This window comes from Uliginosibacterium paludis (assembly GCF_039631355.1).
Lineage (GTDB): Bacteria > Pseudomonadota > Gammaproteobacteria > Burkholderiales > Rhodocyclaceae > Uliginosibacterium > Uliginosibacterium paludis.
Genome location: NZ_JBDIVF010000013.1, coordinates 1 through 56,731 on the forward strand (window position 1 = coordinate 1; position 56,731 = coordinate 56,731).

The following is a 56,731-nucleotide window of genomic DNA, read 5'->3' on the forward strand; positions in this document are numbered from 1 at the left end:
CTCCCGACTCCCGACTCCCGACTCCCGACTCCCGACTCCCGACTCCCGACTCCCGACTCCCGACTCCCGACTCCCGATGAACTGCCGCCCCGCCTGCGCTGCCTGCTGCATTGCGCCCTCGATCTCCAGCCCGATTCCCGGCATGCCCGGCGGCAAGCCGGCGGGGGTGGCCTGCGTGCAGCTCGACGAGGCGCTGGGCTGCCGGATTTTCGGCCGGCCGGAGCGTCCGGCGGTGTGCGGCAGCCTGCAGCCGTCGGCCGAGATGTGCGGGGACTCGCGCGAGCAGGCGATCCGCTGGCTGACCCGGCTTGAGGAGGCCACCCGCTGAGCTGGCGGTGTGCGGGGAATGTCGTGCAATCCGGTTGAAGCTGCTGCAGGACTTGGAGGATTCAGTCATACAGACCGATGTATGTCAGAAATAAAGAATAAAATGCTGATGCGGGCCTGATTGTTGGTCTATGATCCGGTGCGTCGAAGAATTTCCGGAGTGATGTGCTGGATGTCGGGGAAAAAGGCGCCGGATTGTCGTCAGCCACCTGAGCGCGCCTTGCCGCCCGGCGTGCGGGCGGACGCTCGCCAGGAGGGTGGTCAGAGAGGCCGGGCCTGCAACACAATGCAGGTTGCGCGCAGGCCGCGCGGACTGACGCCTTCCGCTTCCCTCCCCGGAGAATTTCATGCACATGCTTGACCCGATTGATCTGGCCATCCTTCAGGCGCTTCAGGATGACGGCCGCATGACCAATGTGGCCCTCGCAAAACACGTCGGACTCAGCGCCACGCCCTGCCTCGAGCGGGTGAAGGCGCTGGAAGCCAAGGGCTATATCAGCGGCTATGCCGCCCGGCTGGCCGCGTCGGAACTCGGCCTGGGCCTGACCGTGTTCATCCAGATCCAGCTTGAGCGCACCTCGGAAGACGCCTTCCAGGCGTTTCGGGATGCGATCGAAAACATTCCGGAGCTGCAGTCCTGCCACATGGTCACGGGCGGCTTCGATTACCTGCTGAAGGTGCGCGTGCCCGACATGGACGCTTACCGCAGCTTTTTCGGTCAGGTGCTGGGCAAGGTGCCGGGCATCCGCGAAACCCACAGTTACCCAGTCATGGAAGAGATCAAGGACTCGTCCGCAATCAGCCTGGCGCATCTGCGCGAGGCCTGAGCGTCGTCGGGTCCTGCGTGCTTCCGCCATCCGGAAACCTGCCGCATGAACCCGACACTCCAGCACCTGCGCGCGCGCATCACCGAATACACGCGGCGCGACGAAGCCGCCTGCACTGCCGAACTGGCCGCTGCGCTGCAGGCCGCAGCGCCTGATCCGCAGGCGGTTGCCGCCCGGGCCCGCGAGCTGGTGCAGGCCGTGCGTGCCCAGCGCAGCGGCGCCAGCGGCGTCGATCACCTGATGCACGAGTTCTCGCTTTCGAGCGAGGAAGGGGTGGCGCTGATGTGCGTGGCCGAGGCGCTGCTGCGGATTCCGGATGCCGACACGGCCGACCGCCTGATCCGCGACAAGCTCAGCCGCGCCGACTGGCGCCAGCATCTGGGCCACAGCACCTCGCTTTTCGTGAATGCCGCGACCTGGGGCCTGATGATCACCGGCAAGCTGGTGGCGACCCGCAGCGAGGAAGCGCTCGGCAATGCCTTCGGCCAACTGGTGGCGCGCTGCGGCGAGCCGGTGATCCGCAAGGCCACCGCACTGGCCATGCAGCTGCTCGGGCGTCAGTTCGTGATGGGCGAGAACATTGCCGCCGCGCTCGAACGCAGCCGTGCCAATGCGGCGCGCGGTTACACCCATTCCTTCGACATGCTCGGCGAAGCCGCACTCACCGCGGCCGATGCGGACCGCTTCCTGCGCGACTACACCGACGCCATCCACGCCATCGGCCAGCACTCGGCCGGCGCGGGTCTGTATGCCGGGCCAGGTATTTCGGTGAAGCTCTCGGCCCTGCATCCGCGCTACACCCGCAGCCAGCAGGCGCGGGTAATGAATGAGCTGCTGCCCCGCCTCACACAGCTCGCGGTGCTGGCCAGAAGTTACGACATTGGCATCAATATCGATGCCGAGGAAGCGGACCGGCTGGACCTTTCGCTGGATCTGCTCACTGCGCTGATGCAGGCGCCCGAACTCTCCGGCTGGGGCGGGCTCGGCTTCGTGGTGCAGGCCTACCAGAAGCGGGCGCCTCGCGTGATCGACCATCTTGTGGCACTGGCCCGGGCGAGCGGGCGCGGGCTGATGATCCGGCTGGTCAAGGGTGCCTACTGGGACAGCGAGATCAAGCGTGCGCAGATCGACGGGCTAGACGATTACCCGGTCTTCACGCGCAAGCTGCATTCCGATCTCAGCTATCTCGCCTGTGCGGCCCGCATGCTCGATGCGGCGGAGGTGATCTATGCGCAGTTCGCCACCCACAACGCCCACACGCTGGCCGCGGTGGCCCGGCTCGCGCAGGATCGCGGCGTGAGTCACTACGAGTTCCAGTGCCTGCATGGCATGGGCGAACCGCTGTATGACAATGTGGTGAAGCCCGGCGAGGCCGGCGGTCGTTGCCGCATCTATGCGCCGGTGGGCAGCTATGAAACGCTGCTGCCCTATCTCGTCCGCCGCCTGCTCGAGAATGGCTCCAACAGTTCCTTCGTGAATCGCATCGTCGATGAGCGGGTGTCGATCGACAGCCTGGTTACCGACCCGCTGGCGCAGGTGCTCAGCGAAGGCGGCGACCGCCATCCCGGCATTCCGCTGCCGTCGGCACTCTACGGTCCGGAGCGGCCCAACTCGCGCGGTCTGGATCTGGCTGACGAAGCCGTGCTCGCCCGGCTCGACCAGCAACTGGCGCTGCTCGCGACCCGGCAGTGGGACGTGCGGCCGCTGATTGCGCAGGAGGCAGGTGCCGACGGCGCCGCGCGCGCGATCCTGAATCCGGCGCGTCATGAGGATTGCGCAGGCCGGGCGGCAGAGGCCACGCCGGCGCAGATCGCCGCGGCGCTCGACGCGGCAGCGGCGTTCGCGGCCGACTGGCATGCCACGCCGGTGGCGGCCAGGGCTGCGATGCTGCGTGAGGCGGCCCGGCGCCTCGAGGCGGAGGCCGTTCCGCTCATCAGCCTGTGCATCCGCGAGGCCGGCAAGACGCGCGCCAATGCGGTGGCCGAGCTGCGCGAAGCGGTCGATTTCTGCCGCTATTACGCCTGCCAGATCGAGCAGTACGGGCCGGCCGCCGAGGTGCCGGGGCCGATCGTGGCGATCAGCCCGTGGAACTTTCCGCTCGCCATTTTCATCGGGCAGATCAGTGCGGCCCTGGCTGCCGGCAGCCCGGTGCTGGCCAAGCCCGCCGAGCAGACGCCGCTGATGGCGGCTTTAGCCGTGCGCTGCCTGCATGAAGCCGGCGTGCCGCGCGCCGCGCTGCAACTGCTGCCCGGCGCTGGCGAGCAGGTGGGCGCTGCACTGGTGGCGGACCCGCGTGTGCGCGGCATCCTCTTTACCGGCTCGACCGAGGTCGCCCTGCAGATCCATCGCGTGGCGGCAGCGCAGCCGCAGCCGGTGCGGCTGATCGCGGAAACCGGCGGGCAGAACGCGATGGTCGTGGATTCCTCCGCGCACCTCGAACAGGTGGTGCAGGACGTGCTCGCTTCCGCCTTCGATTCCGCCGGCCAGCGCTGCTCCGCCTTGCGCCTGCTCTGCGTGCAGGAGGAAGTGGCCGAACGGCTCGAAACCATGCTGCGCGCCGCCATGCGCGAGCTCAGGCTCGGCGACCCCGCTGCGCTGTGCACCGATGTCGGTCCGGTCATCGACGCGGAAGCCCTTGCGCGGCTCCAGCGGCATGTCAATGGAATGCGCGAGGCCGGGCACGAGGTTTTCCAGCTGCCGCTGCCGGAAGGCTGCGCGCAGGGCTGCTTCATGCCGCCCACACTGATCCGCATTGCTTCGCCGGCCGATCTGGAAGGCGAAGTCTTCGGCCCGGTGGTGCATCTGCTGCGCTTTGCGCGGCGTCAGCTGGGGGCGCTGCTTGATCGCCTCAACGCGAGCGGCTACGGGCTTACCTTCGGGCTGCATACGCGCATCGACGAGACGGTGGATTTCGTGGTGCGCCGCATCCATGCCGGCAACGTGTACGTGAATCGGAACATGGTGGGCGCCGTCGTCGGCGTGCAGCCCTTTGGAGGCGAAGGGCGCTCCGGCACAGGCCCGAAAGCCGGTGGTCCGCTCTGCCTGGCACGCCTCACCGATGCGCCGGACATGCTGATGGCATCCACGGTGGAGGTGCCGGATGCCGCCGGCAGCTCCGTGGCGCTGGCCGAGCTTGTTGCCTGGGCCATGCAGCAGGGCAAGACAGCGCTGGCCGCGGTCTGCAGTGCGGAGGCCGCGCGCAGCCCGCTGGGCCGCGAACTGCAGCTGCCGGGCCCGACCGGTGAGCGCAACCGGCTGCGTTTCGCCCCACGGGGCAAGTTCTTCTGCGTCGCGGAGGATGAAGACGCGCTGCTGCTGCAGATTGCCGCCTTGCTCGCCACCGGCAACACGCCGGTGCTGCGTGACAGCGAACTCGCCCATGCGCTGCGCCAGCGCCTGCCCGCCGGCCTGCAGGAGTGCCTCGGTATGGCGCCGGAGCCGCTTTCGCTGCCGGATCTGGCCGGGGTGGTCTTCAGCGGTGCGCCGCTCGCAGCGCGGGAGCTCCGCATCCGTCTGGCGGCCCGCGAGGGCGCGATCCTGCCCTTCGTGACGCGTGCCGCCCAGGGCCGCTATCCGCTCTGGCGCCTCTTGCACGAGCGCGTGCTCAGCCTCAACACCACGGCGGCGGGCGGCAATACCAGCCTCATGATGCTGGGCGGCTGAGGCGGCAGGCGAGGCGCCAGCGCCCGCCGGAGGTCACCCGTCGTGTGGCCTGTCACATGGGCGGCAGGACGCGGCACGTATAATCGGAAACCCCAACCTCTTTCCGGCCTGATACATGGACCTCCTGCTGCTCGTCAAAGCCGCCATCCTCGGCGTCATCGAAGGCCTGACCGAATTCCTGCCCATCTCCTCCACCGGCCACCTGATCCTGGGCAGTGCGCTGCTGGATTTCACCGGCGACCGGGCGAAGCTCTTCCTGATCGTGATCCAGTCCGCGGCGATCCTCGCCGTGGTGTGGGAGTTCCGCCAGAAGATCGCACATGCGCTGCTCAATGCCACCCGCGAGCGCAGCGCGCTGCAACTGTTCATCAACGTGGCCATCGCCTTCCTGCCGCTGGCGGTGCTGGGCCTGATCTTCGGCAAGTGGCTCAAGGCGCATCTCTTCAATCCGCCGGTCGTGGCGACCAGCTTCATCATCGGCGGCCTGATCATCCTGTGGGCCGAGAAGCGTCAGAACCATGTGCGGGTCGAAACCATGGAGCAGATGGGCTGGAAGGACGGTCTCAAGGTCGGCATCGCGCAGGCTTTCGCGCTGATTCCGGGCACTTCGCGCAGTGGCTCGACCATCATCGGCGGCATGCTCTTCGGCCTGTCACGCAAGGCGGCGACCGAATTCACCTTCTTCCTCGCCATCCCGACCCTCGGCGTCGCGTCGATCTACGAGCTCTACAAGGAGCGCGCGCTGCTCTCCGCCGACGATATCGGCATGTGGGCGGTGGGCATGCTGAGTTCCTTCATCTCGGCCTTCTTCGTGGTGCGCTGGCTGATCCGTTTCGTTTCCACCCACAGCTTCCGCGTGTTTGCCTGGTACCGCATCGCCTTCGGCCTGATCGTGCTGCTGACCTGGCAGCTCGGGCTGGTGCACTGGGTGGACGTCTGAGCGCCGGCGCCTGATCCCGCAGGGCGGGGCCACCGTCCTGCGTTCTCCGTTGTCATTTTCACGACAGCTTCGCGCCTGATGTGCCGTCATGCGTGAAGCACTCCATGCGCTGCCGCATGGCCCTGCTAGCATTCGCGTCTTTAAGATTTTTAACAAAAAAAGAGGCGAAAAATCATGTGGGGAATCTTGCGTCTGTGCCTGGCGGTCATGGTCAGCATCGTGCTGGCAGCCTGTGGTGGCGGGGGAGGCGGTGGCGGCAGCAGTGGCGGGCAGGCGGATTCGAACAAGTCGTCCGGTGACTTCACGCTGTCGGCCAGCTCGCTGAGTTTTACTGCAGCCAATGCGGCCAGTCTGGTTGCAAGCCAGATGGTGTCCATGAGCAACATCGGCAGCAGCGTGGCCAATGTCGTGGTGCTGATTCCGCAGGAGGCCGCCTCCTGGCTGTCGGTGACGGTTGCGCCCGGCGCAAGCTATGCCACGGTAACGGTGAAACCTGCCGGACTCAGCGCCGGCACGCGCAGTACGACCGTGCGTGTGTCGAGCACCGACGCGGCTTACAACACCCTGGTGTCGAAGGACGTCACGGTGACCCTCACGGTGGGCAGCACCGCTTCCTCGTCGTCCAGTTCGTCGGTGCCGGCCATCGTGGCCTGGAACAGCTATGACGGCACGATGGATCCTGCCAGTTATGGCGCCCTGCATCTGGCGGGCGGCCGCCTCGGCAGTTTCACGCAGATCGATGGATCGATTGCTGACACGCTGCCGGCCTCGGCCAGCAGTTCGAGCGTCAGCAGCTCCAGCAGCACGAGCAGTTCAGCTTCGAGCTCCAGCTCCAGCGCCAGCACCGCGTATTTCATGGACTACATGACGATCAATGGCGACGGCACGCTGCGCCTCGATTCCAGCGTTGCGGCGCTGAATCGCAGCCTGATCCGGGGCGTCAACAGCAGCGTCCAGAATCCGACCTATCCCCGCAGCCTGACTTTCCTGGCGCGCGTGCTGCCGGTGGCGGGCACGACCTATGACGTCAATACACGGCTGGCCGAATTCGAGCTGGCGTTCGGCAGCAGCCGGGTGGTGCTGGTGCTGCGTGGGGACGCCAACAGCGGTAACGTCCGCCTGCAGACCCCACAGAACGGCGGCAGCGATCTGGTAGCGCAGCTCGACATGAGCCAGCCGCACATCTTCCAGGTCACGGTTGCGCTGACCGATGCGAGCTCCGGCACCATCAATGTTTATGCCGATGGCAATCCGGTGCCCATCATCGGGCCCTTCACGAGCAGTGCGCTGTATCCCACGTATGTTGTGGGCCAGGACCACATCCAGTTCGGTGACAACCGCAACGTGGCTTTCCGCAGCGATCTGGACTGGATGATCTGGACCGACACCGGTGCCTGGACGCCTGCCCAGATGAAGGGCAAGCTGCCCAGCGGACTGGGTGTAACGACCGGCTACTGATCACGCCGTCCGATCAAAACCGGAAGGGCGCGGCGCGAGTCGCGCCCTTTTTCTTTGGGGCCTGCGCGGCTTCGCGGCAGAATGCAGTCCTGTACCTTCTTCTGGTGTGGCGATGATTCTCTACCTTCATGGTTTCCGTTCCGGTCCGCAATCCCAGAAGGTGCGTTCGCTTGCCGATCGCCTGGCCTCTCGCGGGCTGGGCGAGCAGCTCTGGTGCGAGCAGCTCTCGCCGGTTCCCTTTGAAGCCATCGCCCAGGCCGAAGCGCAGATTGCCCGCTGCGCCGAGCCGCCCACGCTGGTCGGCAGTTCGCTGGGCGGTTTCTATGTAACCTGGCTGGCGCAGCGCCATGGTCTGCGCGCGGTGGCGATCAATCCCTTCGTGCCGCATGCGGCCTTCGACCAGAGCCTCTTCATCGGCGAGCACGAGATGATCTACAGCGGCGAGCGCTTCCGTTTTACCGAGGCGCATGCGATGCAGGTCGCCGCGCTGGAAGTCACGCGCATCAGCCGGCCTGAAAACGTCTGGCTGCTGGCCGAGGAAGGCGATGAGGTGCTCGATTGCCGGGTGGCGGTGGCGCGCTATGCCGGCTGCCGCCAGACCGTGTTGCCGGGGGGCGATCACAGCTTCACTCGCTGGGACGATTACCTCGACGAGGTGATCGCGTTCGCCGGCTTGGCCTGAATGCCGCCTGCCGGCCCGTGCAACCTTGTCGGCTGCGCGTGGTCCGAGCGTGCTCCTGACCGGCCACGGCTATAATCGCCGGTCGCAAACCCTGCCATCCGGATCCCATGAATGTGCTGTTTGAAGAGGACGGGTCTTTCAAGACCGGTACGATCCTCGCTGATAACGATTCCTCGCTGCAGGTAGAGACCTCCACCGGCAAGCGCGTGAAGCTCAAGTCCGCCAATGTGCTGCTGCGCTTCAACGCACCCGCCGCCGGCGAGTTGCTGCCCAAAGCCGAGGCCGAAGCGGCCGGCATGGAAACCGATTTCCTGTGGGAAATGTGCGGAGAGGATGAATTCGCCTTCGCCGAGTTCGCCGCCGATTACTTCGGCCACACGCCCTCGGCCGTCGAGGCGAGCGCCGTGCTGGTGAAGCTCTTCGCCTCGCCCATCCACTTCCATCGCAAGGGCCGCGGCCGCTTCCGCAAGGCGCCGCCCGAGATCCTGGCCGCCGCGCTGGCCGGCGCCGAGAAGAAGCGCCTGCAGGCCGAGCAGGTCGAGCGCATGAAAACCGAATTGCTGGGCGGCACGCTGCCGGCCGAATTCGTGCCGGTGCTGCAGCAGCTGCTCTACAAGCCGGACCGCAACCGGCTCGAAACCAAGGCACTCGAAGCCGCGTCCGAAGAGAGCGGCCAGTCGGTGCCGCGCCTGATGCTCAAGGCGGGCGCGATCCGCAGCACGCACGAGCTGCATCTGGGCCGCTTCCTGTTCGAGTATTTCCCGGAAGGCACTGCCTTCCCCGATCTGGTGGCGCCGCCGCTGCCCGAAGACCTGCCGCTGGCGCAGGTCGAAGCCTTCTCGATCGATGACGCCACCACCACCGAGATCGACGATGCCTTCTCGCTGGTGGCGCGCGAGGGCGGCGGCTGGACGGTCGGCATCCACATCGCGGCCCCCGGCCTGGGCATCCGCCCCGGTTGCCCGATTGATGCGGTAGCGAGAAAGCGCCTTTCCACCGTCTACATGCCGGGCAACAAGATCACCATGCTGCCCGACGGCATCGTCGAAGCCTACACGCTGGGCGCCGGTCAGGCCCGCCCGGCGCTGTCGCTGTATGTGTCGCTCAATGCGGATTACAGCATCGCCGGCATGGAAAGCCGCATCGAGCGCGTGCCGGTCGCGGCCAATCTGCGTCATCACGACATCGAGCCGGTGTTCAATGACGAGACCCTGCTTTCCGGCCTGCCGGATGCGCCCTGGATGCGCGAGCTGAAGGTGCTGTGGGAATTCGCGACGGTGCTCGAAGCCGGTCGCGGCAAGCCTTCCAGCAACCAGAACATGATGGACTTCAACTACTACGTCGACTGGTCGCGCGAAACGCCGGACGGGCCGGGCCATGTCACGATCGAGCAGCGCCGCCGCGGCTCGCCGCTCGACAAGCTGGTCGCCGAGCTGATGATCCTGGCCAACTCCAGCTGGGGCAAGCTGCTGCATGAAGCCGGCCTGCCGGCGATCTACCGCATCCAGGCCGGTGGCCGCGTGCGCATGAGCACCGCAGCCGGCCCGCACGAAGGGCTGGGCGTGGACAACTACGCCTGGAGCTCCAGCCCGCTGCGCCGCTATGTGGACCTCTGCAACCAGTGGCAGCTGATCGCCCATCTGCGCGGTGACGCTGCGCCCTTCGCTCCGGGCTCGGCCGAGCTGGGCGCGGCGATGAATGATTTCGACGTGACCTACAACGCCTACAACGACTTCCAGCGCGGCATGGAGCGCTACTGGTGCCTGCGCTGGCTGCGTCAGGAAGGCGTGAAGGACACCCCGGCCAAGGTGCTGCGCGAGAACATCACCCGCCTGGAGGCGGTGCCTTTCGTGTTCAAGCTGCATTCGCTGCCGGCAGGGGTGAATTCGAACGAGCGGATCCAGATCGGCATCGAGAAGGTGGACCTGATCGATGTGGATCTGCGCGGCAAGTATCTCGCTACCCTGGCGCCGCTGAGTACGAGCGAAGACGGGACGGGTGGCGAGGAAGAAGAAACGCCGCTCGCGTAGAATCGAGTCGCCATGTCTGCCCGTCAAACTCCCAAGCCCGCTTCGTCCCGACCTGCTTCCGGCAAGCCTGCGGCGCCCGCTGCCGCAGCGCCCGCCACCGAGCGGGTCGACGCGCCCAGGGCACCGGCCAAGCGCCCCTCGGGTCGCAAGGTCCGCCTCGGCCCGGCCGTGTCCACCCGCCTGTGGGTGCGTCATGCGCTGACGGCCGGGGTGGTGATTTCACTGGCCGCGCACGCCTTCGTGCTCTCGCTCAGCTTCACCGTGCCGGAAGGCGGCGTGAAGAAAGCGGAAGACAAGGGGCTGAAGGTCGTTCTGGTGAATGCGCGGCACAAGAAGGCGCCGCATGATGCGCAGGCGCTCGCCCAGGCCAATCTCGACGGCGGCGGGGATCAGAGCGACCAGAAACACATGACCAGCTCGCCGCTGCCGCCGCAGGAAAGCTCGCGTGACGGTGATGCGCTGGTCGAGCGCAGCCAGCGTGTGCGCGACCTCGAAGCGCGTCAGCGCGAACTGCTCGCCGTGGCACAGGGCAGCAAGAACAAGGTCGCCGCCGAGCGCCAGACCCAGAGCGCCGAGAAGCCGGTCGAAGCGCCGGCCGAGCGCGGTCTCGACATCAACTCCGCGCGGGCCATCGCGCGTCAGGAAGCCATCGTTGAACGCATGGTGACCGATTACGCCGCCCGCCCGCGCAAGGGCATTGCCGGGCCGCGCACCAAGGAATACAAGCTGGCACTCTATGCCGAAGCCTGGCGCGAGAAAGTCCAGCGCATCGGCGAACTGAACTTCCCGCGCGACGCCAAGGGCGCGCTCTACGGCAGCGCCCAGGTGAGTGTCGAGATCAAGCCTGATGGCACACTGGCCGCGCTGGACATCACCCGGCCCAGCCCGAATCCGAAAATCAACGAAGCGGCGCTGAACATCATCCGCCGCTCGGCGCCCTTCGCCCGGATCCCGGACGAGGTCCGCAAGGACTACGACATCATCGTGATCGTGCGCACCATGAACTTCACCCGCGAGGAAATCGGGCTCGGCAACTGAGGCCCGCATCCTGCGGCACCGCAAGGATTTTTCCGGTCATGAACCTGCCGCGTCTTCTTTCCGTCATCGGCCTGTCGGCGCTGCTGGGTGCGCCGGCCCTGGCCCAGACCGATCCGGCCGCCGCCACGCCTGAAAACCCCCGCACGGCCTACATCACCATGCGCACCGATGTGCGCGCGCTCCAGCTCTATCGCGAAGCCTGCCTGCAGCAGATCGCGGCGGTGGCGCGCGATGCGCTGCCGCGTGATGCCGAAGGCCGCGTACCGCCGGGGCACATGCTGCTTTCGCTGGAAATCGCCGAAGACGGTCGCCTGGTTTCCGCCGAAGTGCTGCAGCCAGCCAGCAGCCGTCAGCTCACCGCCTCGGCGCTCGATGCGGTGCGTCGTGCCGCGCCCTTCCCGCCGCTGTCGACTGCGCTCCGCCGCGAGTTCGACCGCGTCGTGCTGACCCTGCCGCTCGACTTCGGCCGTTGAGCGAGGCGGCTGCCGTGGTACGCGGGCAGCCCGCTCTGGAAGGATTGCGCAGCCAGGCCGCGGCGGCGGTGGTCGCCCTGCACGCCGCAGCACTGCAACTGGGCCTCACCCCGCGCGCCGATAGCCCCGACTGGTGGGCCGCCAACCTGCTCGATTCCGCCACCCGCTGGTGCGTACCGGTTTTCGTGATGATCAGCGGCGCCTTGCTGCTGGGCCGCGCCGATCCGCCGGCAGACTTCCTGCGCCGGCGCCTTGGCCGGCTCCTGCCGCTCCTGCTCGTCTGGAGTCTGCTCTATCTGGGCCTGCAGGCCCTGACCACGCCGGGCTGGCAGCCGGCCCATGCCTGGCAAGCCTTCCTGCGCGGCACGCCCTGGTACCACCTCTGGTATCTCTGCATGCTGCCGGGGCTCTATCTGCTGATGCCGCTGCTGCAGCGGCTGCTGACCGGGTTTTCGGGCTGGAAGCTGCCGCTCGTGGCGATCCTGCTGCTCAGCCTCATCAGCTGGATGCTGCCGCCTGCCGCTTCGGCCTGGTGGCGCGCGCCGGCTTTCCTGGCGCCCTGCGTCGCGGGCCTCCTGCTGCAGCGCGCCTGGCTGGCGCATGAGCCGGTCCGCCGGCTGAGCACTGCGCTGGCCTGGCCGGTGTTCGGACTGACGACTGCGGGCATCGCGCTGATGGCGGCCCGTGGCGACAGTGCTGTCGCCTATGACTACGCCAATCCGCTGGTCCTGCTGCAGGCCGCGGCAGTATTCCTGCAGGGGCTTGGCGGCACGGGCCGGTGGCGGCAGAAGCTGGCGCCCTTGAGTCTGGGGATCTATCTGATCCATCCGGCCATCCTGCTGGCGCTCACGCCCTGGCTGGGCGGCGGCGGTGTCCTCCGCCTGCTGCCGCTGGCCCTGCTGACCTTCGCCCTGTCGGCGCTGCTGACCGCAGGTCTCCTCCGCCTGCCAGGCAGTCGTCGCTGGCTGGCCTGAACACCCTCTGCGGCAGATCAAAAAACCCTGCTCGCGCCTTCAAGCCCGGCCCGGTGTGGACGTAATCAAGGGTTCGGGCACCGTCGCTTGCGTGCCCGGCGATCAATACGGGGAATCAGATGAACTTGAGCATCACGCAACGCCTGCTCCTGCTGAGCGGCGCTTCGATCCTGGCTTTGCTGCTGGTCCTGGGGAGTGGCTACTTCGCCGCCCGCGCGCCGCAGCAGGGCATGGCCGTGCTGGAGGGCAACACGCTGCCCAGCGTGCATCTGCTCAGCGATATCGAGCGGGATGTGCTGAACGTGCGGCGCCTGATCATCGTGCACGCGCTCGAGCTCTATGACACCAAGAAGCGCGAGCACGAGGGGAGCATGAAGGAGGCCCGCAAGCGCATCGACGAGAACCTCGACCGCTACGAAAAGGAAATGGTCCGGGATGATCATGAACGCGAACTCGCCGGCAAGGTCCGTGAGCAGATCAAGGCTTACGACCGCTTCCTGGCCGAAGTGGCGTCGAAATCGAACGACTTCGATGTCGACGGCGCGCGCGAACTCATCACCACGACCGGCGTGCCGCTGGGCAATGCGATGTCGGTCGCGCTGGACGAGCTGCGCAAGTACAACGACGAGGAAGCCGACCAGCTGCACGCCGAAACCGAAACCGCAGTGAAGCGCTACGAGCGTCTGGCCTTTGTGGTGGGCGTGATTGCGGTGGTGCTGGTGTCGGTGCTGGGCTTTCTGCTGGTGCGCAGCATCCGCGAGTCTCTGCATGCGGTGCAGGACGCGGTCGAACACATCGAGCGCGAACGCGACTTCACGCGTCGGGTCAAGGTGCTGCAGCAGGATGAACTCGGCGCGATCGGCAATGCCTTCAACCGGCTGGTGGCCCGCATGCATGACAGCCTGGTCAGCATCAGCTCCGGTGCGCAGGCCCTGGCCGCCTCGGCTGGGCAGATGGCAGGCAGCTCGGAGCAGGTGGCCCGCAGTGCTGCCGGCCAGAGCGAAGCGGCGTCCAGCATGGCGGCGACCGTGGAGGAAATGACGGTCAGCATCAACCATGTGGCCGACCGCGCGCAGGATGCCAACGCCATGACCAGCTCGTCGAGCCACCTCGCGGCGAATGGCGAACTGGTGATCAGCCAGACGGTGCGGGACATCAACGACATCGCCGAATCGGTCAATCTCGCTTCCGGCCGTATCAACGAATTCGGCCAGCATGGCGAACGCATATCGAGCGTGGTCGCGGTGATCAAGGACGTGGCCGACCAGACCAATCTGCTCGCCCTCAATGCTGCCATCGAAGCCGCCCGTGCCGGCGAGCAGGGGCGTGGTTTTGCGGTGGTGGCCGACGAAGTGCGCAAGCTGGCCGAACGCACCGCGAATTCCACCGCCGAAATCTCGCAGAGCATCGAAGCGATGCGGGGCTGTGCCGAAGCCGCGGTTGAGTGCATGGAAGAAGCGGTGCGGCGCGTGGCGGTTGGCGTGTCCGGTGCCGAGGAAACCAATGTCGCGATCCAGCAGATCCGTGCCGGCAGCGAGCAGGCGGTGCAGCGGGTGGAAGACATCGCGCTCTCGATCCGCGAGCAGGGCTCGGCCACCAACTCGATTGCCGGTCAGGTCGAGCGCATTGCCCGCATCTCGGAAGAGAACAGCGCGGTGGCCAGCCAGAGTGCCGAAGCGGCGGTCGCCCTCGACCGGCTCGCCCGCCAGATGCACGACACGGTGGCGGTCTACCGCCTCTGAGTGCTCAGTCGCGCTCGACGCGAATGCCTTCGCGCGCTTCGAGCTGATCGAAATAGTCATCCAGCCGGCGGCCCGGCTGGTCGGGGAAGATGGCGTCCAGCAGCGTCAGCTCGCGGACGCGGTCGACCCGGAAATGGCGGAAGTCGTCGCGCAGCACGCACCAGGCAATCAGCGTCCAGGAGCGTCCCCAGAAAAACAGGCCCAGCGGCCAGAGCGTGCGCTCCGAGGCTTCGCCGTTTTCCTTCACATAGGCCACCCGTACCTGCTGGCGATGACGTGTCGCCAGGCGCAGGCTGCCCAGCCAGGGCGTGCTGCCACCGAGCGGCGGGCTGAAGATCTGGGCCGCGCGCACCTCGCGCAGCAGCGGTTCGGGCAGCACATTGCGGATTTTCGCCAGCGCGGCGGCGGCCGAGGCGCCCAGCTCGGTGTCCCCCCAGGCCTGCACCATGCGGCTGCCGATCAGCAGGGCTTCGAGCTCTTCGGTGCTGAACATCAGCGGCGGCACATCGAGCCGGTAGCGCAGCCGGTAACCCACGCCGGCCTCGCCCTCGATGGGGACACCGGAGAGCGTCAGATCATGGATGTCGCGATACAGCGTGCGCAGCGAAACCTGCAGTGCATCGGCCAGCCATTGCCCGGTCGCATGGCGCCGGCTGCGCAGCAGCTCGACCAGGCGGAAGAGGCGGTCAGCCCGGCGCATGCGGGGCTCCGGCGCCGCACAGCGAGATCCGCATCCTGAAATAGGGCAGCCCTTCCTTGTGAAAGCGTGGCCCTTCCTCATGCAGGCCGAAGCGGCGGTAGAAGGCCAGGGCCGATTCGCGCGCATCACACCAGAGGCTTCGGCAGCCGGCCTCGCGCAGCTGATCGAGCAAGTGGCGCAGCACGGCGCTGCCGATGCCGCGGCGCTGATACGCGGCTGCGGTTGCGAACTTGCGCAAGCGGGCCTCGTCGCCATCGATGAAAACCGATGCAACGGAGACCAGCGCTCCGTCGACATGGGCGCCGAAGTGCAGGCCGGCCTCGTCATCATCGAGCTTCATCGCTTCGAGGCTGGCCTCGGGCCAGAGTACCTGCCGGCGCAGGGCGAGCGACGATTGCCAGGGGATGCGGCGGATGTCCATGAGAAGGCGCTTACGGGAAGATCGGCTGGAACCCGCATGATGGCGGGCTGGCGCGCGGGCCGCAATCCACGGCCTGCCCGCCGGGCTGCTGCTGGCAGACGAGGTAGAGCGCCCGCTCCGGTGCGGCCGGCGCATGCAGGCAACCGGCCGCGATGCGCCGGCTCTGCTGCGGCAGCAGCATCTCGGCACCGAGCATCAGGCGGCCTGTCAGCAGCAGGATCCACTCCTCACCCTCATGTTGATGGGGTGGCAGGCTGGCGCCCGCCGCCATGTCCACCAGCGACCAGCGGCCGACCGGACGCGTCTCGACCAGTACGGCCATCCGCACGCCCGTCCAGGGCGTGGGCCGGAAGTCGATCTCGTCCGCCAGGCGGCTGAGCGGCAATGGCTTCATGCCCGGGGCGCGTGAAGACCGACCACATTGCCTTCGGTATCCGCAACAAGGGCGATGTGGCCGATTTCATCGCTGATCTTCATCGTCGGCATCACCAGCTTGCCGCCGGCCGCTTCGAGCCGGGCGAGCACCGGTGTCAGTGACGCACCGGCGTCGAGATAGATGCGTACGCCATCGGCATGCGGGCGGGCTTCCTTCATGAGCAGCACACAGCCCCGCACATGCTCGCGCTCGCCGGGCCAGATCGCCATGTCGGGGAAGGCGTCTTCGATCTTGAGGCGGATGCCGAGCAGGGTTTCGTAGAAACGGATGGCGCGATTGAAGTCGGTGGCGGGGATTTCGAACCAGGTAATGGCGTGCATGCTGTGCTCCCTGAGCGGTGGTTGGAGCACGCATGCTGCGCCGGGCCTGCTGACAGCGTGGTGTCAGCAGGCTTTGTCATCCTGCGCTCACTTCATGAGTCTGAGCGTCTGCGGCCCGGGGTCCAGCGTGGCGCGGATGCTGCCATCGGCTTCAGCCTGCCACTGGCGTGCGCCGCTGACCGTCTTCACCGCAAAGCCGGGCCGCAACTGCAGCGTGAGGGCCCGGGGCGCGTCGAGCTGCAGCGTCATCAGCGTGGCGTCACGCTCGCCCTCCAGACTCAGCGGCGTGTCCGACTCGATGCCGACCGGGCCGGCGAGCCGGGTCGTGTCGACGAGCGCGAAGCGCAGGCGGCCGGTCTGGCGGATGAAGCTGGCTGCCATGCCCTCGAGCGCCCAGTCCGCCGCCTCGACACGCCTGACCGCTTCGTCGGCGATCAGCACGATGTCGGTGCCAGCGCGCAGCGCATGGCCCTGACGGGTCTGGATCAGCTCGGCAGGCGGCGGCGCGGCGTCGTCTTCGCGCGAAGGGCTCAGCAGCACCAGGAAGCGGGTGCCCGGTGCGGCCTCGCGCGTCTGCGCGGTGAAGTGCCATTCATCCGGCATTTTCTTGCGGTAACTCGAGGCGACCGGCGGCTCGAAGGCGCTGCTCTGGCTGAACTCAAGCTGGCCGCTGGCGGGCTGCAGGAAGCGCACAGACAGCCGGGCCGATTTCTGCGCGAGGCTCACGCTGTTGTGTGCGGCGTCCGGCTTCATCTCGCTGCGCGCATGCAGCCGCCACTGGAATTTCACGGCCGCGGGCGCGCTCGCTTCGTCGAGGATCACGAAGTAGCGGCGATCGACGAAGAACACATGGCGCAGCGCCAGCGTGGCGTTTGGCGCATAGGCTTCGGTGGCGTCGCCGCTGGCAAAGGAGAAGTGCGCGCCATCGGCAAAGCGGGTGATGCGGCCGCGTGCGCTGGCGTCCTTGATGCGCTGGCCTTCGCCACCGAAGAGCAGGGCGTTCTTGGCCTTGGTCTGACGTGTCCAGCCGACGTGGTGAGCGCTGTCGTAGAACTCGCGGTAGCCGGAGTTGATCGCCAGCGGCTCGCCGAAGGCGTTGAGCACGAAGCTGTTCTGATCCGCAAAGCCGTGGCTCGCCGAGCCCTGCGGACTGGAGCGGAAGCCCAGCATGATGTCCTGCGCCGCGTCGCCCAGCGCCGAATGCATCATGACCACGCCAATGTCATCAAAGTAGCGGCTCTGCGGCAGCGAGGCGAGGTTCGCTTCCGGCAGTGCGGCCTGCGCGGTGCGGAAGCGGGCGAGGAAGGCGTCGATGGCGTCGTAGGTGTAGTAGGGGAACTTCGTGGGCGGCTGCTGGGCTAGGCTGCGCGCGAAGGCAAGCGGATAGGGATCGCGGTTGAGCACCGCGGCTTTCTCGAGGATCAGCGCGATGCTGCCGGTCGGCGCCATGATGTTGGTGAGATCGCCGAAGAAGGAGCCGCCATAGGGCATCTGGCCATACATCGCGAAGTAGGGTGTGTTGCGCCAGAAGGGGCGCTTGAGCGGCGCATCGAAACCGAGCAGGGCCATGCCTTCCAGAAAACGCTGGTGCTGCGTGATGCCGGTGCTCCAGTAGTTCATGCCTTCGGCCCAGCCGCCGGCGTCGCCCCCCCAGACCGGGAACTGGCGCAGGTAATACTCGTAGCTCCAGGCCAGCCAGCCTGCCGCACGCGGTGATTCGTTCAGCAGCGCGAGGCCGCCCTGGCCCAGCGTGGAGATGAAGCGCATCGGGTGGCTCAGCGAGTTGTCCGGTGCGGAGGGTTGCTGCAGGCTGAATTTCGGCTGGATCTGCGCGGCGAGGAGGCTGAGCCGGGCGTCGAGCGCGGCGCGCACCGTGTCACGCTCGGCGGGGCTCAGGGCATCATGCGCCCAGTCGTATGCAAAGATCATCGGCCGCAGATGCTGGATGAAGAGTTCATCGTTCGTGCGGTAGGTGTCACGATCGATTTTCCAGCCCGCCAGATGCATCAGCCAGCGCGCGGCTTCGCGGCCCTGGGCCGCATCCTGCGTCAGCAGCCAGGCGAAGGCGTGGCGCTGCGCCATCACGCCGGCCGCATTCGCCGCTTCGTAGCCCTCGCGCCAGCGCTTCGAGCCTTCCAGGCTGCCGTTCTTCACCGCCTCCGGCTGCGGGATCAGGGCCGCTTCCTCGGGCGCCGGCAGCATCAGGCCGGCCAAGGGGGCGTTGCCGGCCTGCTGGCTGGCCAGAAAGCTGCGCAGGGCGGGCAGCTCGTCGGCCCGCAGGAGCAGGCGCGGATGGCTGGCGGGAATTTTCTGCGAGAGTTCGCTGCTGCGGCCGGCAACCAGATCGGCATCGCTGGCGGCGCCGGCAAAGGCCGACAGGCTCAGGCAACAGAGGGCCAGAAGGATTTTCATGATGTTCGATACGGAAGGCTTGAGGGAGGGCGGTCTGCATGGCCGGCTTCAACTTTCTGCACGGCCATCAACCCCGTTCGCCAGTGTCGCCCGTTCAAGGATGGACAACAACACCGGCTTGCCCGGATTCACGCCCCGCGAAAGGAACGCTCCATGAAATTGCGCGCACTTCCCCTCCTGCTCCTGCTGGCCTTCGGTCAGGCCATGGCAGAGGATGCTTCCCGCATCACGCAGGTCACGCTCTACCCCGGCAGCGCCACCGTCGAGCGCGCGGCCCGCGTGGCAGCCGGTGCGACCCAGCTCGAAATCGGCGGGCTGCCGACCGGCTTTGATGTGCGCACCCTCCGCCTCGAATCCGACACCGGCATCCGCCTGGGGGAATTCAGCGTGCAGGATGTGGCGAGCGCGGACGCGGTCAATCCGCGCCAGGCCGCACTGGAGGCGAAGATCGAGGCGCTGGACGACCAGCTCGCGAAGCTCGACATCGAGCGCCAGTCCGCCGAGCTCGTGACCGGCTATCTCAAGGGCCTGAGCGAAGGCGGCAAGGGCACGGCGGTGGACACCCGCAATCTCGCCGCCACGCTGGGCGCGATCCAGCAGGGCGGCAGTGATGCACTCGCCCGGGTGCAGCGCGTCGCCCAGCAGAAGCGCGCTCTGGAGAAGCAGCGCGAAGCCCTGCTGCGTGATCTGGAGAAAGTGGCGGCTGACAGCCGCGATAGCCGCCGGCTGCTGGTGAGCCTCGCCGCCGAGCGGGCGGGTGAGGTGCGCCTGAGCTACCAGTTGCGCGGCCCGGGCTGGCAGCCGGTCTATCGTGCCACGCTGGATTCGGCGAGCGGCCGCGTCGAGATCGAGCGCCAGGCGCTGATCGCGCAGAACAGCGGCGAAGACTGGAGCAAGGTGGCGCTGAAGCTTTCCACCGGCCAGCCGAATGCCGCCACCCAGGGCCAGCCGCCGCGGCCGTGGAACATCTGGCTGCAGGAGCCCCAACCGGTGCGCCCGCTCGCCAAGGCCATGGCCATGGCGCCGATGGCGGCCCCCGCGCCACCCGCACCGGCCATGGCGGCAGCCCGCATGGCCGAGTCAGCCGATGCGCCGCTGTTTGAGGTCAGTGAAATGCAATCGGCATTCGCCACCGAATTCCAGGTGCCGGCGCGCATCTCGCTGCCTTCTGACGGCCGCCGGGTCACCGTGTCACTCGGCAGGCAACAGCTGCCGATGAAGCTTCGCGTACAGGTGCAGCCGCGTCAGAGCGAAACCGCTTTCCTTGTGGCCGCCGGCGAGCGGCCCGAAGGCGTCTGGCTGCCCGGCCAGATCCAGCTCTATCGCGATGGCGGCTATGTGGGCGCCACGCAATGGTCGGCGCAGGAAGGCGAGCGCTTCGAGCTGCCCTTCGGCCGTGATGATCTGGTGCGGGTGACCAACAAGCCCGGCACCCAGACCAATGCCAGCAGCGGCCTGATCGAGCAGCGCCAGGAGCGCGGCATCAGCAACGACTACACCATCACCAGCCAGCATCGTCAGCCGATCGAACTGCTGGTTCTGGAAGCCTCGCCGGTCTCGACCAGCGAACAGGTGAAGGTGGATGCGAAGTTCGTGCCGCAGCCCGATCAGCTCAAGTGGCAGGAGCAGCCCGGCATCGTTGCGTGGTCCCGCACGCTGGCGCCGGGCGCCACGCAGAAGTTCAGCGTGAGCTACAGCGTGAGCTGGCCGAAGAATGCAAATGTCATCGGCTTCTGATTGAGGGCGGGCGCCGCACGGTCTCAGACCGTGCGCTTGAGCTCCACGATCACCGGTGCATGGTCGGACGGGCGTTCCAGCTTGCGCGGCGCCTTGTCCACCCAGCAGCGCAGCGCCTGCGGCAGCAGCGGCGCCGAGATCAGGATGTGGTCGATGCGCAGGCCGAAGTTGCGGCGGAAGGCCATCATCCGGTAATCCCACCAGGAATAGATCTTCTCCGGCTGCTCGAAGAGCCGGAACGCGTCCGAGAGGCCCAGCGCCAGCAGCGCGCGGAAGGCCGCCCGCTCGGGCTCCGAGACATGGATCTCGTCCTTCCAGTCGGGATGCGCGTCACGCGCTTCCGGCGCGATGTTGAAATCCCCGGTCAGCACCAGCTGCGGATGCTGCTGCAGCTCTTCGCGCACCCAGGCGGTGAGCGCCGCCAGCCAGCTCATCTTGTAGGCAAACTTTTCCGAGCCGACCGCCTGACCATTCACGAAATAGCCGCAGATCACCCGCACCCCGTCCACCGTGGCGGCGATGATGCGGCGCTGCTCGTCTTCCAGACCCGGAATGCCGATCTGCACGTCGCGGGCGTCCAGCTTCGACAGGATCGCCACGCCGTTATAGGTCTTCTGCCCGGAAAACACCGCCTTGTAACCGGCCGCCGCGAGTTCCTCGACCGGAAAGGCCTTGTCCTCGAGCTTCAGCTCCTGCAGGCAGACCACATCCGGCGACTCGGCCGCCAGCCAGTCGAGCAGATGCGGCAGGCGGACCTTGAGGGAGTTGACGTTCCAGGTGGCGATTTTCATGGGGCGGGGTTCCTTGTCGGGGGGGGTGTGTCACTGGCGAGGCGTGCCAGCCAGGCCGCATACGCCGGGCTGGCGTCACGGTTCTTGTGTTGCATGAAGCTACTCAATTCTTCTGTCATGCCGAAGAGAGTCCAGGCGAGCGGTTCGAGCCGCGCTGCCGGGCTGCCGCTCTGCTGGGCATCCTGGATGAGTTGCAGCGTGCGCGCCTTGTATTCGGGCAGCACACTGGAACCATAGTCCAGCGCCTTGCCCAGCCCCGAGAGATACATGAGCTTGGGCACTTCCACGCTGGGCCAGTGCAGGGCCATGTTGAGCGGCCATTCCAGCATGGCGCGCTCGCCCCACATTTCCGAGGAGGGCATGTGCTTGTTGGCGAGCAGGGTCAGCATGAAGGCCTGGCCCAGCTCCGTGAGGTAGGGCGGCATCACTTCCGCTGTCGGGTGCAGATAGAAGTCGTCCAGCGGCTGCTCGCGCTTCATGCCGATGCGAGCCAGCAGGCGCTGCTCCAGCTTCAGCACCAGCGCGCCCAGTTCGGCGTTCGTGGCGTGGCCGCTCTCGGTGGCCTGGCGCTGGCGCGAAGTGCAGTCCCACAGGGAGAGCGAAATCTGCCAGCGGGCGGTTTCGCCTTCGCCGCTGCAACCCAGTTCCCCGGTCACGAAATACTTCATGGTGGGCGGCACGATGTCGAAGAGCGCATTGCCATCGGTTTCGCCGCCGGAGAGGACCGGGCCGCCGCCTTCCACCACGAGGATGTAGGTCGAGGCCGCGTAGTCGCTCCAGTAATGTGCCGCCTCCGCCAGATACAGCGGAATGGCGCGGGCGTAACGCCCCAGATCGTCTTCGCGCTGGGATTCCGCGCGTTCAGAACCGTCCGGCATTTTCGAGAGGGCGAAGAAACCTACTTCAGGTGCGCCTTCCGGCTTCTGCGCGAAGAGCCAGTCGGCATTGCGCAGGCCGTAGTGCCAGATCGGCTGGGTGATCGCAAGCGTGGTCACCTTCAGCGCGTCCGGATCGATAGGCTTGCCCTGCGCCGCCTGTTTGCGCATCTCCTGGAAGGCCTGAGCGAACTGGTCGAGGTGCTGCTTGATCGGCGCGAAGCCCAGCGCATACATGCGGCTGAGCAGGGCTTCGCCTTCATCCACCCTGCCCAGATGCTGGCAGGCGCGCAGCAGGTTCAGGCCTGCCATCGGGTCGTGCCTCTTCTCGTCGAAAGCGGGGCCGACCAGTTCGAGGATCAGCGGTACCTGGCCGTTGTTGCCAAGATCGCCCGAAATCATCATCAGCGTGCTGCTGTCGTACTGGCTGCCGGCCAGCACTTCGGCATAAAGCGCCCGCGCCTGATCGACCTCCCCGTGCTCCAGATGATGCCGGGCCAGCCACAGCTGCGCGCGCCAGCTGCCGGGCAGGGCGGCGGCGGTGCGCAGAGCCTGCAGGTAGCCGGCCTCACCATCGCGCTCGCGCTGGATGGTGGCCCACCAGAGCAGTCCGTTGTCCTGATTCGGGTCTGCCTGCACAGCCTGCCAGAGCACTTCATGCGAGCGCGCTTCATCGCCGCGCTCCGCGAACACCTTGGCGAGGTTGGTCAGTAGCGTGCCAGTTTCGCCCGCCTTGCGCATGCCCTCGCGCAGTGTGACCTCCGCCGCATCGAGCTGGCCATTCTTCATCAGCACAATGCCGTGGATGGTGTAGCTGCGCTCAGGGATATCGTCGATCTCGACAAGGCGTGCCGCTGCAGGCAGCAGGTCAGAGGCAAAGCCATCATTGAGGCCTGTGATGATCTGGTTATACAGATCGCCTGGTTCGTTCCATTTCTGTTGCAGGGCGGGAAGAAAGATTTTTTCGCGCCACTCGCTGCGCGTGATTTTCAACTCGCGGCCGTAGGCGTCGTAGGCCGTAATCAGCTCTTCCTTGGCCGGGCTGGCGGGCTGGGCTGGCGTTTGGGCGGCAGAGGCGGGCGATTCTTTCTTGCCGGTCAGGGCAGAGAGGATGCGTTTGAACATGGGATGGCTTTCAGAAAATTACTCTGTGCTGACGGCTGCAATCAGCGCATCGAGAACCGGAACCTTGCCGCGAGCCCGCTCAAGCACTTCGAGCGGGAAATATTTTGCGTAGTAGCGGAGGTCCGTGGGGTCTCCCGGAGCATGCTTCTGCAGCTCGTTCTTGCAGGCTGGCGTCAGGTCCGGTGTGTATTGGCCAAGGATCGCCAGCAGCGTCGCTTCGATGGCGGGCACGGAGACTACTTGCTCGACCTTTGCCGTCCGCAACCACTTGTCTTCGGCTGGCTTCAGCGGAATGTCTGCATCCAGCACTGCGAGCCGATGATCGAAGTCCGCCGTCTGGGCGACTGATTTCAGCTTGTCGATGATGCCTGCCGGGCCATATCCGTGAGCATTCCTGATGCTGACGGACAAGCGCATGCCGCGCTGGTAGTAGAGGCTTTTAAGGTGGGTGGCGAAGGCCTCTTCGGTTTCGCCTTCCACCACAATCAGCACGGTCCGGTTGGTCTTGCGTAGCGGGCGCTTTGCCATGTGCGCGCCTCACAACATGGGCACGGCACCATAGGCGCCGGCCATGTACTTGGCGTAGAAGTTGTCGTCCGCGCGCACGCCTTCCATGTCTGACAAGCGCCAGGCCTCGCTGCGGCAGCGCTCGTTTTTCTCCACCAGCATGATCTGGCCCTTCCTGAGCAGATTCAGGATTTCCACCGAATGGCAGGTAAAGATCAGCTGGGCGTTGTGCGGGTTGGTCTTCGGGCTGATGAAGAGATTCAGGATCGGCTCCAGCATCAGCGGGTGCAGGTCGGATTCCAGTTCGTCGAAGATCACCGTGCCGCCTTCCGCCAACACCGGCAGCAAATCCGCGAGCAGCACGAATGCCGCTTGCGTACCGCTGGATTCGGCAAACATCGGCAGCTTCATCTCACGCTCGCCATCGCTGTGAATGCCGAAAGGCACGAGCACATCCTCCTCCTTGCCATCCCGCACGCTGCGCAGGGTTTCGAGCCGCACGTCGTTGAGGCCGAAGTCCCATTGCTTCAGCAGTGCCGCCATCCGGGCGCGATGCGGCTCGTTGTCGGCAAAGAACTTCGCTGCGCTGATGACATCCGGAGCGCCCTGAAAGGCTTGCCGGCCGATTGCATCGATATTGCTCTGGCGCCGGCCAAGCGCCTCGACAATCGCCAGTGCTGTTTCCACGCCGAATTGCTCGGCCGTGGAGATCAGCGAAGCCAGCGGCTTGACTCGCTCTGCCTGCTTCTGCGGCAGGCCGAAGCCGCGTTGCTGGATCTTTTCAACGCCCGCTGCTGAATCCCATTCGCGAGAGAAGAGGGTGCTGAACGTGCGGCTGGTCTTGAGCCGCAAGGACTCGGCCAGCACGCGCTCCCTGTTCAGAGCCAAAGCATAGCGGTAGAGCTTGCCCTGAGCTTCGAACTCCAGCTCGAACTGGCTGCCGCTACCGGTTTCGAGTACGTGCGGCTGCACGGCGAGGCTATGGCCCGGTTCCATGAAGAAGGATTTGGTCACGAACCAGCACAGGAAATCCAGCGCCTTGATCACATTCGTCTTGCCCGCGCCATTGGCACCCACCACGGCCAGCAGCTTGCTCAGCTGTCGGTCGGTGGCGGCGGAGGCGAAGCTGCTCTCCGTGCCGTTCGCGCGGGCGTCGAGGACGAAGGAAACCTCGGTTTCGTCCGCGAAGGAGAAGAAGTTCGAGAAGCGAAGGCTGTGCAGCATTTTACGTGCTCGCGTGTTTTCAACAATTATTTGTTGATTATGCGTTAGCGCATTGCATTTTGCACGCTGTATGAATAGCCAAGTCGATGGGCGGGGCCTTCGTTAGCCACGGCTGGGAGCTGGTGGCACTGGCACACAGGCAAAGGTCTCGTCAGTCTCGCCCAAGGTGACAGGCAGCTTCCCTGATTCAGCAATGCCCAGCACACTGGTTAGCCAGCCGGCGTAGAGCCAGTCCTGGCCTTCACTGCGGCCTGTGAGTTCGGGGACGGGCATCGCTTTCCTTGGCAATCAAGTTGCGGACGGTGATTTATACAAATCGGCGAGCAGTGCGAGCAGTTGCTTCTGCATGGCTTCGCGCTCGGCTCCGTGATGGGCGCGCCGGTGGTCGTCTGCACATAGCGCTACGACGTTGTGCTCGTGATCGGGGCCGTCTTCCGATAGCGGGATGACGTGGTGGGTTTCCAGATAGATCTGACCTTTGTGCGTGGTGAAGCCCGGCTTGTCGCAGTACTGACACTTGCCTTGGGCTTTGCGCAGTGCTTTTTCCCGCACTTCGGCTTTCCGCTCGCGGACGCTGGTGGTGATCTGAATCTTATTGGCGGGCTGAGTGGTCGGGAGTGAAAACTGATCCACGTAGGGGGAAGGCGCCGCACCGCGTACCAGATGGCAGGCCCCGGTCAGTTTGTCATAGTGCTGGATGTGCCACGGTTCAGCGTCCAGCAAGCGAAACTTCACCCTTGATGCGTCGGCCTGGTCATCATCATCGTCCCGAATATCGCCCTCGCAGATCATCACCCGCATGGGGAGCTGTTTGTGGAGCGCGCGCTGCAAAACAAGATCCATGTCGTAGGCTCGTTTCCCCAGTGTGCCCAACCCCTTGCGTTTGCAGTCCAGACTGAATTCGCGGATGTTGAACGTGTGTTCGATCTGGCCGCCGGCTTCTGTCATGTGCGCATGCCAGAGGCTCAGCAGTACCTGTTCATCCGATTCGAAGGCCCAGTTGTAGCAGTACTTCGGATTGGCAGCGGCCCACTTTGGCCCGCGCTTGTAGTTGCCCCAGTCGGATACATCGAAGCCGGCGTCGCTAACCAGGTCGATGACGCGTTGCCGCTTGGTGGGTTTGAGGTCTGCCAGGGTACTCATGCGTTTGCTGCCTTTCTGCCGCGCTTCGCCTTTGGGGCTTCGCTGCGGGTGGTGGCGAGGCGTTTGAGGAGTTCGGTGGCGGGTTCGTCGTTGGGGTCTTGCGGCACGAGTTCGCCCCGGAAGGCACGGGCTAACAGGGCGGGGGTGAGTTGCTCGGCCTGCTTGCGGGCTGTGGTGAGGCGGGCTTCGAGGCGGTCGGCGAAGGCGAAGAGGGTTTCTACGCGGCGGACGATTTCGTGTTGTTCCTCGAGCGGCGGAACGAGGAGCGGCAACGATTTCACTTCATCAGAGTTGATGTTGTTGACGCCACTGGTTGATTTGCTGATCAGCTCTACCCGTTGCCTCTGTGCCGGAGCGGAGAAACCGAAGTAGAGAAACCACGGCAGTATTTTTTTCGGATCTGTGCGAAGGCGCATGAGGTATCCGGCAAATAGATGGCCCACGGCATCGCCTTCCACAATGCAGCATTTCCCAACAAGATCGACGCTTCCGTTTGAGCGGATCAGTAGCAAATCTCCTGCTTGGAGTGCTAATTTTTCCGCCTCCTTCGAGGCAAAGTCGGCGCGCTTGATATCAGTTAAATCAACTTTCCCGCCCTCGCCAATATTGGGTATCCGGAGTACAGGCAGACCGCCTTCTCGGTAGTCGCACTTTTGGGATGTGCCATAACGGAGGTCAAGCGCGAGGTCTCGAACCGTGAGCGCGTTCCATCCCTTAGGGGGACGCTGATCGTCAGCGCCGGATTCCGGGACGGTGGTTCCCGGATTGCGCTGCGCTTCATCCGGGCTACGGGTGGCGCGCCAGTCTTCGGTCAGGCGGCCGGAGGTGGCGGCGGCGAGGATGGATTGGCGGAAGCGTTTGAGCAGGGCAGGAAGGCGGTCGAGGCGGTCGCGGCAGGCCTCCACCCGCGCCAGCGTGCTGTCGAGCTTGTCGGCGATGCGTTTTTGTTCGGGGAGTGGGGCGAGCGGGATTTCAAACCCACTCAAATCTTCTTTGTTAAAGCCATTCTGTGCCGAGCGAGAAACCAGCCGCAAGGGAGCTTGGAAACACTCTGATTTGAGCAGGTAGTAGACGAAGCGGCGTTCCATTGCTGGAGGAATGTCGACCTTGGCCATGGCCACGTTATAGGCACCAGTCATTCCCGTCAGAATTCGCCCGAGTGAGGCTCCGTATCGTGCGATGAGCACGTCGGCCTCACTGCATTTCTTGAGCTTGTTTGTGTCCGGGATATAGGTGGGGACGGCTCTATCGCCGAAATCTCTGATTTGCAGAAGCTGAACGTAGCCTTCTCGTGGCTCGTAGATGAACTCGCTTTTTGGGGGCTGGGTGCCGCCTTGTACATCCAAAACCGACAAGAAACCTGTAGCCATCCAAGAGTCGGGTAGGAGGCTCATTCCACCACCTCTTCACCCAGCTCGCGCAGAAGGGCCTGCAGTTCGGCCAGCGCGCCTTCGAGTTCGGTGACGGCTTCCTGCGCGAGCACGGCGGGTTCGGGCAGGTCGGCGGCGTCTTCGGCGTTGTCGTCCTTGAGCCAGGCGATGTCGAGGCTGTCGCCGCGCTCCTTGATCCATTCGCGGCTGAAGCGGCGGAAGCGGCCTTGCTCGCCCTGATCTGTGCGGGTGGCAGCGCTGTAGGCGGTTTCGAAGTCGGCGAAGTGGGTGCGGGTGAGTGGGGTGCGCTTGCCGAAGCGGGGCATGTTGGCGCGCAGGTCATAGACCCAGACTTCCTGCGTGGCGGCCTCACTGTTGTCCGAGACCTTGTCGAAGAAGAGGACGTTGGTCTTGACGCCTTGGGCGTAGAAGATGCCGGTGGGCAGGCGCAGGATGGTGTGCAGGCGGCACTTGTCCATGAGGTCGCGGCGGATCTCGGCGCCGACACCACTCTCGAAGAGCACGTTATCGGGCAGCACCACGGCGGCGCGGCCGCCATCCTTCAGATGCCGGTAGATGTGCTGGACGAAGGCGAGCTGTTTGTTGCTGGTGGTGAAGGTGAAATCATCCCGCGTGGGGCCGCCGCCCCCCTTGGCGGTGCCGAAGGGCGGATTGCTGAGGATGATGTGGGTCTTGGGCAGCTCGGTGCCGGCATTGCCGAGGGTGTTGCCCAGATGCACGACGCCTGCTTCATCGCCCTCCATGCCGTGCAGCAGGCAGTTCATGAGCGCGAGGCGGCGGGTGCCGGGCACCAGCTCCATGCCGATGAAGGCCTGGTTGCGCTGGAAGCTGCGCTGGCTTTCCTTCAGGTCGTAGAGGTTGTCGGTGCGGGCCTTGATGTAAGCGTCTGCCGCGATGAGGAAGCCGGCGGTGCCGGCGGCCGGGTCTTGCACGGTCTCACCCGGTTGCGGATCGATCAGGGCGACGATGCTGTCGATGAGCGGGCGCGGGGTGAAGTACTGGCCGGCGCCGGACTTGGTTTCGGTGGCGTTCTTTTCCAGCAGGCCTTCGTAGAGGTCGCCGAGGCCGTCGCGCTGGGCGGAGAACCAGTCGATGGCGTCGATGCTGCGGATTAATTGCTCCAGGTGGCGCGGCTCCTTGAGGCGGGTTTGCGCGTCGGCGTAGATGGCGGCGAGCAGCGGATCGGTGCTCTTGGATAGATCGAGCAGGGTTTCGCGGTAGTAGTTGAGCAGGTTGAGGCCGGAGAGCTTGGCGATATCGGGCCAGCGGGCGCCCTCGGGCAGCTTGTGGCCGGCCATGACGCCGCTCTGGGCGTTTTCGTGCTCCATCTTGATGAAGAGCAGGAGGACGAGCTCGGTGACGTAGTCGGAGTAGTTGATGCCGTCGTCGCGCAGCACGTCGCAGAGGTTCCAGAGTTTCTGGACGATTTCGTTGTTGCTCATGGTGTTTCCGTGGTGGTGTTCGGGGTCAGCAGCTTGAATTCGCGCGCGTCTTCTTCGAAGGCGTTGGCGGCTTTCAGGGCGGCAATGGTGGCGTGCAGATCGGTGCAGTTGAAGCTGGTCGTCCAGCGGGCAATGTAGCTGAGCGCCCGGATGAGGGGCGCGGGGTCGTTCTGCCGCGAGAGGGCGCGCTGGGCGTCGACATACTGCTCGTGGTAGAGCGTGGGGATGATGATGCGGCTGCGCCCGCAGCGGGAAAGCTCGGCGTTCATCAGCAGGCGGGAGAGGCGGCCGTTGCCGTCGCTGAAAGGATGCACTTCGGAGATGAGGAAGGCGTAATAGATGGCGCGGGCGAGGCCTTCGGGCACGCTGCCGGCGAGCTGGGCGCCTTCGAGCAGGGTGCCGCGCACGAAGGCAGGCTCTGCGAAGCGGGTGCCGCCGGCGTAGTTGGTCTGTACCTTGAATTCGCCGGGCTGAACCTCGGGGCGGTTTTCCATCATGCGCAGGTGGCGCTCGCGCAGGGCATCGAGAATGTCGGCCGGCGCGGGCAGGCTGCTGCGGTAGTGCGGGTGCAGGATGAGCTGGAAGACGCCGAGGATGTCGTGCGAATCCTTGGGGCGGTTGGGCACGATGCGGTTCTGCAGGGCGATGGCTTCGGCTTCTTCGATGGAGAAGCGCGTGCCTTCGACGAAATTCGAGAAATAGGATTCGAGGAAAGCGAAGTGGGTGCGGGCCGGGTCTTGCGCGGCGGCGTCCGCCAGATCCGGCACGGGTGTGGCGCGCAGGGCATCGGCGAGGATCTGGAAGCGGTGCAGGCGCTCGGCATCGACCGGCGTGCCTTGCGCCACTCGCTGGCCTTGCGGGGTGAGCAGCGTGCCGGCCGCCCAGGTGCCGAGCAGGGCGCCAATCATGCCGTTGAGGGTGGCGAAGTCGTCTGCCGCGTCCATGGCTTCGGCGAGGCTGCGGGCTTCGTCGCGCACGCGGTTGAGGGCGGCATCGCCCGAAGCGTTGAGAATTTCGACGAGCTTTTCCTCGACACCGGCATGGCCCGCGCGGCGGGGCTTGCTGCTGCGCGAGCGGCCCAGGTTTTCGAGCAGCATGCGCGGGCGGGACGACCAGTAGAGGCCGCTGCTGCCCAGAGGCATGTCGCCCGGCAAGGCGGCTGGGCCTTTGATGAGCACGGCGGCAAGGCCCGGCATGCTGAGCGTGGTGTTGAAGCGGGTGGGGTGGCTGAGAGTGACTTCGTCCGCCGGGGTGATGCCGCCCTTGAGCGCGCTGAGGTGCGAGACGACGGCACCGGGGATCAGGTGCCCGAGGATGGCCTGCCAGTTGCGCCGCACGAGCTGGGCGACCGGGCCGAACTGGCCAGTCGGCAGATCGGCCGGGTCGACAGCGTTGGCGTACACGCCAGCGGCGATGCGGGTGATTTCACCCGCCTTGGCACGCCGCTGCAGCTTGCGCTGCTCGGCCTCATCGGCAGGGATGAGGATGGGGCGCGGATCGGCGGTTTGTCGTTTTCCCGCTGGCAAGGACATGGATGGGCGTGGCTTTGTCGGAATTGGACTTATTGTAGCGCTTGTGTTTGATGATTTGCGCTAAATACATTTGGGGTGAGATGTCGGTTTCGGGCTTCTGAAACGATCAGATGCCTGTTGTTCTTGCTTTTTTGAACTAATCATCTGGCTATTATGTCGGTTTTTCACTTATTTTATTGGGGTGAGCCGAATGCAGACGCTATTCGGCTCACCCGCCGGCTTGTCTTGAACCGACTCAGGCGGCGCTGGGCCAGAGGGCTTCGGCGAAGGTATCCAGCACACTGTGCAGCTTGCCACCCAGGCGCACATCGAGCTGCTTGGCGCCGCCATCGTCGCGGAAGGCGCGATTGACGAAATCGGTGTCGATGACGATTTCGTGGCCGAGCTGCTTGGCGACGCGATCCAGCCATTTGCGCTGCATGGGCGTCCAGCTGGTGAGGGCGTAGATCTTGTCCATGGCCTGGGCGATGCGCTGCTCGAAGGGCACGAGGGCTTCGCCGAGCGCAGCCTGACGGATATAGCCGACGATGCTTGCAGCGATCTCGTGATTGGTTTTGTTGCGCCACGCCGTTTGCAGGCGGGCTTCGGGGTAGCCGTGGGTGTCCAGCAGCAGGCGTACTTCCTTGAGCTGCTCGCGGGTGAGTTCCTTGGGGCGATTGACGACGACGCCCAGCGCGACCGACTGGTTGAGCTGCTCGCGGATGAAGCGGCCGAAGCTGTCGAGATAGTCCTCGGGCTTGGTGTATTTGCCGTAGCTCTGCTCACGGACCATCAATTCGTCTTTGTGATCGGAGAGCACCGGCATGTAGGCGCTGCCGATGAGGGTTTTGACTTCTTCGATCTGCTGGAGCAGGCCGGCTTGCTGGCGGATGAATTCGGCAGCGGCTTGGGGGCCGATCTTCTGCAGGTGCTTGTGAAGCTCTGCCGGCGGCACGCCCCAGTGCTGTTCAAGCTCGGCGAGGCGGGTCTTGAGGGCGGGCTTCTTCTCGGCTTTGTGGGTGGCGTCGCGCAGCACGCGCATGAGTTTCTGGCTGACGGCATCGAGCACGTCGTGGGCATGTGTTTCGCCCATGCGGCTACCCTTGGCTTCGAAACTGGCCGGGTCGTTCAGCTCGGTGAGGAGCTGGTCGAGCGTGATGTTCGGGTCTTTGACCAGGGGCTTCATGCTGCTGACTTCCTGCAGCTCTTTGTAGAGGTCGACCGGATCGTAGATCTTGAACACGGTCTTGCCGATTTCGTCGCAACGGCGCGTGGCGCGGCCGATCATCTGCTCGTAGAGGATGCGCGAGCGCACCCGGCGCATGAAGACGAGGTGGGCGATCTTTGGTACGTCGATGCCGGTGGTGAGCAGGTCGACGGTGATGGCGATGTTCGGGTAGCGCTCGTTCTTGTAGCGCCGGATGAGGTCGCTGACCTTGTCGGATTTGCCAGTGATCTTGCGCACGGCGGCTTCGGCGTAGGCTTCACCATGGACAGCCTTGAAGGCGTCGTCGAGCAGACGCTTGACCATGTCGGCATGCAGATCGGTGGCGCAGAAGATCATGGTCTTCTCTTCACCGAAGGGGTCGAGTTCCTGTGCAAGCTGCTCGCAGATGACGCGGTTGAAATCATCAACGATGACGCGGCGGTTGAAGGCTTCGACTTCGAAGTTGAGCTCGTCGTCCAGCTCGGACTGCTCGACCTCGCCGGTGCCGAAATTGATGGCGCTGACGGTTTCGCCCTTCTCGAACTTGATGCCCTTCTGCGTGAGCAGGGTCTCAAAGCGGATCGGGGGCTCGTGGTCGATGAGCCAGTCATCCGCCACCGCTTCGCGATAGGAGTAGGTGTAGACGGGCTTGCCGAAAATTTCGGTGGTTTGCTTGGCCGGCGTGGCGGTGAGGCCGATCTTGACGGCGTCGAAGTAGTCGAGCACGCGGCGGTAGGTGGAGAGGTACTGGGCCTGGTCGCGCACCAGCATTTCGCCCTCGGTCATGTCCTGATCCAGGGTGTAGCCCCGGTGAGCCTCATCGACAATGATGCAGTCGAATTCATCGATGCCCGGTGGCTGGTCAGACTGGAAAATGCGCTTGACCATGGCCTGTACGGTGGCGACTTGCACACGGGTTTCCGCCTCGGCCGCCATGTCGCCCATCTCTGCAATGTTGTAGATCTTGGAGAGTGGCTGGTTCTGTTCCAGCAGGGCGTCGTTGAAAGCGTCCAGCGCCTGATCACCCAGCGCGGTGCGGTCAACCAGAAACAGGATGCGACGGAAGCGTTCGGCTTTGAGCAGGCGATACATCAGGCCGATGATGGTGCGCGTCTTGCCGGTGCCGGTGGCCATTGCCAGCAGGGCTTTGGGCTGACCGCTGGCGAGCGCGGCTTCCACGCTCTGGATGGCGAGTTCCTGATATTTGCGTAGCTTGAGGTAGGCGAATCCTTCGGCCTTGAGTTTGGCTTCTGCCTCGGCCTTGTTGCGCGTGAGTTGGTCGAGCAGGCCAGCCGGGGAATGGAAATCCGTGAGCGGGCGAGCCAGGTTGGCGGGGCTGCGCACGTCGCGGAACCAGGTGCCGCTCTGCTCGGCAAGCTGGGGCAGGAAGGGGCGGCTGTTGCTGGAGTAGACGAAAGGAATCTGGAGCGCTTGCCCTTGAGCATCCGGCCAGCCTGCGCTGCGGCCTTCGAGCTGCCAGGCAGGTTCGAAGCCTGCTTGTTGCTGGAAACCGGCGGCATAGCGCTCGGCCTGCGGGATTTTGCCGGCAACGTTCTCGTTCTCGCGTTTGGCTTCGACGACGGCGAGCGGCGTCATGCCGGCGAAGAGCACGTAATCCGCCGCCTGCTTGCCGACAGTAGGCCACTCGGCAATCGCGCGGTTTTTGCCCTTGGCGGGGCGGGCACCTTTCTTGTAGTCAAGAAGCTGAGTGTCGGCTTCCCAGCCAGCTTCAATGAGCTGCTGGTCGATGAGGATACGGGTGAGTTCTTCGGTGAGCACGAGCTGCTTGGCGGCGCTCTGCGTGCTCTTGGTGACCTGCTGGGCTGCTTTCTGGCTGTCTTCCAACTGGGCCTGCAGCATCTTGATGCGGGCTTCGAACTCGGCCTTCAGCTTGTCGACCTGCGCACTCTGCTCCTCGGCCAGCGACAGCGAGGCGGCGACCTCTTCCTCCATCTGCTTGCTGAGTTCGGCGAACTGAGCCTTCTCCCGGTCGAGCAGGGCGGCGAGCTGCTGGTTGCTGTCCAGCGCCTGGTGTTTGCCGGCCAGATCCGCGCGCAGCTGGGCGATCTCTGCCTGCAGGGCGCCCAACTCGGCGCTGGGGTCGGTAGGTGGAACGAAGGGGCCAGGCTTGAAGCCGGAGCCGGCCTTGCCAAAGCTCTGATGGAACCAGATGGCCAGGGCGCGGGCGACGCGCAGCCCGTCCATGGCTTCCTTGTGCTGGGTGCGGAACTGGTGGGTGGCCTTGTTGCCCTCGATGCGCAGGGTGTGGAAGAGGCTGCGCACGGTGGAGTCCAGATTGATCTCGCGGCTGAGCCGGAAGATCAGGTCGGCCTGCCTGGTTTCGGCGTCAATCTCGATACCGATGCGGGCGGCGATGTCCTGCGCAATGGCCTCGCCCAGCTGGCGCAGTTTGATCAGGGTGGTGTTCGGGTCGGAGGCGAAAACCTGCTCTGCGGTGGTGGCCAGCTTCAGGAAAACGGGGTCATGCTCGGCAAGGAAGGAAAAATTGCTGCGCACTGTCATGATCCCGGCCAGGTCAGATGCGGTTTGGCGGGCGGAATGTCGTTCGCATTCTCTCCGCTGATCGGTTGCCGGCTGGCGTTTGAAAGAGCCGGGTCGCACGGCAGATTGTAGAGCAGCCTGTTCTCGACCGGATTGCGATTGTTGCGCATGGATCACATTGCAATCATTCAGACGATCGGAAGCCCATTCCATTTTGCCCGGAGCTGCTGGCGGGGCCTTCCTGCTGTCCTGGAAGCTCCGGCGAGCACGCTTTGCAAGCGGAAATCAAGTGCCGGAACACAATACTTGATCCAGGCCAAACTACTAGATCTAGTGGCTTGAATCTCGAGTTTGCGTGGATATAGTAGGTACCTCGGTCAGGGCGCTTGTTTCGCCCTGTCTGTGTTTCCAGGCGGGTCAATGCTTCAACAGGCCCTGCACTTCACAAGAACATTTCCCTGCGAGACAAGCCATGCTCCATGTCCTCAAGCGCGATGGAACGCGCGCGCCTTTCGATATCCTGAAAATCGCGGTGGCCTGCCAGAAGGCGGCGACGGCGGCCGGGATGGATAATCCGAGCGCGGTGGCGCTTGGCGTGGCGACGGAGGTGGAGTCGCGCAGCCGTGCGCATCCGGAAGGCCAGCTGGATATCCCGACGATCCAGCAGTATGTGGAAGACGCACTGATGCGCTCCCATCCGGAGGTGGCGCGCCACTACATCGAGTATCGCCATGATCGCGATACGATCCGGGTGCGCGGCTCGGCGCTGCATGCGCAGCTGATGGGCCTGGTCGACAAGACCGATGAAGACGCGGTGACCGAGAATGCGAACAAGGATGCCAATGTCTTCCCGGTGATGCGTGACCTGATGGCGGGCATCGTGTCCAAGCAGTTTGCCGGCAACTTCCTCTCGAAAGAGGTGCTGGCGGCGCATAACAGCGGCGACATCCACTATCACGATCTGGACTACTCGCCCTTCCTGCCCTTCACCAACTGCTGCCTGGTGGACCTGCAGGGCATGCTGGCCAACGGCTTCCATCTGGGCAACGCCGGTATCGAGAGCCCGAAGTCGGTCGGCGTGGCCTGCGCGGTGACGGCCCAGATCATCGCCCAGGTGGCGAGCCACCAGTATGGCGGCACGACGATTCCGAACATCGACCAGACGCTCGCCCCCTACGTGCAGAAGAGCTACGAGAAGAACCTCGAAGTCGCGCTGCAGTATGGCATTGCAGATGTGGAGCGCTATGCGCGCGAGCGCACCGAGAAGGAAACCTACGACGGCATCCAGGCCTGCGAGTACGAGATCAACACCCTGTTCTCGTCCAACGGCCAGCAGCCTTTCGTGACCTTCTCCTTCGGCATGGGCCGCAGCTGGCAGGAGCGTGCCGTGCAGCGCGCGATCCTGCAGGTGCGCATCAAGGGCATGGGCAAGGAGGGGATCACGCCGGTGTTCCCGAAGCTGGTGTTCTTCATCGAGGAAGGCCTCAACCTCAAGCCGGAAGACCCGAACTACGACATCAAGCAGCTGGCCCTCGAATGCGCCTCGAAGCGGATGTATCCCGACATCATTTCGGCGAAGCTCAACCGCGCGCTCACCGGTTCGAGCGAGCCGGTCTCGCCGATGGGCTGCCGCAGCTTCCTCTCGGTGTGGCGGGATGCCACCGGCCGCGAAGTGCTGGCGGGGCGGAACAACCTGGGCGTGGTCAGCATCAACCTGCCGCGCATTGCCGTGGAAGCGCAGCAGAACCAGCAGCGCTTCTTCGAAATTCTCGACGAGCGCCTGGAGCTTGCGCGCCGCGCACTGATGACGCGCATCCAGCGCCTGGAAGGCGTGAAGGCCAACATCGCACCCATCCTCTATACCGAGGGCGCTTTCGGCGTGCGCCTGAAGCCGGATGACGAGATCCTGGAACTCTTCCGCGATGGTCGCTCGTCCATTTCGCTGGGCTATATCGGTCTGCACGAGGTGGCACTGCTGATGTCGGGCGGCGAGCATCCGTATGACAACGAAGCGCTGCAGGACTTCCTGCGCCGCGTGGTGGCGCATCTCGCGGCAGCGACCCGGCGCTGGAAGGAAGCGTCCGGCTGGGCCTTCTCGCTCTACTCCACGCCCAGCGAGTCGCTCTGCCACCGCTTCTGCAAGCTCGACACCGCGCGTTACGGCGAGCTGCCCGGGGTGACCGACAAGGGTTACTACACCAACTCCTTCCACCTGGACGTAGCGCGCAAGGTGACGCCCTTCGAGAAGATCCGCTTCGAGAAGGGCTTTGCCGACGCAGCGTCCGGCGGCCACATCACCTATGTGGAGCTGCCAAACATGCGTCACAACCTCAAGGCGCTGGAGCGGATCTGGGATCACGCGGTGGAGCATGTGCCCTACTTCGGCACCAACACGCCGGTGGATTCCTGCGGCAAGTGCGGCTTCATGGGCGAGGCGCTCGCCACCGCCGAAGGCTTCACCTGCCCCGAGTGCGGCAACCATGACGGTGCCAGCCTGTCGGTGACGCGCCGGGTCTGCGGTTATCTCGGCAGCCCGAATGCGCGGCCCTTCAATGCCGGCAAGCAGAAGGAAGTGATGCGCCGGGTGAAGCACCTGGCCGGGCAGACCGTGGAGCATGCGCCGGCGGTGAGCCGGCCCGAACTTCAGGAAGCATGAATTACGACCGCTACTACACCTGCGACGTCGTCAATGGCGAGGGGCTGCGGCTGACACTGTTCGTGACCGGCTGCGCCCACGCCTGCCCGGGCTGCTACAACAGTTCCACCTGGAACCGGCTGGCGGGCCAGCCCTTCACGCCGGCAGTGCGCGATCACATCCTGGATCTCTGTGCCGACCATGATGGCCTCAGCCTCTCCGGCGGTGACCCCTTGCTGCCGGCCAATCGCGAGGCGGTGGCCGACCTCTGCCGGCGCTTTCGCGAGCGCTATCCGGACAAGGACATCTGGCTGTGGACCGGATACCTGCATGAAGAGGTGGCCGATCTGCCGCTGCTGCGCGATGTGGATGTGCTCATCGACGGCCGCTATCTGCAGGACCAGCCGACCACCAAGCCCTGGCGCGGCTCGGCCAACCAGCGCCTGATCCGGCTCGCCACCGGCGAGTGCAGCTGAGCGGCAGCCGGCTGCGGCGAAGCGGCGCCCGCCGCCTATAATCCCGCTCTTTCAGCGCTGCACCGGGCATCACATGAGATTCGACCTGAAGGTTCCGTTCGCCGAGAAGGATGCGGCCAAGAAGCTGGGCGCGCGCTGGGATGCGGCACGCAAGCTCTGGTATGTGGCCGATGGCAAGGACCCGGCCGCTTTCGCGAAGTGGTCGCCGGTGCCGCATGAGGCCGGTGCGGCCGCGCCTGCCTCGGCTCCGGTGAGTCGGGCGACGTCTTCCCGCAGCGTGGTCGAGACTTCCGGCAAGCCGATCGTGGGCAGCCGCTATGTGGAAGTGTCTGTGAGCTGCGAGTGCCCGCCCTGGGAAGTCTGCGAGCAGTGCCGCGCGGTGAGTTTTCAGGCGCCGGCCTGAGCGCGGCCGGCTCAGGCCGGCCGGTGGTAGTGCATCACCTTCAGCGCGCGGGCGTCTGACACATCGGCGAAGCCCGCCGGGTTGGGCAGACGGCCGACGAACTCCAGCGCCGGCGCTTCGGTCTGCATCAGCGTGGTGAGGAAGTCCGGCCCCAGCTTGGGCGTATTGAGGCAGACCAGTGCATGGCCGCCCGGCGCCACGAGATCAGGCAGGCGACGCATCAGGCGCGGGTAATCCTTCTCGGCCACGAAGCTGCCTTTCTGGTAGCTGGGCGGATCCACAATCACGATGTCATATGGCCCGCCGCGGCCGATCTTGCCCCAGGACTTGAAAATGTCATGCGGCAGAAAGCTCGCGCCACCGACGAGATTGTTGCGCTGGTGATTGCGCTTGCCGATGGCGAGTGCGCCGGGGCTCATGTCCACATTCACCACCTGACTGGCGCCTGCCTGAAGTGCGGCCACCGAGAAGGCGCAGGTGTAGGCGAAGAGATTCAGCACGCGTGCGCCCGGCCTTGAGGCCAGCTCGCCGCGCAGCCAGCGTCGGGCCGCGGCCATGTCCGGAAAGTAGCCGTGATTGAGGCCGCGCAGCAGATGCAGCTCGTAACGCGCACCATCCTCGCAGGCCAGATGCGGTTCCGGCACGCTGCCGGCCATCAGGCGCGTTTCGGCCCGCGCATCGACGCGATGCTGCCAGACCCAGTTGAGCGTCGGCGCCGGATTGTCGCGCGCCATGCGCGCGGCGAGTGCGGCGTGGAGGGCGGCCAGCGCGGTTTCATCCAGCGGCTCGAAACTCGTCAGCAGCCAGACCGGCGCGTACCAGTCCAGCGCCAGGTGCTCGCAGCCCGGATGCCGCCCGCCGCGGCCATGAAAGACGCGGCAGGCGTCGGCGGACAGGTCGGCATGGTGGATGGCATCGAGCAGGGCTTGCATGGGGGCACACCGGCGGATCGGGGCCGCCATTGTGCCAGCGGCTGCCCGCCCTGCGCGAGCCGGCTCAGGCGGCCTGCGGCGCGGCGCAGACCCGGTTGCGACCCTGATCCTTGGCGGTATAGAGCACTTCGTCCGCCTCGCGGATCAGCACATCCGGCGTGATGCCCGGTGCCGGGTTCAGCGTGGCGACGCCAACGCTGATCGACAGATGCGGGCCGCAACTCGATGCGCGATGCTCGATCTGTGCGCCCTGGATCGCGACGCGGCACATCTCGGCGATGCGCACGGCCGCGTCTCGCGGGGTTTCGGGCAGGAGCAGCACGAACTCCTCGCCGCCGTAGCGCGCGAAGAGGTCGGTCGAGCGCAGCGGAATCCGGCTGACCGCCGCGGCGACCTGGCGCAGGCATTCGTCTCCCATGACATGGCCATAGGTGTCGTTGTACTGCTTGAAGTGGTCGATGTCGAAAAGGATCAGCGAGAAAGGGGACTGAGTGCGCTGCGCCCGCAGCCATTCGGTTTCCAGGCAGCGGTCGAAGAGATGGCGGTTGCCGATGCCGGTGAGGCCGTCCTTGCTGGAGAGCTCCTCGAGCTTGCGATTGGCGGCGAGCAGGTCTTCCTCGAGCTGCTTGCGGCGGGAGATGTCGAACATGAATCCGACGAGATCGGTGGTTTCGCCGGCTTCGTTGCGGATCACATGGATCACGTCGCGGATCCACACATAACCGCCATCGGCCTTGAGTGCGCGGTAATCGGTCTCGTGGTCGACGCCCGCCTCGGATTGGCGGATGCAGAAACTGGCGGTGGCCTCGCGGTCCTCGGGATGGATGCGCTCGATCCAGTCCATCGCGCCGAGCCAGCTCTGCTGCGGCCAGCCGAGCAGGGTCTCGATCTGGGGACCGATGTAGTCGAACTGCTTGGTCTTCCAGTTGATCTTCCAGGGAATCGCCAGCGTGGATTCGAGCAGGGTCTTGTAGACGCCCCAGTCGTCGACCGGTTCGATGCCTTCGGCAGACTTGAAGTGTTCGAGGTAGCTCATGAGGTTTCCTTTTTGCCAGTCGGCCCGGATCAGTCCTGCCAGGCCCGGCTGCTTCGGCGCAGCAGATCGATCAGCCGGGGCTGGTCACGCGCGGCGAGATGGCCGGCGTTGAGCACCTTGATCCAGCTCACGCTGCCACCGTCCTGGAAGAATCCCAGGACCCGGTCCTTGCCCGGCTCCTTCCACTGCACGGTGGGCGCGGCATGAAAGCGGGCGGCAGCGTCCCCTTCCAGTTTCTCGAGCCAGGCGCCGGTGCCGAGGAAGTTGCAGTCCTTCGCGTCATTGAGGCCCGAGACCACGATCAGCTGAAGGCCGGCGTCGACCAGCGCCTGCACCGTTCTGATGACAGAGTCATTGACGCCGAAGGCGTAGAGATCGGAGATCGCTTCGGACCACGATGCCGTGACCGCCGGGGTGGCTGGCGCGTGCAGCGCGGCGCGGACCTCGGGCCGGTTGATGTAATCCAGCACAGGCTGGAAAGGCGGGTCACTGGCCTGCGCGGTATTGGCCATGTAGAGGCCGCAGATCTGCTGGATCGCCTGATTGAGCTGCGGATAGTTGTGGGCGTACTTCGCGTCGAGCTGCGCTTTCTGGGCTGCAGTGATCAGACCGTGGCTGAGCGCATAGGTAGTGTCGGTCGCCATCTGCGTCATCGGGTCGACCCAGGCGTCGGCCAGTACCAGGCTGCGCAGGTCCAGCACCGGGTTGCCCGGCTGGCGGTTGCCTACAAGGATCAGTTCGGCGAGCAGCGGCAGATAGGTGCCGGCATAGGATTCGCCGGCCAGCACCAGCGGGCGGGCGGCCACTTCCGGATGCCGCCGCATGAAGGCGATCAGCGAGCCGTAGAGCTGGCGCACGCCGGCCTGCACGTCCTGCGGCAGGTCGGCAGTCTTCTTCGGGAATGACAATGTCACGCCCAGCGGATGCTCGAAGACGAGATAGTTCGCCTGCCGGTTCCAGCCGTGCGGATTGCGTGCGATCTGCGCTTCACCAGCGGCGTTTTCATGAAACACGAAGGGGCCGTTCTCGACCATGAAGCCCCACAGGCTGCTGCAGCCCGGCCCGCCGTTGGACCACAGGATGGTCGGCCGGTCACGGTAGTCCGCCTCGCCGGCGAACCAGTAGAAGATCGCCTCGGCGGCGCTGTCGTCGGGCTCGCCGGAGACCGGTGCATAGCCGGCAAACTGCACGTCGGTGAGTGGCCCGATGCCTGGCAGGGCCTGGATGCGGTCGGGCGTCGGCATGTCGGAGGCAGACTCAGTCATGCCACTCGGGCACGACACCGCGTGCCATCTTCAGGGTGTCAGCGTCATAGACCAGCACCGTGTCAGCCTGGGCCAGAGCGGGGTCCGCCACCGTCAGCGCATAGTTGCCGACCAGCGTGCCGTCACCGTGAATGGTGTTGGCGGGCGTGTAGAGCGCGTGGCCGTAGGGAATGCGGAAGCCGGTGAAGGCAAAGCTGTCTTCGTCCAGCTGTTTGCCGATCACGATCCAGCCACCGCAGGATTCGGAAGTCGGAATGTGAATGTGCGGGAAGTTGTGTGTCTCGACGAAGATGCCGCCGCCGCCGTGCGTCTTCATCAGGAAGTCCTTGCGGTAATCCTTGGTGTAGTCGTACTCCATCAGCACGATTTCGTATTCCGGCGAGCTCACTGCGAGGTCTCCGCCGGACGCCAGCAGCTCCAGCCCGTAGTAGCGCACGTTGTCTGCGGTGGCGGTCACCGTGGGAATGCTGAAACCTTCGGGCACGAGCAGCGCGCCCATCGCGCCGAAGCTGTTCGCGCTGCTGCCGCTGACGACCTTGATGCCCTTTTCCAGCGCCTGCTGCGCCGAATACCAGCGCGCGCTGACGATGGCCATCGGCGGTTCGCAGCGCGACGGTACGAAGGGCTTGCGGGCGGCAATGTCGAAATGCCAGTCCGATACGCCCTTGCGGATGAAGGCAACTTCCTTGCCGGTCGTCATGACCGGTTTCGTCGGGTCGGGTTTGCCGTCGCGGATCGCATAGCGGGTCAGCTCGACACTGCGGACGATGGTTTCCTCAAGGAGGTGCGGATGCAGCTTTCCCTTGCGCTTCTGCGTCATGGATGCGGGTCTCTCTGTCTGGGTCGTGGCCATCCGGGCGGTCTGTTTGCCGGGAAGGGTGTGAATGCTTGACTACCGGGAAAAAATAGTTTCAATCCGGTGTCACCCGCAAGCGCGGAAGATGTAAAAGGCGCATGCTTTCGTCATGGGTTGTGACAGATTTCACGGAAGCGGCCGATGCCCGCTTCGACCGGTGGGGCGGTGGCCGGCCGGTGCCGTTTGCAACGCGTTTTGCGCCCTGAGGGTGCGCCGACTGCTGCGGCGCGGGGAGCGGGCACGTGCCGGCGTTAGAATGCAGGACTTTCATGACGGGATGAGCCGATGACCGCACTCTGGATCCTGGTTTTGCTGATCGCGGTGTCCGGGCTGTTCTCGCTGGCGGAGATGGCCTTCGCTTCCGCGCGCCGGGCCCGCCTGGTGCAGATGGCTGAGGATGGCGACGACGGCGCGGTGGCCGCGCTGGCCATCAAGGAGCAGTCCAGCCGCCTGCTGGCCGCGACCCAGACCGGCATCACTGCCGCTGCCTTGCTGATGGGCGTGTATGGCGAATCCGCGCTGACGACCCAGCTTGAAACCTGGCTGGGCGAGCATGCGCCGGGCCTGGCCGACTGGAACGGCCTGATCGCCTTCACCTGCATGATCGTGGCGGTGACGGCAGCTTCCATCGTATTCGGCGAGATCGTGCCCAAGCGCATCGCGCTGGCCTATCCGGAGCGGCTCGCGTCCTCGCTGGCGCCGCTGATGGGCTTTTTCATCCGCGCCTTGTCGCCGGCGATCTACTTCCTCTCCTTCGTGGCAGACCGCGTGATCGCGCTGCTGCCGGTGCAGGCGGCCCCCGCGGTGACCAGCATGGAAGACATCCTCGCCTTCGTGACCGAGGGCGAGCGCACCGGCTCCATCCAGCGCGAGGAAAGTCATCTGCTGGGCAATGTGGTGCGCCTGGAAGACTGGCGCATGGCGACCATCATGACGCCGGTGAGTGACGTGGTGTATGTCGACCTGCTCGACACCACCGAGAACAATCTCAAGCGCCTGGTCGAAACCCCGCATTCGCAATTGCCGGTCTGCAAGGGGGATGTGCAGCAGGTGATCGGCATCGTGCAGAGCCATGACATCCTCAAGGCCTCGCTGGAAGGCGAAATCGACTTCGGTTCGCTGCCGATGGATGCGCCGCTCTTCGTGCCCTCCGCGCTGACGCTGGGCGACCTCTTGCGCACCTTCCGCCAGCGCAAGGCGGATTTCGCCTTCGTCGTCAGCGAGTTCGGCCTGACTGAAGGCGTCGTGACGCTCGGCGACCTGATGACCTCGCTGGTGGGCGACATGATGCCCTTCTCGGACGACCCGGACGAAGCCCTCGCAGTGGAGCGGCCGGATGGCTCCTGGCTGCTCGACGGCCTGCTGCCGATCGACGAGATGCGTGACAAGCTGGGCCTGCGCGAGTTGCCGCTCGAAGCCATGGGCAGCTACCACACCGTCGGCGGCTTCATGCTCGCGTCATTGGGCCACATTCCGCGCAAGGCGGAACGCTTCAGCTGGGAAGGCTGGGTTTTCGAGGTGGTGGATATCGACCGCAACCGGGTCGACCAAGTGCTGGCGAGCCGCGCCGGCAGCGAGACTCGACCGGCGGCCTAGCGCCTGTTTTGCCCGGGGCATCTCCGGTGAGCGTGGCTTTGTCCGGCTTCTTTGACAGATCTGCGGCGCGCTTCGCTGCGCTCAGTGCGCCCTACGGCGTGGATGGCGGGCCCGGGAGAGAGGCGAGCAGCGCTTCCGCTTCGCGGGGGTGGCGCAGGCGCACAAAGCGGATCGCCGCGTACTGCGGATCCATCATGCAGGATTCATATTTCCGTCGCGTGCTGCCATGGGTGCGGATCGTCCACCAGACGATGGAATCCCGCGAGAAGAGTTGCCGGAAGCTCTCGCGATTGCCAGTGCCGGGCCACAGCTCCTCTCGCGTGAGGCTGCGCCGCAGCGCACGCCGGATGGCGCGGCCCAGCGTGAGCAGGAAACTGTAGTCGAGCCAGATCACGGTACTTGCATCGCGCCACTTGAGTGGGGTGCTGCGCGTGTAGTTGCCGTCGAGCACCCAGGGGCCGTCGGCGAGCGCGGCTTCTATCCGCGGGAAGAACTCTGCATCGCCGGATTCTGTCCAGCCCGCTTTCCAGAACAACTGGTCGAGCTCGATGCAGCGTGCACCCAGTGCGGTGGCGAGGCGGCGCGAGAAGTGCGTTTTCCCGCTGCCGCTGGTGCCAACCACATTGATGTTGAGCCATGTCGGCCCGGGACAGTCTCCGGGCCTGGCCTGGCTCATGCCGCGACCATGCCGCTGTGACGCAGCAGGGCGTCGACTTCCGGATCCCGGCCGCGGAAGGCGCGGAAGGATTCGAGCGCCGGACGCGATCCGCCGACCGACAGGATTTCGGTCAGGAAGCGCTCGCCCACCGTGCTGTCGAACACGCTACCGCCTTCGGGGCGGGCTTCTTCGAACGCAGCGAAGGCGTCGGCCGACAGCACCTCTGCCCACTTGTAGCTGTAATAGCCGGCCGCATAGCCGCCGGCGAAGATGTGGCTGAAGCTGTTGGGGAAGCGGTTCCATGCCGGCGGGATATTGACGGCGACTTCGCGGCGCACTTCATCGAGCAGGGGCTGCACGCCGGCAGCCGCATCGAAGACCCAGTCATCGTGCAGGCGCAGGTCGAAGAGCGCGAACTCGAGCTGGCGCACGGTCTGCATGCCGCTCTGGAAGTTCTTCGCGGCGAGCATCTTGTCGAAGAGCGCGCGCGGCAGCGGCTCGCCCGTTTCCACATGGGCGCTCATGTTGCTGATCACGTCCCACTCCCAGCAGAAGTTCTCCATGAACTGGCTGGGCAGCTCCACCGCATCCCATTCCACGCCATTGATGCCGGAGACCCACAGCTCTTCGATCCGCGTCATCAGGTGGTGCAGGCCGTGACCGGCTTCGTGGAACAGGGTCTGCACGTCGTCGTGCGAAAAGGTGGCCGGTTTGCCATCGACCGGGCCGGGGAAGTTGCAGACGAGGTAGGCCACCGGCGTCTGGATGCCGCTGGCCGTGGCACGCCGGGTGATCGCGCTGTTCATCCAGGCGCCGCCACGCTTGGTGGCGCGGGCATGCAGGTCGAGGTAGAACTGGCCGACCAGCTCAGTTCCGTGCGGGCCTTCGCGCTCGATGCGGAAAAACTGCACGTCGGCATCCCACACCGGCGCCTGGTCTGCGCGAATCTGCACGCCGTAGAGGCGCTCGACCACCGAGAACAGGCCGGCGAGCACGCGCGGCTCCTGGAAGTACTGCTTCACTTCCTGGTCGGAATAGCTGTAGCGCGCTTCGCGCAGCTTCTCGGCGGCATAGCCCACGTCCCAGGCTTCGAGCGTGGCGAGCCCCAGCTCGCGGGCGGCGAACTCGCGCAGCTCGGCCATGTCGCGCTCGGCAAAGGGCTTGGCCTTGCGGCCGAGGTCGCGCAGAAAGTCGATCACCTGGGCGGGCGTTTCGGCCATCTTGGGCACCAGCGAGACTTCGGCGTAGCTGGCGTAGCCCAGCATCTGCGCGAGTTCGCGGCGCAGCTCGACGATGCGGGCGATGTTGGGCGCGTTGTCCCATTCGGGGTGGCCCAGTTCGACTGAGAACTCCGAGGCGCGGGTGGCATTGGCGCGATACATCGTTTCGCGCAGCGTGCGGTCGGCGGCGTACTGCATCACCGGCAGGTAAGAAGGCATGCGCAGCGTGAACAGCCAGCCTGTCTTGCCGGCGGCTTCTGCCTCGGTGCGGGCCGCGGCGATCACGTCGGCGGGCAGGCCGGCCAGCCGCGCTTCATCGGTGACGAGTTCGGTGAAGGCGTTGGTGGCGTCCAGCACGTTCTCGGAGAACTTCGCGGCGAGCGCGGCCAGCTCCTGCTGGATGGCCTGGAAGCGGGGCTTCTGCGCATCGGGCAGCTCGGCGCCGGAGAGGCGGAAATCGCGGATCTCGTTATCCACGATGCGCTGGCGCACCGGGCTCAGCGTGGCGTATTCCGGGCTCTCGCGCAGGGCCTTGTACCTGGCGAAGAGCGCGAGGTTCTGTCCGATCTCGGCGTAGTACTGCGTGATCTCTGGCAGCAGCGCGTTGTAGGCCTCGCGCCACTCCGGCACGTCCTTCACGCTGTGCAGGTGGCTGACTACATCCCAGGCACGCGAGAGGCGCTCGCCCGCGTCGATCATCGGGGCCACGAAGGCTGTCCAGGTGGGCGCGATCTCGTCCGAGGTCTGGCGGGCGATGAGCGCCCGGCCTTCGTCCATCAGCTGGCGGATGGCGGGGCCGACGTCGGCGGGCTGGATGGCGTCGAAACGGGGCAGGGAAGTGAGATCGAGCAGGGGGGAGTTCATGCGCTGTTCCTCTGGCGGAGCTGAAGTTCGGGGGACATTGTGCCGTCAATGACTGAGTGCGGCAAAAATCGGTTTGAAAGGGTTGGACTATGGCAGAGACAGTCGATCGGCGGCGGGCGTTCAGTGCCGCCATCGAGCAGGAACTCAAGAGTGGCGAGCTGGTGTTCCCGACCTGCATGCAGGCCACGCTGAAGATCCGGCGCGCGCTGGATGACGAGAATGCCGGGCTGACTGCGGTGTCCCGCGCCATCAGTCTGGAGCCGCTGCTGTCGGTGAAGCTGCTTCGCATGGCCAATTCGGCTTTCTACAACCCGTCCGGCATCGAGGTCAGCGATGTGCAGCGCGCGCTGATGCGGGTGGGTCTCAAGAGCGCGCGGGTGCTGGCACTGGCCGTGATCGGGGATCAGATCGCCACCGCGCAGGAGCTTGCACCGGTCTGGCGGCTGGCCGACCAGCTGTGGCGGCATTCGCTCGACGTCGCCTCGCTTTCCCATGCGATCGCGGTGCAGCTCGACACCTTCAATCCCGACACCGCGCTGCTCGCCGGCATGGTGCACGCGATCGGCCAGTTCTACCTGCTGGCACGCAGCCGCGATTTTCCCGAGTTGCTCGAGGAGCAGAGCGAGCTCGCGGATTTCATTCTCTACTGGGACCGCCGCGTCGGCCAGGCCGTGCTCGTCGCGCTCGGCACGCCGGAGGAAATCGTCGACGCCATCGATACGCAGGACGAGTGCACCGGCGTATGGCCGCCGCGCCACCTCTCCGACCTGCTGTTTCTGGCCAATACCGCCGCCGGCACGCCGAATCCCTTTTCCACGGTTTCGCTGGAAGAACAGATCACCCGACGGCAGGACGCTTTCCGCAATGTGGAGCCGGATCTCATCAACCGCATGCTCGACGAAGCCCGCGTGCGCCGCGCCGCCGCGATGGCCATGCTCACGGCCTGAACCGTGGCTCAGTCCTTGCGGGCGGGCCCGTAGAGGCGGCTGATCAGCTGGCTGAAGGCAGCCTGTCGCGAGGGCGCCGCTTGCCGGAGCACCCCTTCGCGCTGCAGCAGGGCGATGAGTTTGCGCGGCTCGATATGGCGATCACCCACGACCTCGACATGCCCTGCCTGCAGCTCCAGCCTTTGCGTGCGCGGGTCGGCTTCCACCGTGGGCGAGCGCTGTTCGGCCAGCGAGAAGATCTCGTCACTTTCCACGCAGCGCCCGCCCTCTTCGCGCCGGCAGCTGTCGCGCTCGTCGGTGTCGATCTTGAGATGGCGGGAAACGCCCGGGCTCAGCGCTCCGGGTGCCCGGATGAAGTGGGATGCGGCGGAGATGTCGGTCCATTTTGCACCGGTGCCGATGCGACAGGAGGCGGCCGTCAGACCCAGACTCAGCACATGCAGCCAGGTCCAGCCGCAAGGTGCGGCCGCGGCGATGCCGGCAAAGGGGCCGGAAATCGTGACCAGCTCGACCGCAGGTACCGCCTGATCCGGGATCGACAAAGCCTGGGTGCTGACGGCGCGGCGACTGATCAGCGCCCCCTGGCTGTGGCCGATCAGGGTGAGGGCCGAACCGGGGGTGGCGTCTGCAAGCTGCTGCAGTGCGCGGCGCAAGCCGCCTGCTGCGTCGTCCAGTGCGGCGCGATCGTCATAGCTGAAACAGGCGCTCTGCTGGCCCTGGAACGCGAAGACCCGGGACAGCGAGCGGAATTCGCCGGCAGAGCCGCGGCAGCCGTGGACCATGAGCTTCACGGGTTCGCCGCGACGCAGTTGCAGCCGGCGATCCGGGTTGTCATTGCAGGGGCCGAGGCCTGGAATCTCGAGCACCAGATCCGGGGTCGGCAGCAGCCGGTTTTCGTCGGGGGACGACGCATCGGCCGCTGCGAGGGCCGGCGCGCAGAGCGCCAGCCAGGCGGGCAAGAAGGCGGACAGGGCGAAAAACGTGCGGCGCGTCATCGGCGGTGATCCGGAACACGGCGGAGCTCCGATTCTATCGGTGTTCGGCGCTCCGCCTGAATAGGCGCTTTACCGGTCTTCGCAGGCGTCCGGGGCGTCAGGCATCGAGGCTGCGACCCGTCAGACGCTCGTAGGCTTCCACATACTTGGCGCTGGTGCGGGCGATGACCTCGGCCGGCAGCTTCGGGCCCGGCGCAGTCTTGTTCCAGTCCAGCGTTTCCAGGTAGTCGCGCACGTACTGCTTGTCGTAGGACGGCGGCGAAATGCCTTCGGCATAACTGTCTGCGGGCCAGAAACGGGAAGAGTCCGGCGTGAGCGCTTCGTCGATCAGGTGCAGGGTGCCGGCCGCATCTAGACCGAACTCGAACTTGGTGTCGGCAATGATGATGCCGCGGGTCGCGGCGTAGTCGCGGGCTTCCGAATACAGCTGGATGGCGGCATCGCGGGCCTTGGCGGACAGGTCTTCGCCCATCAGCTCGACGCATTTCGCGAAGTCGATGTTCTCGTCATGGGTGCCCATTTCAGCCTTGGTCGAGGGCGTGAAGAGCGGTTGTTCGAGCTTGGCCGCCTGCTTGAGGCCCACCGGCAGCGTGTGGCCGCAGACCTTGCCGGTCGCGAGGTAATCCTTCCAGCCGCCGCCGATGATGTAGCCACGCACCACCGCTTCGATGGGCAGCGGCTTGAGCCGCTTGACGACCAGCGCGCGGCCACGAACCTGGTCACGCTCGCTGGCGGCCACGACGTCTTCCGGCGCGATGCCGGTGAGCTGGCCGGGCAGGATGTGGGCGAGGCGATCGAACCAGAACAGGGCGGTCTTGGTGAGCACTTCGCCCTTGCGCGGGATCGGATCCGGCAGGATCACGTCGAAGGCCGAGAGCCGGTCGGAGGTCACGATCAGCAGCTTGTCCTCATCGACCGCATAGATATCGCGGACCTTGCCGTGCCCGAGCAGGGGCAGGCTGGTGATGGAGGCTTCGTAGAGGGGCTGGGTCATGAGGGCTGAAACTCCGGGAACGGGATGCAGGCGGGAGACTGCGAACGGGGAAATCGGGCTGGGTACCGGGCAGAAAACGGGGCCGGACATGGCGAGCCGGGATGGCCCGACTGCGCATGCCGACCCGGCAGGGTCATTGCGCGGGCGGAACGTAACCCGAGGCGGCATCAGCACCGCCGCCGAAGAAATGGCGTTCCATCTGCTCGGACAGGTACTTGCGGGCTTTCGGATCCATCAGGTTCAGGCGGTTTTCGTTGATCAGCATGGTCTGATGCTTGATCCACTGCTGCCACGCTTCCTTGGAGACGTTTTCCCACACCTTCTTGCCCAGCTCGCCGGGAATGGGCGGGAAATCGAGGCCTTCGGCCTCGGTGCCGAGCTTGATGCACTTGACCATGCGTGCCATGACGGAATTCCTGTGTAATGCGTTCGGGGAAGCCAATTGTAGTGGAAAGCCGGTAGTGCCGCAGCGGCGCCGGCGCGCCAAAGACAAGGGCCTCCACGCGGGAGGCCCTGTTTCCGGCGCAAGGAGGCTTACTTCACTTGCTGGGCCAGCGCGCCACTCTTGTACTGGGCGGCAATCTTGTCCAGTGCGATCGGCTTGATCCGGCTGGCCTGACCTGCGCAACCGAAGGCTTCCATGCGGGCCTTGACGATGGCCTGGGCGGCAGCGCGCGCGGGCTTGAGGTAGTCACGCGGATCGAACTTCGAGGGATTCTCGAACATGAACTTGCGGACGGCTGCTGTCATGGCCAGGCGGATGTCGGTGTCGATATTCACCTTGCGCACGCCGTGCTTGATGCCTTCGACGATTTCCTCGACCGGCACGCCGTAGGTTTCGCCGATGTCACCGCCGTACTGACGGATGATGGCCAGCAGATCCTGCGGCACGGAAGAGGAACCGTGCATCACCAGGTGGGTGTTGGGCAGGCGGGCGTGGATTTCCTTGATGCGGGAAATGGCCAGGATGTCGCCGGTGGGCTTGCGGGTGAACTTGTAGGCGCCGTGGCTGGTGCCAATGGCGATCGCCAGTGCGTCGCACTGGGTCTGCTTGACGAAGTCTGCGGCCTGCTCAGGATCGGTCAGCATGGAGGCGTGATCCAGCTTGCCTTCGGCGCCGATGCCGTCTTCTTCACCCGCCATGCCGGTCTCCAGCGAACCCAGGCAGCCCAGTTCGGCTTCCACCGAGACGCCGATGGCGTGGGAGAACTTCACGACTTCGCGGCTGACTTCCACGTTGTATTCGTAGGAAGAGGGGGTCTTGCCGTCTTCCAGCAGCGAACCATCCATCATCACCGAACTGAAGCCGGACTTGATCGCGGCCATGCAGACGGCCGGGCTCTGGCCGTGGTCCTGGTGCATCACCACCGGGATGTGCGGATAGGCTTCGACGGCGGCGTCGATCAGGTGACGGAGGAAGGCTTCACCGGCGTATTTGCGGGCGCCGGCCGAGGCCTGCATGATCACCGGGCTGTCCAGTTCATTGGCAGCTTCCATGATGGCCGTGACCTGTTCGAGGTTGTTCACGTTGAACGCGGGCAGCCCGTAGCTGAATTCGGCTGCGTGATCGAGCAGTTGACGCATGGAAACAAGTGCCATGTTGGAGTCCCTTCGGAAAGTTGTCGTTGTCAGTACCAGACCGGCATTCGCGGTCGCTCGGGGGTGAATTCTACCCTTCGGGCTCCTGTCATGTTCAGGAACAATGCCCGCGTGGGGCGATAAAAAAACGGCCTTCTGCTTGCGCAGAGGCCGTTTTCGGGCTTTTTTGCCGGCGGGATGCTGCGCTGCAGCTTACCGCCGGCCGTCTGGGCCTGATCAGCCGCCGATCTTGAGGATCTTGAGGCTGTTGGTGCCGCCGGATTGACCCAGCGGTTCGCCGACGGTGACCACCACGATGTCGCCCGGCTGAACCAGCTTGTTCTTCAGCAGGGTCAGTTCGGCTTCATGCAGCAGGTGGTCGCGCGAATCGGTGATGCGCGGCATCTGCATCGGGAACACGCCGCGATACAGCGCACACTTGGCCACGGTTTCGACTTGCGAGGTCAGTGCGTAGATGGGCAGGCCCGGACGCACGCGGCTCATCCACAGCGCGGTGGAGCCGGACTCGGTCAGTGCGACGATGGCCTTGGCGCCGAGGTGATGGCCGGAGAACAGCGCAGCCATGGCGATCGACTGGTCGATGCGCGACAGGGTGCGGTTCAGGAATTCCGGATCCAGCTTGCCGGGGTAGGACTTTTCGGCTTCTTCGCAGACGCGGGCCATGGTTTCGACCACTTCAACCGGGTACTTGCCGGCAGCGGTTTCGGCCGACAGCATGACGGCATCGGTGCCGTCGAGCACGGCGTTGGCCACGTCGGACACTTCGGCGCGGGTCGGCACCGGGCTGGTGATCATCGATTCCATCATCTGGGTCGCGGTGATCGCCAGCTTGTTCATCTCGCGAGCGAGCTTGATCATCTTCTTCTGCAGCGCCGGCACAGCGGCTTCACCCACTTCGACTGCCAGGTCACCCCGGGCCACCATCAGGCCGTCGGAAGCTTCCAGGATTTCAGCCAGGGTCTTCGGTTCGACCGCTTCGGTGCGCTCGATCTTGGCGATCGTCAGGGCGTTGGAGCCGGCGGCACGCAGCAGGGTGCGAGCCATGTACATGTCAGCGGCATTCTTCGGGAAGGAGACCGCGATGTACTCGATGCCGATGGCGGCAGCGGTCTTCAGGTCTTCCATGTCCTTGGCGGTCAGCGCCGGGGCGGTCAGACCGCCACCCTTCTGGTTGATGCCCTTGTTGTTCGACAGTTCGCCGCCGTGACGCACGCGGGTGTGGATTTCCGGTCCGATGACCTTTTCCACGTCCAGCACGATGGCGCCGTCGTTGAGCAGCAGGATGGTGCCCGGCTTCACGTCGTTGGGCAGTTCCTTATAGTCGAGGCCGACGCGCTCGTCATTGCCCATTTCGCATGAGGCGTCGAGGATGAAGCTCTGACCCTTCTCGAGGAAGGTCTTGCCGTTGGCAAACTTACCGACGCGGATCTTCGGGCCTTGCAGGTCGGCGAGGATGGCGACCGGCTTGCCCACACGCTTGGCAGCGTCACGAACCATGTTCGCGCGAGCGGCGTGATCTTCGGCCTTGCCGTGCGAGAAATTCAGGCGGACGACATCGACGCCGGCGCGGATCATGCGCTCCAGGGTTTCGGCATCATTGGAGGACGGGCCGAGGGTGGCGACGATCTTGGTGTGACGTTGCATGGAAACTCCTTCGTAGGATGTGTTTTGAGCAGGGAGAGAACTGGCTGCTGCCTTGGTGCGGGGTGTCTTCACGGCAGCAGGTGCTGCGGAGCGGGAAGAGGCCGCTTTCCGGGGGGTTTTGGCAGCCGGAGCTACGGATTTGGTCATCGGGCAGTATTCTTTTTTCAGGGGCAGGGGTGAGTTGCCCGGGTTGTTCAGTGATTGACTCTTTGCTGCAAGGCTTCCAGTGCAGGCAGCGTCTTTCCTTCGATGAACTCGAGAAAGGCGCTGCCGGCGTTTGATACATGATCCAGCTGTGCTGCGAGGCCGAACTTGCCGATTGCGGCGATGGTGTCACCACCGCCGGCGAGCGACATGGCCGACGAATCGGCGATGGCCCTGCCCAGTGCGCGCGTGCCTTCCGCAAAGCGGTCGAACTCGAACACACCGAGCGGCCCGTTCCACAGGATGGTACGGGCTGTACGCAATTGTGCAGCGAGTTCCGCAGCCGTTTCCGGACCAATATCAAGAATCATGTCTTCATCGGCAACTTCTGCGACCGGCTTGACGATGGCATCTGCCTGCGGGGCGAATTCACGGGTGGTGACCACGTCGATCGGCAACACCACCGAGGCGCCCCGGCCGCGCATCCCAGCCATGATCTGGCGGGCTTCGGCCAGCAGTTCGGGCTCGACCAGTGATCGTCCGGCCTTGAATCCGGCTGCCATCAGGAAGGTGTTGGCAATGCCGCCACCGACGATCAGGCGGTCCGCCTTCAGGGCCAGGTTCTGCAGGATCGCAAGCTTGGTCGACATCTTCGAACCACCGACAATCGCCACCAGCGGCTGTTCCGGCGATTCGACGGCGCGCCCGAGTGCTTCGAGCTCCGCGGTCAGCTGCGGTCCGGCACAGGCGATGGGGGCCGCGAGCGCGAGGGCATGCGTGGTGCATTCGGCGCGATGTGCCGTCGCGAATGCATCATTCACATAGACATCGCAGAGGCACGCGATACGTGCCGCCAGTTCTGCGCTGTCGGCCTTCTCGCCGCGATTGAGCCTGCAGTTCTCCAGGATGACCAGTTCGCCGGCTTCCACGCTGAGGCCATGGGTCCAGTCCTGAACGAGGCGGACCGGATGCCCGAGCAGCGCGCAGAGGCGGGTGGCGACGGGCGCCAGGGAATCTTCGGGTTGCGGATCGCCTTCGGCGGGACGGCCGAGATGCGAGGTCACCATGACCGCAGCACCTTGCGCCAGTGCTTCGCGGATCGCCGGAAGCGCCGCATGGATGCGGGATTCGTCGCCGATATTGCCCGAGTCATCCAGCGGGACGTTCAGGTCGGCACGGATGAATACCCGCTTGCCAGTCAGATCGAGATCCCTGAATTTCCGGAAGAGCATGGTCACTGACCCTCAGGCAAAGCGTGCGATGCATGAAAAGAGCCGCTGCAGGGCAGCGGCTCTTTCAGGCCTTACTTACTTGCTGGCCGCGACGCGGACCATCTCCAGCACCTTGTTGGAGTAGCCCCACTCGTTGTCATACCAGGACACGACCTTGACGAAGGTGGAGTCCAGCGCGATACCGGCGTCGGCATCGAACACCGAGGTGCAGGGTTCGCCACGGAAGTCGGTCGACACGACCTTCTCGGTGGTGTAGCCCAGCACGCCCTTCATGGCGCCTTCGGAGGCAGCCTTCATGGCAGCGCAGATCTGCTCGTACGAAGCTTCCTTGTTCAGCTCGACGGTCAGGTCGACCACGGAGACGTCGGAAGTCGGCACGCGGAAGGACATGCCGGTCAGCTTCTTGTTCAACTCGGGGATCACCTTGCCCACAGCCTTGGCTGCACCGGTCGAGGACGGGATGATGTTCTCGAGAATGCCGCGGCCGCCGCGCCAGTCCTTGTTGGACGGGCCGTCAACGGTCTTCTGGGTGGCGGTGGCAGCGTGCACCGTGGTCATCAGGCCGCGCTTGATGCCGAAGGTGTCGTTGAGCACCTTGGCGACCGGAGCCAGACAGTTGGTGGTGCAGGAAGCGTTGGAGATGATGGCCTCACCTGCGTAGCTGGTGTGGTTCACGCCATACACGAACATCGGGGTGTCGTCCTTCGACGGAGCCGACATCACGACCTTCTTGGCGCCGGCGGCGAGGTGCTTGTCAGCGCCCCACTGGCCGCTCTTCTCGAGGAACAGGCCGGTCGATTCGACGACCACGTCGGCGCCGACTTCGTTCCACTTCAGGTTGGCGGGGTCGCGCTCGGCGGTCAGGCGGATGCGCTGGCCGTTGACGATCAGGGTGTTGCCTTCAACCGAGACTTCACCCTTGAACTTGCCGTGCACGGAGTCGTGCTTGAGCATGTAGGCGAGGTAGTCAGGCTCGAGCAGGTCGTTGATACCAACGATCTCGATGTCCTTGAAGTTCTGCACGGCGGCGCGGAACACCATGCGGCCGATGCGGCCGAAACCATTGATGCCGACTTTGATTGCCATCTTGTCTTACTCCTGAGAACAAAAATAATTGTTGAACAATCCACCACCATCGCGTGCTGCGCCGAGCCTCGTTGCACGGCGTCACCGGGTCGGGGGAAGGCCCCCGGTGCGCGAAACCAGCAGTCTAAACCAGCTTGGTGACTGCTTCGACCACCTTTTCAGGCGTGAAACCGAAATGCTTGAACAGCGTGCCGCCGGGGCCGGATTCGCCGAAGCGGTCCATGCCGATGACAATGCCATCCAGGCCGACATACTTGTACCAGCCGTCCGTGACACCTGCTTCGATCGCCACGCGCGGCAGGCCCTTGCCGAGCACGGCCGCCTTGTAGGCCGCATCCTGCTGGTCGAACAGGCGGTTGCAGGGCATCGAGACCACGCGTACCGGCACACCGGCCTCGGCCAGCTGCTTCTGCGCGGCCAGCGCCACGCCTACTTCCGAACCGGTGGCGATGATCACCGCCTTCGCGTCAGCGGCGTCGACCAGCACGTAGCCACCCTTGCGGATGTCGGCCAGTTGCTGGGCGCTGCGGGTGTTGAAGGGCAGGTTCTGGCGCGTGAGTGCCAGCAGGGTCGGGCCGTCTGCGCGCTCGATGCCGTGGATCCAGGCCACCGAAGCTTCAGTGGTGTCGGCCGGACGCCAGACGTTCAGGTTCGGGATCAGGCGCAGCGAGGCGGTGTGCTCCACCGGCTGGTGGGTCGGGCCGTCTTCGCCGACGCCGATCGAGTCGTGCGTGAACACCATCACCTGGCGGATGTGCATCAGCGCGGCCATGCGGATCGCGCTGCGGCAGTAGTCCGAGAACACCAGGAAGGTCGCGGTGTAGGGAATGAAGCCACCGTGGAGCGCAATGCCGTTGGCAATCGCCACTTCGGCAAACTCGCGCACGCCGTAGTTGATGTAGTTGGCATCCGCGACGCCCGGCAGGAAGTCCTTGGTGCCGGACCAGTGCGTCAGGTTCGAGCCGGCGAGGTCGGCAGAGCCGCCGAGCAGTTCGGGCAGGGCGGGCGCCAGCGCTTCGATGGCGTTCTGCGAAGCCTTGCGGGTGGCGATGGTTTCGGCCTTGGCCTGAACCTTTTCGATCAGTGCATCCGCAGCCGCCTTGAAGCCGGCCGGCAGTTCGCCTGCCAGACGACGCTTGAGTTCGCTGGCCAGCTCCGGATGAGCCGCAGCATAGGCGGCAAAAAGCGTGTTCCACTCGCCTTCGGCCTTGGCGCCTGCAGCCTTGGCATCCCACTGGGCGTAGATGTCAGCCGGCACTTCGAACGCCGGATGGTTCCAACCGATCGCCTTGCGCGTACCGTCGATTTCGGCTGCGCCCAGCGGCGCGCCATGAGAGTCGGAGGTGCCTGCCTTGGTCGGCGCGCCTGCGCCGATGGTGGTGCGGCAGATGATCAGGGCGGGACGTTCCGCGTCGGCCCTGGCTTCGAGTGTGGCGGCCTGCAGGGCCGCAGCGTCGTGGCCGTTGATCGGGCCGATCACTTGCCAGCCGTAGGCTTCAAAGCGCTTCCGGGTGTCGTCGGCGAACCAGCCATCGACTTCGCCGTCGATCGAGATGTTGTTGTCATCGTAGTAGGCGGTCAGCTTGCCGAGCTTCCAGAGGCCGGCCAGCGAGGCCACTTCATGGCTGATGCCTTCCATCAGGCAGCCGTCGCCGAGGAAGACCCAGCTGCGGTGATCGACCACATCAAAACCCGGGCGGTTGAACTGGGCAGCGAGCATCTTTTCGGCCAGTGCAAAGCCCACGGCATTGGCGAGACCCTGACCCAGCGGGCCGGTCGTGGTTTCGACGCCCGGGGTGTAATGCACTTCGGGGTGGCCCGGAGTTTTGGAACCCAGCTGGCGGAATTTCTTCAGCTCGTCGATCGGCAGGTCGTAGCCGGTCAGGTGCAGCAGCGCATACAGCAGCATCGAGCCGTGACCGTTGGAGAGCACGAAGCGGTCGCGGTTGCTCCAGCCCGGATTGGCCGGGTTGTGGCGCAGGTGGCGGCGCCACACGACTTCCGCGATCTCGGCCATGCCGAGCGGCATGCCGGGGTGTCCGGAGTTGGCTTGCTGGACGGCGTCCATGGCCAGTGCGCGCAGGGCTCCGGTAAGCGGAGTGAAGTCGATGCTGGGGGTTCTGGAGTTCATGTTGATCAGGTGCGGGCCGCGAGAGGTCTGGAGCCGTTCATTATCTGACATCGAAGACGGGCGCGCCACCCGTGTGATAGCCGTGAATTACGAATTTCCCTCAAGACGATAGCCGAGGGT

General features: G+C 65.2%; 46 protein-coding genes. 17 read left to right on the forward strand and 29 right to left on the reverse strand.

Going from position 1 to position 56,731, the window contains the following annotated elements; translation table 11 throughout:
• Positions 1-76 precede the first annotated feature (76 nt).
• From ABDB87_RS18680 to ABDB87_RS18730, 11 genes are all read left to right on the forward strand, one after another.
• Positions 77-328, forward strand: coding sequence for a YkgJ family cysteine cluster protein (locus tag ABDB87_RS18680; RefSeq protein ID WP_345929914.1), 252 nt, complete (start codon positions 77-79; stop codon positions 326-328).
• A 346-nt stretch (positions 329-674) separates the two neighbouring features.
• Positions 675-1,154, forward strand: coding sequence for an Lrp/AsnC ligand binding domain-containing protein (locus ABDB87_RS18685; RefSeq protein ID WP_345929916.1), 480 nt, complete (start codon positions 675-677; stop codon positions 1,152-1,154).
• A 45-nt stretch (positions 1,155-1,199) separates the two neighbouring features.
• A complete protein-coding gene (putA, locus tag ABDB87_RS18690) occupies positions 1,200-4,817 on the forward strand; it encodes a bifunctional proline dehydrogenase/L-glutamate gamma-semialdehyde dehydrogenase PutA (protein WP_345929918.1) in 3,618 nt (1,205 codons plus the stop codon).
• Positions 4,818-4,932: 115 nt separating this feature from the next.
• Positions 4,933-5,757, forward strand: coding sequence for an undecaprenyl-diphosphate phosphatase (locus ABDB87_RS18695; RefSeq protein ID WP_345929920.1), 825 nt, complete (start codon positions 4,933-4,935; stop codon positions 5,755-5,757).
• A gap of 174 nt (positions 5,758-5,931) precedes the next feature.
• Positions 5,932-7,215 carry a hypothetical protein gene (locus ABDB87_RS18700; protein WP_345929921.1) on the forward strand — a complete coding sequence of 428 codons (1,284 nt, stop codon included), beginning with the start codon at positions 5,932-5,934 and terminating at the stop codon, positions 7,213-7,215.
• Between the two features lie 112 nt (positions 7,216-7,327).
• On the forward strand, positions 7,328-7,897 hold the full coding sequence (locus ABDB87_RS18705) for a YqiA/YcfP family alpha/beta fold hydrolase (RefSeq protein ID WP_345929923.1): 570 nt from the start codon (positions 7,328-7,330) through the stop codon (positions 7,895-7,897).
• Between the two features lie 107 nt (positions 7,898-8,004).
• Positions 8,005-9,927 carry a ribonuclease catalytic domain-containing protein gene (locus ABDB87_RS18710; RefSeq protein ID WP_345929925.1) on the forward strand — a complete coding sequence of 641 codons (1,923 nt, stop codon included), beginning with the start codon at positions 8,005-8,007 and terminating at the stop codon, positions 9,925-9,927.
• A 12-nt stretch (positions 9,928-9,939) separates the two neighbouring features.
• Positions 9,940-10,965 carry an energy transducer TonB gene (locus tag ABDB87_RS18715; protein ID WP_345929927.1) on the forward strand — a complete coding sequence of 342 codons (1,026 nt, stop codon included), beginning with the start codon at positions 9,940-9,942 and terminating at the stop codon, positions 10,963-10,965.
• A 38-nt stretch (positions 10,966-11,003) separates the two neighbouring features.
• A complete protein-coding gene (locus ABDB87_RS18720; RefSeq protein ID WP_345929929.1) occupies positions 11,004-11,438 on the forward strand; it encodes an energy transducer TonB family protein in 435 nt (144 codons plus the stop codon).
• A 14-nt stretch (positions 11,439-11,452) separates the two neighbouring features.
• Positions 11,453-12,412: an acyltransferase gene (locus ABDB87_RS18725; RefSeq protein ID WP_345929931.1), complete on the forward strand. Its 960-nt coding sequence runs from the start codon at positions 11,453-11,455 to the stop codon at positions 12,410-12,412.
• Positions 12,413-12,531: 119 nt separating this feature from the next.
• On the forward strand, positions 12,532-14,154 hold the full coding sequence (locus tag ABDB87_RS18730) for a methyl-accepting chemotaxis protein (RefSeq protein WP_345929933.1): 1,623 nt from the start codon (positions 12,532-12,534) through the stop codon (positions 14,152-14,154).
• 4 nt (positions 14,155-14,158) lie between these two features.
• Here ABDB87_RS18730 and ABDB87_RS18735 read toward each other — a convergent pair whose 3' ends face one another.
• The 5 genes from ABDB87_RS18735 to ABDB87_RS18755 form a co-directional block, all read right to left on the reverse strand.
• Entirely contained in the window at positions 14,159-14,854 is a 696-nt protein-coding gene (locus tag ABDB87_RS18735) for a helix-turn-helix transcriptional regulator (RefSeq protein WP_345929935.1), read from the reverse strand.
• The gene (locus tag ABDB87_RS18740; protein WP_345929937.1) at positions 14,841-15,275 is read right to left on the reverse strand and encodes a GNAT family N-acetyltransferase; all 435 of its coding nucleotides are present in this window, start codon (positions 15,273-15,275) and stop codon (positions 14,841-14,843) included. Before ABDB87_RS18740 ends, ABDB87_RS18735 begins: the two co-directional genes overlap by 14 nt.
• 10 nt (positions 15,276-15,285) lie before the next feature.
• Positions 15,286-15,669, reverse strand: a complete 384-nt coding sequence (locus ABDB87_RS18745; RefSeq protein WP_345929939.1) for a cupin domain-containing protein — start codon at positions 15,667-15,669, stop codon at positions 15,286-15,288.
• Positions 15,666-16,031, reverse strand: coding sequence for a VOC family protein (locus ABDB87_RS18750; RefSeq protein ID WP_345929941.1), 366 nt, complete (start codon positions 16,029-16,031; stop codon positions 15,666-15,668). The genes ABDB87_RS18745 and ABDB87_RS18750 overlap by 4 nt, the downstream gene beginning before the upstream one ends.
• An 87-nt stretch (positions 16,032-16,118) precedes the next feature.
• Positions 16,119-18,443 (reverse strand): heparinase II/III domain-containing protein, encoded by a 2,325-nt coding sequence (locus tag ABDB87_RS18755; protein WP_345929943.1) that lies wholly within the window; start codon positions 18,441-18,443, stop codon positions 16,119-16,121.
• Between the two features lie 153 nt (positions 18,444-18,596).
• On the opposite strand from ABDB87_RS18755, the gene ABDB87_RS18760 reads away from it, so the two are divergent.
• The gene (locus ABDB87_RS18760; RefSeq protein WP_345929945.1) at positions 18,597-20,180 is read left to right on the forward strand and encodes a DUF4139 domain-containing protein; all 1,584 of its coding nucleotides are present in this window, start codon (positions 18,597-18,599) and stop codon (positions 20,178-20,180) included.
• Positions 20,181-20,203: 23 nt separating this feature from the next.
• Here the strand turns inward: ABDB87_RS18760 and xth are convergent, their stop codons facing one another.
• From xth to ABDB87_RS18810, 10 genes are all read right to left on the reverse strand, one after another.
• Complete coding sequence (gene xth, locus ABDB87_RS18765) at positions 20,204-20,971, reverse strand: exodeoxyribonuclease III (protein ID WP_345929947.1); 768 nt, start codon at positions 20,969-20,971, stop codon at positions 20,204-20,206.
• Positions 20,968-22,971: a hypothetical protein gene (locus ABDB87_RS18770; RefSeq protein WP_345929948.1), complete on the reverse strand. Its 2,004-nt coding sequence runs from the start codon at positions 22,969-22,971 to the stop codon at positions 20,968-20,970. The genes xth and ABDB87_RS18770 overlap by 4 nt, the downstream gene beginning before the upstream one ends.
• An 18-nt stretch (positions 22,972-22,989) precedes the next feature.
• On the reverse strand, positions 22,990-23,499 hold the full coding sequence (locus ABDB87_RS18775) for a hypothetical protein (RefSeq protein WP_345929950.1): 510 nt from the start codon (positions 23,497-23,499) through the stop codon (positions 22,990-22,992).
• Between the two features lie 9 nt (positions 23,500-23,508).
• On the reverse strand, positions 23,509-24,702 hold the full coding sequence (locus ABDB87_RS18780) for an AAA family ATPase (protein ID WP_345929952.1): 1,194 nt from the start codon (positions 24,700-24,702) through the stop codon (positions 23,509-23,511).
• Positions 24,703-24,990: 288 nt separating this feature from the next.
• Positions 24,991-25,845, reverse strand: coding sequence for an HNH endonuclease (locus ABDB87_RS18785; RefSeq protein ID WP_345929955.1), 855 nt, complete (start codon positions 25,843-25,845; stop codon positions 24,991-24,993).
• A complete protein-coding gene (locus ABDB87_RS18790) occupies positions 25,842-27,215 on the reverse strand; it encodes a restriction endonuclease subunit S (RefSeq protein WP_345929957.1) in 1,374 nt (457 codons plus the stop codon). The genes ABDB87_RS18785 and ABDB87_RS18790 overlap by 4 nt, the downstream gene beginning before the upstream one ends.
• 20 nt (positions 27,216-27,235) lie before the next feature.
• Positions 27,236-28,678, reverse strand: a complete 1,443-nt coding sequence (locus ABDB87_RS18795) for a class I SAM-dependent DNA methyltransferase (protein ID WP_345929959.1) — start codon at positions 28,676-28,678, stop codon at positions 27,236-27,238.
• Complete coding sequence (locus tag ABDB87_RS18800) at positions 28,675-30,210, reverse strand: Fic family protein (RefSeq protein WP_345929961.1); 1,536 nt, start codon at positions 30,208-30,210, stop codon at positions 28,675-28,677. Before ABDB87_RS18800 ends, ABDB87_RS18795 begins: the two co-directional genes overlap by 4 nt.
• Before the next feature lie 235 nt (positions 30,211-30,445).
• Positions 30,446-33,919, reverse strand: coding sequence for a type I restriction-modification system endonuclease (hsdR, locus tag ABDB87_RS18805; protein ID WP_345929963.1), 3,474 nt, complete (start codon positions 33,917-33,919; stop codon positions 30,446-30,448).
• Complete coding sequence (locus ABDB87_RS18810) at positions 33,916-34,068, reverse strand: hypothetical protein (RefSeq protein WP_345929965.1); 153 nt, start codon at positions 34,066-34,068, stop codon at positions 33,916-33,918. Before ABDB87_RS18810 ends, hsdR begins: the two co-directional genes overlap by 4 nt.
• A gap of 302 nt (positions 34,069-34,370) precedes the next feature.
• Here ABDB87_RS18810 and nrdD point away from each other — a divergent pair, with 302 nt between their 5' ends.
• The 3 genes from nrdD (at position 34,371) to ABDB87_RS18825 (ending at position 37,412) form a co-directional block, all read left to right on the forward strand.
• A complete protein-coding gene (nrdD, locus tag ABDB87_RS18815; protein ID WP_345929967.1) occupies positions 34,371-36,554 on the forward strand; it encodes an anaerobic ribonucleoside-triphosphate reductase in 2,184 nt (727 codons plus the stop codon).
• Complete coding sequence (gene nrdG / locus ABDB87_RS18820) at positions 36,551-37,009, forward strand: anaerobic ribonucleoside-triphosphate reductase activating protein (protein ID WP_345929969.1); 459 nt, start codon at positions 36,551-36,553, stop codon at positions 37,007-37,009. The genes nrdD and nrdG overlap by 4 nt, the downstream gene beginning before the upstream one ends.
• Positions 37,010-37,082: 73 nt before the next feature.
• Positions 37,083-37,412: a DUF5710 domain-containing protein gene (locus tag ABDB87_RS18825; RefSeq protein WP_345929971.1), complete on the forward strand. Its 330-nt coding sequence runs from the start codon at positions 37,083-37,085 to the stop codon at positions 37,410-37,412.
• Positions 37,413-37,423: 11 nt separating this feature from the next.
• On the opposite strand, the gene ABDB87_RS18830 is transcribed toward ABDB87_RS18825, so the two are convergent.
• From ABDB87_RS18830 to ABDB87_RS18845, 4 genes are all read right to left on the reverse strand, one after another.
• A complete protein-coding gene (locus tag ABDB87_RS18830) occupies positions 37,424-38,344 on the reverse strand; it encodes a class I SAM-dependent methyltransferase (protein ID WP_345929973.1) in 921 nt (306 codons plus the stop codon).
• A gap of 64 nt (positions 38,345-38,408) precedes the next feature.
• Positions 38,409-39,380, reverse strand: a complete 972-nt coding sequence (locus tag ABDB87_RS18835; RefSeq protein WP_345929975.1) for a GGDEF domain-containing protein — start codon at positions 39,378-39,380, stop codon at positions 38,409-38,411.
• 29 nt (positions 39,381-39,409) lie between these two features.
• Positions 39,410-40,645, reverse strand: a complete 1,236-nt coding sequence (locus ABDB87_RS18840) for a S10 family serine carboxypeptidase-like protein (RefSeq protein WP_345929977.1) — start codon at positions 40,643-40,645, stop codon at positions 39,410-39,412.
• A complete protein-coding gene (locus tag ABDB87_RS18845; protein ID WP_345929979.1) occupies positions 40,638-41,465 on the reverse strand; it encodes a hypothetical protein in 828 nt (275 codons plus the stop codon). Before ABDB87_RS18845 ends, ABDB87_RS18840 begins: the two co-directional genes overlap by 8 nt.
• A 321-nt stretch (positions 41,466-41,786) precedes the next feature.
• Between ABDB87_RS18845 and ABDB87_RS18850 the strand changes: the two genes are divergently transcribed.
• A complete protein-coding gene (locus ABDB87_RS18850; RefSeq protein ID WP_345929981.1) occupies positions 41,787-43,097 on the forward strand; it encodes a hemolysin family protein in 1,311 nt (436 codons plus the stop codon).
• 91 nt (positions 43,098-43,188) lie between these two features.
• Here ABDB87_RS18850 and ABDB87_RS18855 read toward each other — a convergent pair whose 3' ends face one another.
• Positions 43,189-43,773 (reverse strand): P-loop NTPase family protein, encoded by a 585-nt coding sequence (locus tag ABDB87_RS18855; protein ID WP_345929983.1) that lies wholly within the window; start codon positions 43,771-43,773, stop codon positions 43,189-43,191.
• Positions 43,770-45,839: a M3 family metallopeptidase gene (locus ABDB87_RS18860; RefSeq protein ID WP_345929985.1), complete on the reverse strand. Its 2,070-nt coding sequence runs from the start codon at positions 45,837-45,839 to the stop codon at positions 43,770-43,772. The genes ABDB87_RS18855 and ABDB87_RS18860 overlap by 4 nt, the downstream gene beginning before the upstream one ends.
• A gap of 89 nt (positions 45,840-45,928) precedes the next feature.
• Between ABDB87_RS18860 and ABDB87_RS18865 the strand changes: the two genes are divergently transcribed.
• Positions 45,929-46,786 carry an HDOD domain-containing protein gene (locus ABDB87_RS18865; protein WP_345929987.1) on the forward strand — a complete coding sequence of 286 codons (858 nt, stop codon included), beginning with the start codon at positions 45,929-45,931 and terminating at the stop codon, positions 46,784-46,786.
• Positions 46,787-46,794: 8 nt separating this feature from the next.
• Here ABDB87_RS18865 and ABDB87_RS18870 read toward each other — a convergent pair whose 3' ends face one another.
• The 8 genes from ABDB87_RS18870 to tkt form a co-directional block, all read right to left on the reverse strand.
• Positions 46,795-47,781 (reverse strand): esterase/lipase family protein, encoded by a 987-nt coding sequence (locus ABDB87_RS18870; RefSeq protein WP_345929989.1) that lies wholly within the window; start codon positions 47,779-47,781, stop codon positions 46,795-46,797.
• 97 nt (positions 47,782-47,878) lie between these two features.
• The gene (locus ABDB87_RS18875) at positions 47,879-48,775 is read right to left on the reverse strand and encodes a phosphoribosylaminoimidazolesuccinocarboxamide synthase (RefSeq protein ID WP_345929990.1); all 897 of its coding nucleotides are present in this window, start codon (positions 48,773-48,775) and stop codon (positions 47,879-47,881) included.
• A gap of 133 nt (positions 48,776-48,908) precedes the next feature.
• Positions 48,909-49,181 (reverse strand): oxidative damage protection protein, encoded by a 273-nt coding sequence (locus ABDB87_RS18880; RefSeq protein WP_345929992.1) that lies wholly within the window; start codon positions 49,179-49,181, stop codon positions 48,909-48,911.
• A 128-nt stretch (positions 49,182-49,309) separates the two neighbouring features.
• Positions 49,310-50,374, reverse strand: coding sequence for a class II fructose-bisphosphate aldolase (gene fba / locus ABDB87_RS18885; RefSeq protein WP_345929994.1), 1,065 nt, complete (start codon positions 50,372-50,374; stop codon positions 49,310-49,312).
• A 216-nt stretch (positions 50,375-50,590) separates the two neighbouring features.
• Positions 50,591-52,018, reverse strand: coding sequence for a pyruvate kinase (pyk, locus tag ABDB87_RS18890; RefSeq protein ID WP_345929996.1), 1,428 nt, complete (start codon positions 52,016-52,018; stop codon positions 50,591-50,593).
• 194 nt (positions 52,019-52,212) lie between these two features.
• Positions 52,213-53,394: a phosphoglycerate kinase gene (locus tag ABDB87_RS18895; RefSeq protein WP_345930036.1), complete on the reverse strand. Its 1,182-nt coding sequence runs from the start codon at positions 53,392-53,394 to the stop codon at positions 52,213-52,215.
• 75 nt (positions 53,395-53,469) lie between these two features.
• Positions 53,470-54,480 (reverse strand): type I glyceraldehyde-3-phosphate dehydrogenase, encoded by a 1,011-nt coding sequence (gene gap / locus ABDB87_RS18900; protein ID WP_345929998.1) that lies wholly within the window; start codon positions 54,478-54,480, stop codon positions 53,470-53,472.
• Positions 54,481-54,604: 124 nt separating this feature from the next.
• Complete coding sequence (tkt, locus tag ABDB87_RS18905; RefSeq protein ID WP_345930000.1) at positions 54,605-56,611, reverse strand: transketolase; 2,007 nt, start codon at positions 56,609-56,611, stop codon at positions 54,605-54,607.
• Positions 56,612-56,731: the final 120 nt, after the last annotated feature.

What these genes read in the sequence shown, in the direction of transcription:
- ABDB87_RS18680 (WP_345929914.1), top strand. Translation starts at nt 77, where the DNA reads ATGAACTGCCGCCCCGCCTGCGCTGCCTGCTGCATTGCGCCCTCGATC.
- ABDB87_RS18685 (WP_345929916.1), top strand. Translation starts at nt 675, where the DNA reads ATGCACATGCTTGACCCGATTGATCTGGCCATCCTTCAGGCGCTTCAG.
- putA (WP_345929918.1), top strand. Translation starts at nt 1,200, where the DNA reads ATGAACCCGACACTCCAGCACCTGCGCGCGCGCATCACCGAATACACG.
- ABDB87_RS18695 (WP_345929920.1), top strand. Translation starts at nt 4,933, where the DNA reads ATGGACCTCCTGCTGCTCGTCAAAGCCGCCATCCTCGGCGTCATCGAA.
- ABDB87_RS18700 (WP_345929921.1), top strand. Translation starts at nt 5,932, where the DNA reads ATGTGGGGAATCTTGCGTCTGTGCCTGGCGGTCATGGTCAGCATCGTG.
- ABDB87_RS18705 (WP_345929923.1), top strand. Translation starts at nt 7,328, where the DNA reads ATGATTCTCTACCTTCATGGTTTCCGTTCCGGTCCGCAATCCCAGAAG.
- ABDB87_RS18710 (WP_345929925.1), top strand. Translation starts at nt 8,005, where the DNA reads ATGAATGTGCTGTTTGAAGAGGACGGGTCTTTCAAGACCGGTACGATC.
- ABDB87_RS18715 (WP_345929927.1), top strand. Translation starts at nt 9,940, where the DNA reads ATGTCTGCCCGTCAAACTCCCAAGCCCGCTTCGTCCCGACCTGCTTCC.
- ABDB87_RS18720 (WP_345929929.1), top strand. Translation starts at nt 11,004, where the DNA reads ATGAACCTGCCGCGTCTTCTTTCCGTCATCGGCCTGTCGGCGCTGCTG.
- ABDB87_RS18730 (WP_345929933.1), top strand. Translation starts at nt 12,532, where the DNA reads ATGAACTTGAGCATCACGCAACGCCTGCTCCTGCTGAGCGGCGCTTCG.
- ABDB87_RS18735 (WP_345929935.1), bottom strand. Translation starts at nt 14,854, where the DNA reads ATGCGCCGGGCTGACCGCCTCTTCCGCCTGGTCGAGCTGCTGCGCAGC.
- ABDB87_RS18740 (WP_345929937.1), bottom strand. Translation starts at nt 15,275, where the DNA reads ATGGACATCCGCCGCATCCCCTGGCAATCGTCGCTCGCCCTGCGCCGG.
- ABDB87_RS18745 (WP_345929939.1), bottom strand. Translation starts at nt 15,669, where the DNA reads ATGAAGCCATTGCCGCTCAGCCGCCTGGCGGACGAGATCGACTTCCGG.
- ABDB87_RS18750 (WP_345929941.1), bottom strand. Translation starts at nt 16,031, where the DNA reads ATGCACGCCATTACCTGGTTCGAAATCCCCGCCACCGACTTCAATCGC.
- ABDB87_RS18755 (WP_345929943.1), bottom strand. Translation starts at nt 18,443, where the DNA reads ATGAAAATCCTTCTGGCCCTCTGTTGCCTGAGCCTGTCGGCCTTTGCC.
- ABDB87_RS18760 (WP_345929945.1), top strand. Translation starts at nt 18,597, where the DNA reads ATGAAATTGCGCGCACTTCCCCTCCTGCTCCTGCTGGCCTTCGGTCAG.
- xth (WP_345929947.1), bottom strand. Translation starts at nt 20,971, where the DNA reads ATGAAAATCGCCACCTGGAACGTCAACTCCCTCAAGGTCCGCCTGCCG.
- ABDB87_RS18770 (WP_345929948.1), bottom strand. Translation starts at nt 22,971, where the DNA reads ATGTTCAAACGCATCCTCTCTGCCCTGACCGGCAAGAAAGAATCGCCC.
- ABDB87_RS18775 (WP_345929950.1), bottom strand. Translation starts at nt 23,499, where the DNA reads ATGGCAAAGCGCCCGCTACGCAAGACCAACCGGACCGTGCTGATTGTG.
- ABDB87_RS18780 (WP_345929952.1), bottom strand. Translation starts at nt 24,702, where the DNA reads ATGCTGCACAGCCTTCGCTTCTCGAACTTCTTCTCCTTCGCGGACGAA.
- ABDB87_RS18785 (WP_345929955.1), bottom strand. Translation starts at nt 25,845, where the DNA reads ATGAGTACCCTGGCAGACCTCAAACCCACCAAGCGGCAACGCGTCATC.
- ABDB87_RS18790 (WP_345929957.1), bottom strand. Translation starts at nt 27,215, where the DNA reads ATGGCTACAGGTTTCTTGTCGGTTTTGGATGTACAAGGCGGCACCCAG.
- ABDB87_RS18795 (WP_345929959.1), bottom strand. Translation starts at nt 28,678, where the DNA reads ATGAGCAACAACGAAATCGTCCAGAAACTCTGGAACCTCTGCGACGTG.
- ABDB87_RS18800 (WP_345929961.1), bottom strand. Translation starts at nt 30,210, where the DNA reads ATGTCCTTGCCAGCGGGAAAACGACAAACCGCCGATCCGCGCCCCATC.
- hsdR (WP_345929963.1), bottom strand. Translation starts at nt 33,919, where the DNA reads ATGACAGTGCGCAGCAATTTTTCCTTCCTTGCCGAGCATGACCCCGTT.
- ABDB87_RS18810 (WP_345929965.1), bottom strand. Translation starts at nt 34,068, where the DNA reads ATGCGCAACAATCGCAATCCGGTCGAGAACAGGCTGCTCTACAATCTG.
- nrdD (WP_345929967.1), top strand. Translation starts at nt 34,371, where the DNA reads ATGCTCCATGTCCTCAAGCGCGATGGAACGCGCGCGCCTTTCGATATC.
- nrdG (WP_345929969.1), top strand. Translation starts at nt 36,551, where the DNA reads ATGAATTACGACCGCTACTACACCTGCGACGTCGTCAATGGCGAGGGG.
- ABDB87_RS18825 (WP_345929971.1), top strand. Translation starts at nt 37,083, where the DNA reads ATGAGATTCGACCTGAAGGTTCCGTTCGCCGAGAAGGATGCGGCCAAG.
- ABDB87_RS18830 (WP_345929973.1), bottom strand. Translation starts at nt 38,344, where the DNA reads ATGCAAGCCCTGCTCGATGCCATCCACCATGCCGACCTGTCCGCCGAC.
- ABDB87_RS18835 (WP_345929975.1), bottom strand. Translation starts at nt 39,380, where the DNA reads ATGAGCTACCTCGAACACTTCAAGTCTGCCGAAGGCATCGAACCGGTC.
- ABDB87_RS18840 (WP_345929977.1), bottom strand. Translation starts at nt 40,645, where the DNA reads ATGACTGAGTCTGCCTCCGACATGCCGACGCCCGACCGCATCCAGGCC.
- ABDB87_RS18845 (WP_345929979.1), bottom strand. Translation starts at nt 41,465, where the DNA reads ATGACGCAGAAGCGCAAGGGAAAGCTGCATCCGCACCTCCTTGAGGAA.
- ABDB87_RS18850 (WP_345929981.1), top strand. Translation starts at nt 41,787, where the DNA reads ATGACCGCACTCTGGATCCTGGTTTTGCTGATCGCGGTGTCCGGGCTG.
- ABDB87_RS18855 (WP_345929983.1), bottom strand. Translation starts at nt 43,773, where the DNA reads ATGAGCCAGGCCAGGCCCGGAGACTGTCCCGGGCCGACATGGCTCAAC.
- ABDB87_RS18860 (WP_345929985.1), bottom strand. Translation starts at nt 45,839, where the DNA reads ATGAACTCCCCCCTGCTCGATCTCACTTCCCTGCCCCGTTTCGACGCC.
- ABDB87_RS18865 (WP_345929987.1), top strand. Translation starts at nt 45,929, where the DNA reads ATGGCAGAGACAGTCGATCGGCGGCGGGCGTTCAGTGCCGCCATCGAG.
- ABDB87_RS18870 (WP_345929989.1), bottom strand. Translation starts at nt 47,781, where the DNA reads ATGACGCGCCGCACGTTTTTCGCCCTGTCCGCCTTCTTGCCCGCCTGG.
- ABDB87_RS18875 (WP_345929990.1), bottom strand. Translation starts at nt 48,775, where the DNA reads ATGACCCAGCCCCTCTACGAAGCCTCCATCACCAGCCTGCCCCTGCTC.
- ABDB87_RS18880 (WP_345929992.1), bottom strand. Translation starts at nt 49,181, where the DNA reads ATGGCACGCATGGTCAAGTGCATCAAGCTCGGCACCGAGGCCGAAGGC.
- fba (WP_345929994.1), bottom strand. Translation starts at nt 50,374, where the DNA reads ATGGCACTTGTTTCCATGCGTCAACTGCTCGATCACGCAGCCGAATTC.
- pyk (WP_345929996.1), bottom strand. Translation starts at nt 52,018, where the DNA reads ATGCAACGTCACACCAAGATCGTCGCCACCCTCGGCCCGTCCTCCAAT.
- ABDB87_RS18895 (WP_345930036.1), bottom strand. Translation starts at nt 53,394, where the DNA reads ATGCTCTTCCGGAAATTCAGGGATCTCGATCTGACTGGCAAGCGGGTA.
- gap (WP_345929998.1), bottom strand. Translation starts at nt 54,480, where the DNA reads ATGGCAATCAAAGTCGGCATCAATGGTTTCGGCCGCATCGGCCGCATG.
- tkt (WP_345930000.1), bottom strand. Translation starts at nt 56,611, where the DNA reads ATGAACTCCAGAACCCCCAGCATCGACTTCACTCCGCTTACCGGAGCC.